The 56,236-nt window shown below is 70.2% G+C and carries 55 protein-coding genes and 1 pseudogene (1 of these 56 cut by a window edge); 40 read left to right on the plus strand and 16 right to left on the minus strand.

The features are described from left to right. Positions 1–31 precede the first annotated feature (31 nt). The 3 genes and pseudogenes from infB to A5787_RS06750 form a co-directional block, all read left to right on the plus strand. Positions 32–2,443: pseudogene (gene infB / locus A5787_RS06740) on the plus strand (translation initiation factor IF-2); the annotation flags it as partial. Next, a complete protein-coding gene (gene rbfA / locus A5787_RS06745) occupies positions 2,443–2,901 on the plus strand; it encodes a 30S ribosome-binding factor RbfA (protein ID WP_066963518.1) in 459 nt (152 codons plus the stop codon). The pseudogene infB and the gene rbfA, both read left to right, overlap by 1 nt. Continuing rightward, positions 2,876–3,865, plus strand: a complete 990-nt coding sequence (locus A5787_RS06750) for a bifunctional oligoribonuclease/PAP phosphatase NrnA (RefSeq protein WP_066963520.1) — start codon at positions 2,876–2,878, stop codon at positions 3,863–3,865. The genes rbfA and A5787_RS06750 overlap by 26 nt, the downstream gene beginning before the upstream one ends. Here the strand turns inward: A5787_RS06750 and A5787_RS06755 are convergent. Together A5787_RS06755 and A5787_RS06760 are read right to left on the minus strand one after the other, a co-directional pair. Then, positions 3,862–4,431 (minus strand): hypothetical protein, encoded by a 570-nt coding sequence (locus A5787_RS06755; protein WP_066963522.1) that lies wholly within the window; start codon positions 4,429–4,431, stop codon positions 3,862–3,864. The two genes, A5787_RS06750 and A5787_RS06755, sit on opposite strands and share 4 nt — an antisense overlap. A gap of 9 nt (positions 4,432–4,440) precedes the next feature. Continuing rightward, entirely contained in the window at positions 4,441–5,190 is a 750-nt protein-coding gene (locus tag A5787_RS06760) for an enoyl-CoA hydratase (RefSeq protein ID WP_066963524.1), read from the minus strand. A 153-nt stretch (positions 5,191–5,343) separates the two neighbouring features. Here A5787_RS06760 and A5787_RS06765 point away from each other — a divergent pair, with 153 nt between their 5' ends. Continuing rightward, entirely contained in the window at positions 5,344–5,613 is a 270-nt protein-coding gene (locus tag A5787_RS06765) for a DUF2277 domain-containing protein (RefSeq protein ID WP_066963669.1), read from the plus strand. Continuing rightward, positions 5,610–6,179 carry a DUF1802 family protein gene (locus tag A5787_RS06770; protein WP_066963526.1) on the plus strand — a complete coding sequence of 190 codons (570 nt, stop codon included), beginning with the start codon at positions 5,610–5,612 and terminating at the stop codon, positions 6,177–6,179. The genes A5787_RS06765 and A5787_RS06770 overlap by 4 nt, the downstream gene beginning before the upstream one ends. Here A5787_RS06770 and A5787_RS06775 read toward each other — a convergent pair. Both A5787_RS06775 and A5787_RS06780 read right to left on the minus strand, forming a co-directional pair. After that, entirely contained in the window at positions 6,138–7,853 is a 1,716-nt protein-coding gene (locus A5787_RS06775; RefSeq protein ID WP_066963529.1) for a CocE/NonD family hydrolase, read from the minus strand. The two genes, A5787_RS06770 and A5787_RS06775, sit on opposite strands and share 42 nt — an antisense overlap. 27 nt (positions 7,854–7,880) lie before the next feature. After that, entirely contained in the window at positions 7,881–8,456 is a 576-nt protein-coding gene (locus A5787_RS06780) for a DUF3558 domain-containing protein (RefSeq protein ID WP_066963672.1), read from the minus strand. A 147-nt stretch (positions 8,457–8,603) separates the two neighbouring features. Here A5787_RS06780 and A5787_RS06785 point away from each other — a divergent pair, with 147 nt between their 5' ends. The 6 genes from A5787_RS06785 (at position 8,604) to A5787_RS06810 (ending at position 14,544) form a co-directional block, all read left to right on the plus strand. Beyond that, positions 8,604–9,569 carry a metallophosphoesterase gene (locus tag A5787_RS06785; protein WP_066963533.1) on the plus strand — a complete coding sequence of 322 codons (966 nt, stop codon included), beginning with the start codon at positions 8,604–8,606 and terminating at the stop codon, positions 9,567–9,569. Continuing rightward, positions 9,566–10,264, plus strand: a complete 699-nt coding sequence (locus A5787_RS06790; RefSeq protein WP_066963535.1) for a 4'-phosphopantetheinyl transferase — start codon at positions 9,566–9,568, stop codon at positions 10,262–10,264. Before A5787_RS06785 ends, A5787_RS06790 begins: the two co-directional genes overlap by 4 nt. Continuing rightward, positions 10,261–11,172: a tRNA pseudouridine(55) synthase TruB gene (gene truB / locus A5787_RS06795; protein ID WP_066963538.1), complete on the plus strand. Its 912-nt coding sequence runs from the start codon at positions 10,261–10,263 to the stop codon at positions 11,170–11,172. The genes A5787_RS06790 and truB overlap by 4 nt, the downstream gene beginning before the upstream one ends. 10 nt (positions 11,173–11,182) lie before the next feature. Further along, entirely contained in the window at positions 11,183–11,986 is an 804-nt protein-coding gene (locus A5787_RS06800) for a crotonase/enoyl-CoA hydratase family protein (RefSeq protein WP_066963539.1), read from the plus strand. Between the two features lie 106 nt (positions 11,987–12,092). Next, positions 12,093–13,283: a lipid-transfer protein gene (locus tag A5787_RS06805; protein ID WP_066963541.1), complete on the plus strand. Its 1,191-nt coding sequence runs from the start codon at positions 12,093–12,095 to the stop codon at positions 13,281–13,283. A 7-nt stretch (positions 13,284–13,290) separates the two neighbouring features. Continuing rightward, positions 13,291–14,544, plus strand: a complete 1,254-nt coding sequence (locus A5787_RS06810; protein ID WP_066963543.1) for an acyl-CoA dehydrogenase family protein — start codon at positions 13,291–13,293, stop codon at positions 14,542–14,544. On the opposite strand, the gene mntR is transcribed toward A5787_RS06810, so the two are convergent. Then, positions 14,541–15,245, minus strand: coding sequence for a manganese-binding transcriptional regulator MntR (gene mntR, locus A5787_RS06815; RefSeq protein WP_066963545.1), 705 nt, complete (start codon positions 15,243–15,245; stop codon positions 14,541–14,543). The two genes, A5787_RS06810 and mntR, sit on opposite strands and share 4 nt — an antisense overlap. Before the next feature lie 93 nt (positions 15,246–15,338). Here mntR and A5787_RS06820 point away from each other — a divergent pair, with 93 nt between their 5' ends. The 5 genes from A5787_RS06820 (at position 15,339) to A5787_RS06840 (ending at position 21,652) form a co-directional block, all read left to right on the plus strand. After that, on the plus strand, positions 15,339–16,313 hold the full coding sequence (locus A5787_RS06820) for a bifunctional riboflavin kinase/FAD synthetase (protein ID WP_066963675.1): 975 nt from the start codon (positions 15,339–15,341) through the stop codon (positions 16,311–16,313). Positions 16,314–16,430: 117 nt separating this feature from the next. Further along, positions 16,431–16,700 (plus strand): 30S ribosomal protein S15, encoded by a 270-nt coding sequence (gene rpsO / locus A5787_RS06825; protein WP_066963547.1) that lies wholly within the window; start codon positions 16,431–16,433, stop codon positions 16,698–16,700. A gap of 321 nt (positions 16,701–17,021) precedes the next feature. Continuing rightward, positions 17,022–19,289, plus strand: a complete 2,268-nt coding sequence (locus A5787_RS06830) for a polyribonucleotide nucleotidyltransferase (RefSeq protein ID WP_066963549.1) — start codon at positions 17,022–17,024, stop codon at positions 19,287–19,289. Continuing rightward, positions 19,267–20,625 carry a pitrilysin family protein gene (locus A5787_RS06835; RefSeq protein WP_066963678.1) on the plus strand — a complete coding sequence of 453 codons (1,359 nt, stop codon included), beginning with the start codon at positions 19,267–19,269 and terminating at the stop codon, positions 20,623–20,625. Before A5787_RS06830 ends, A5787_RS06835 begins: the two co-directional genes overlap by 23 nt. Before the next feature lie 4 nt (positions 20,626–20,629). Beyond that, positions 20,630–21,652 (plus strand): nitronate monooxygenase, encoded by a 1,023-nt coding sequence (locus A5787_RS06840; protein WP_066963551.1) that lies wholly within the window; start codon positions 20,630–20,632, stop codon positions 21,650–21,652. Between the two features lie 7 nt (positions 21,653–21,659). Here the strand turns inward: A5787_RS06840 and ald are convergent, their stop codons facing one another. Beyond that, positions 21,660–22,775, minus strand: a complete 1,116-nt coding sequence (gene ald, locus A5787_RS06845; protein ID WP_066963553.1) for an alanine dehydrogenase — start codon at positions 22,773–22,775, stop codon at positions 21,660–21,662. 96 nt (positions 22,776–22,871) lie between these two features. Between ald and A5787_RS06850 the strand changes: the two genes are divergently transcribed. From A5787_RS06850 to A5787_RS06860, 3 genes are read left to right on the plus strand one after another with little or no spacing between them, the layout of a single operon-like run. Continuing rightward, entirely contained in the window at positions 22,872–24,347 is a 1,476-nt protein-coding gene (locus tag A5787_RS06850; protein ID WP_066963556.1) for an NAD(P)/FAD-dependent oxidoreductase, read from the plus strand. Between the two features lie 14 nt (positions 24,348–24,361). Continuing rightward, the gene (locus tag A5787_RS06855) at positions 24,362–25,270 is read left to right on the plus strand and encodes a metal-dependent hydrolase (protein WP_066963558.1); all 909 of its coding nucleotides are present in this window, start codon (positions 24,362–24,364) and stop codon (positions 25,268–25,270) included. Positions 25,271–25,273: 3 nt separating this feature from the next. Next, positions 25,274–26,182 carry an alpha/beta fold hydrolase gene (locus A5787_RS06860; RefSeq protein ID WP_066963560.1) on the plus strand — a complete coding sequence of 303 codons (909 nt, stop codon included), beginning with the start codon at positions 25,274–25,276 and terminating at the stop codon, positions 26,180–26,182. On the opposite strand, the gene A5787_RS06865 is transcribed toward A5787_RS06860, so the two are convergent. Together A5787_RS06865 and A5787_RS06870 are read right to left on the minus strand one after the other, a co-directional pair. Further along, positions 26,172–26,618, minus strand: a complete 447-nt coding sequence (locus tag A5787_RS06865; RefSeq protein ID WP_082977106.1) for a GNAT family N-acetyltransferase — start codon at positions 26,616–26,618, stop codon at positions 26,172–26,174. The two genes, A5787_RS06860 and A5787_RS06865, sit on opposite strands and share 11 nt — an antisense overlap. 72 nt (positions 26,619–26,690) lie before the next feature. Then, complete coding sequence (locus A5787_RS06870; protein WP_231993874.1) at positions 26,691–27,263, minus strand: TetR/AcrR family transcriptional regulator; 573 nt, start codon at positions 27,261–27,263, stop codon at positions 26,691–26,693. A gap of 142 nt (positions 27,264–27,405) precedes the next feature. Here A5787_RS06870 and A5787_RS06875 point away from each other — a divergent pair, with 142 nt between their 5' ends. Together A5787_RS06875 and A5787_RS06880 are read left to right on the plus strand one after the other, a co-directional pair. After that, entirely contained in the window at positions 27,406–28,413 is a 1,008-nt protein-coding gene (locus tag A5787_RS06875) for a Rieske 2Fe-2S domain-containing protein (protein WP_066963568.1), read from the plus strand. A gap of 6 nt (positions 28,414–28,419) precedes the next feature. Continuing rightward, complete coding sequence (locus A5787_RS06880) at positions 28,420–29,508, plus strand: dihydrodipicolinate reductase (RefSeq protein WP_066963570.1); 1,089 nt, start codon at positions 28,420–28,422, stop codon at positions 29,506–29,508. A 14-nt stretch (positions 29,509–29,522) separates the two neighbouring features. On the opposite strand, the gene A5787_RS06885 is transcribed toward A5787_RS06880, so the two are convergent. Beyond that, positions 29,523–30,890: an HNH endonuclease signature motif containing protein gene (locus A5787_RS06885; RefSeq protein WP_066963681.1), complete on the minus strand. Its 1,368-nt coding sequence runs from the start codon at positions 30,888–30,890 to the stop codon at positions 29,523–29,525. A 104-nt stretch (positions 30,891–30,994) separates the two neighbouring features. On the opposite strand from A5787_RS06885, the gene dapB reads away from it, so the two are divergent. Genes dapB through A5787_RS06900 form a run of 3 tightly spaced genes read left to right on the plus strand, consistent with a single transcriptional unit; the run spans position 30,995 to position 32,633 of the window. Then, on the plus strand, positions 30,995–31,729 hold the full coding sequence (dapB, locus tag A5787_RS06890) for a 4-hydroxy-tetrahydrodipicolinate reductase (RefSeq protein ID WP_066963684.1): 735 nt from the start codon (positions 30,995–30,997) through the stop codon (positions 31,727–31,729). After that, the gene (locus A5787_RS06895; RefSeq protein WP_066963573.1) at positions 31,726–32,181 is read left to right on the plus strand and encodes a hypothetical protein; all 456 of its coding nucleotides are present in this window, start codon (positions 31,726–31,728) and stop codon (positions 32,179–32,181) included. The genes dapB and A5787_RS06895 overlap by 4 nt, the downstream gene beginning before the upstream one ends. After that, positions 32,178–32,633 (plus strand): flavodoxin family protein, encoded by a 456-nt coding sequence (locus A5787_RS06900; protein ID WP_066963576.1) that lies wholly within the window; start codon positions 32,178–32,180, stop codon positions 32,631–32,633. The genes A5787_RS06895 and A5787_RS06900 overlap by 4 nt, the downstream gene beginning before the upstream one ends. 12 nt (positions 32,634–32,645) lie before the next feature. Here A5787_RS06900 and A5787_RS06905 read toward each other — a convergent pair whose 3' ends face one another. Beyond that, positions 32,646–33,479, minus strand: a complete 834-nt coding sequence (locus tag A5787_RS06905; RefSeq protein WP_197506980.1) for a thioesterase family protein — start codon at positions 33,477–33,479, stop codon at positions 32,646–32,648. A gap of 38 nt (positions 33,480–33,517) precedes the next feature. On the opposite strand from A5787_RS06905, the gene A5787_RS06910 reads away from it, so the two are divergent. Next, on the plus strand, positions 33,518–35,071 hold the full coding sequence (locus A5787_RS06910) for a class I adenylate-forming enzyme family protein (protein WP_197506981.1): 1,554 nt from the start codon (positions 33,518–33,520) through the stop codon (positions 35,069–35,071). Further along, complete coding sequence (locus A5787_RS06915) at positions 35,068–38,274, plus strand: carboxyl transferase domain-containing protein (protein ID WP_066963580.1); 3,207 nt, start codon at positions 35,068–35,070, stop codon at positions 38,272–38,274. Before A5787_RS06910 ends, A5787_RS06915 begins: the two co-directional genes overlap by 4 nt. Positions 38,275–38,300: 26 nt before the next feature. Here the strand turns inward: A5787_RS06915 and A5787_RS06920 are convergent, their stop codons facing one another. Continuing rightward, complete coding sequence (locus tag A5787_RS06920; RefSeq protein WP_066963692.1) at positions 38,301–38,648, minus strand: PE-PGRS family protein; 348 nt, start codon at positions 38,646–38,648, stop codon at positions 38,301–38,303. A gap of 65 nt (positions 38,649–38,713) precedes the next feature. On the opposite strand from A5787_RS06920, the gene A5787_RS06925 reads away from it, so the two are divergent. Genes A5787_RS06925 through A5787_RS06935 form a run of 3 tightly spaced genes read left to right on the plus strand, consistent with a single transcriptional unit; the run spans position 38,714 to position 41,750 of the window. Then, the gene (locus A5787_RS06925) at positions 38,714–39,481 is read left to right on the plus strand and encodes an SDR family oxidoreductase (RefSeq protein ID WP_066963583.1); all 768 of its coding nucleotides are present in this window, start codon (positions 38,714–38,716) and stop codon (positions 39,479–39,481) included. Next, complete coding sequence (locus A5787_RS06930) at positions 39,478–40,662, plus strand: acyl-CoA dehydrogenase family protein (protein WP_066963585.1); 1,185 nt, start codon at positions 39,478–39,480, stop codon at positions 40,660–40,662. Before A5787_RS06925 ends, A5787_RS06930 begins: the two co-directional genes overlap by 4 nt. Further along, on the plus strand, positions 40,659–41,750 hold the full coding sequence (locus A5787_RS06935; RefSeq protein ID WP_066963588.1) for an acyl-CoA dehydrogenase family protein: 1,092 nt from the start codon (positions 40,659–40,661) through the stop codon (positions 41,748–41,750). Before A5787_RS06930 ends, A5787_RS06935 begins: the two co-directional genes overlap by 4 nt. Here the strand turns inward: A5787_RS06935 and A5787_RS06940 are convergent. Next, positions 41,731–42,201, minus strand: coding sequence for a PAS domain S-box protein (locus A5787_RS06940; RefSeq protein ID WP_231993872.1), 471 nt, complete (start codon positions 42,199–42,201; stop codon positions 41,731–41,733). The two genes, A5787_RS06935 and A5787_RS06940, sit on opposite strands and share 20 nt — an antisense overlap. Positions 42,202–42,625: 424 nt before the next feature. Between A5787_RS06940 and A5787_RS06945 the strand changes: the two genes are divergently transcribed. Beyond that, positions 42,626–43,867, plus strand: coding sequence for a glycosyltransferase (locus tag A5787_RS06945; RefSeq protein ID WP_066963698.1), 1,242 nt, complete (start codon positions 42,626–42,628; stop codon positions 43,865–43,867). On the opposite strand, the gene A5787_RS06950 is transcribed toward A5787_RS06945, so the two are convergent. Next, positions 43,862–44,596: a dienelactone hydrolase family protein gene (locus tag A5787_RS06950; protein ID WP_066963590.1), complete on the minus strand. Its 735-nt coding sequence runs from the start codon at positions 44,594–44,596 to the stop codon at positions 43,862–43,864. The genes A5787_RS06945 and A5787_RS06950 overlap by 6 nt on opposite strands. A gap of 42 nt (positions 44,597–44,638) precedes the next feature. Between A5787_RS06950 and A5787_RS06955 the strand changes: the two genes are divergently transcribed. The 9 genes from A5787_RS06955 to A5787_RS06995 all read left to right on the plus strand — a co-directional run bounded on the left by A5787_RS06955 (position 44,639) and on the right by A5787_RS06995 (position 53,917). Beyond that, a complete protein-coding gene (locus A5787_RS06955) occupies positions 44,639–45,439 on the plus strand; it encodes a thymidylate synthase (RefSeq protein WP_066963591.1) in 801 nt (266 codons plus the stop codon). Further along, positions 45,436–45,933, plus strand: a complete 498-nt coding sequence (locus A5787_RS06960; RefSeq protein WP_066963597.1) for a dihydrofolate reductase — start codon at positions 45,436–45,438, stop codon at positions 45,931–45,933. Before A5787_RS06955 ends, A5787_RS06960 begins: the two co-directional genes overlap by 4 nt. Positions 45,934–46,047: 114 nt before the next feature. Continuing rightward, positions 46,048–46,749: a cell division protein DivIVA gene (locus A5787_RS06965; protein WP_066963600.1), complete on the plus strand. Its 702-nt coding sequence runs from the start codon at positions 46,048–46,050 to the stop codon at positions 46,747–46,749. A gap of 49 nt (positions 46,750–46,798) precedes the next feature. Continuing rightward, positions 46,799–48,037, plus strand: a complete 1,239-nt coding sequence (locus A5787_RS06970) for a winged helix-turn-helix domain-containing protein (protein ID WP_066963603.1) — start codon at positions 46,799–46,801, stop codon at positions 48,035–48,037. After that, positions 48,037–49,416, plus strand: a complete 1,380-nt coding sequence (locus tag A5787_RS06975; protein ID WP_066963606.1) for a type I restriction-modification system subunit M — start codon at positions 48,037–48,039, stop codon at positions 49,414–49,416. Before A5787_RS06970 ends, A5787_RS06975 begins: the two co-directional genes overlap by 1 nt. Next, positions 49,413–50,474, plus strand: coding sequence for a restriction endonuclease subunit S (locus A5787_RS06980; protein ID WP_066963609.1), 1,062 nt, complete (start codon positions 49,413–49,415; stop codon positions 50,472–50,474). Before A5787_RS06975 ends, A5787_RS06980 begins: the two co-directional genes overlap by 4 nt. Positions 50,475–50,484: 10 nt before the next feature. After that, entirely contained in the window at positions 50,485–51,258 is a 774-nt protein-coding gene (gene thyX, locus A5787_RS06985; protein WP_066963701.1) for an FAD-dependent thymidylate synthase, read from the plus strand. 60 nt (positions 51,259–51,318) lie between these two features. Beyond that, on the plus strand, positions 51,319–52,221 hold the full coding sequence (gene dapA, locus A5787_RS06990; RefSeq protein WP_066963612.1) for a 4-hydroxy-tetrahydrodipicolinate synthase: 903 nt from the start codon (positions 51,319–51,321) through the stop codon (positions 52,219–52,221). A 19-nt stretch (positions 52,222–52,240) separates the two neighbouring features. Next, positions 52,241–53,917: a ribonuclease J gene (locus A5787_RS06995; RefSeq protein ID WP_066963616.1), complete on the plus strand. Its 1,677-nt coding sequence runs from the start codon at positions 52,241–52,243 to the stop codon at positions 53,915–53,917. Positions 53,918–54,022: 105 nt separating this feature from the next. Here the strand turns inward: A5787_RS06995 and A5787_RS07000 are convergent, their stop codons facing one another. The 3 genes from A5787_RS07000 to A5787_RS07010 are packed head-to-tail and all read right to left on the minus strand — an operon-like array spanning position 54,023 to position 56,034. Further along, positions 54,023–54,895, minus strand: a complete 873-nt coding sequence (locus A5787_RS07000; RefSeq protein ID WP_066963620.1) for an SAM-dependent methyltransferase — start codon at positions 54,893–54,895, stop codon at positions 54,023–54,025. A gap of 3 nt (positions 54,896–54,898) precedes the next feature. Continuing rightward, positions 54,899–55,723 (minus strand): mycofactocin-coupled SDR family oxidoreductase, encoded by an 825-nt coding sequence (locus A5787_RS07005; protein WP_156763805.1) that lies wholly within the window; start codon positions 55,721–55,723, stop codon positions 54,899–54,901. Continuing rightward, on the minus strand, positions 55,720–56,034 hold the full coding sequence (locus A5787_RS07010) for a putative quinol monooxygenase (protein WP_066963626.1): 315 nt from the start codon (positions 56,032–56,034) through the stop codon (positions 55,720–55,722). Before A5787_RS07010 ends, A5787_RS07005 begins: the two co-directional genes overlap by 4 nt. Before the next feature lie 157 nt (positions 56,035–56,191). Here A5787_RS07010 and A5787_RS07015 point away from each other — a divergent pair, with 157 nt between their 5' ends. Continuing rightward, positions 56,192–56,236, plus strand: the beginning of a protein-coding gene (locus A5787_RS07015) for a DNA translocase FtsK (RefSeq protein ID WP_156763801.1). Its footprint extends 2,445 nt past the window's final position; 45 of the gene's 2,490 nt are visible here — the first part of the coding sequence; the start codon lies at positions 56,192–56,194; the stop codon falls past the right edge of the window.

Below are 56,236 nucleotides of genomic sequence, written 5' to 3' on the forward strand. Positions count from 1 at the left end.
CGCACGGTGGTAGAGGCCCTGGCAGGGATGCCCCCCCCCCCCGGCCCGCCCGCAGCCCGGGCAACCGGCGGCGCCCGCCCCCGGCCAACCGGCCGGCCAGCCGGCCCCGCAACCGGGCATGCCGGGCCCGCGTCCCGGACCGATGCCGAAGCCGGGGGTCCGCACCCCGCGCGTCGGTAACAACCCGTTCTCGTCGGCGCAACCCGTCGACCGGCCCATCCCGCGTCCGCCGGCCCCCCGTCCCGGGGCGCCCCGGCCGGGTGGGCCGCGGCCGGGCGCTTCTCCCGGCAGCATGCCGCCCCGGCCCGGTGGTGCCGCGGGCCAGGGCCGCCCGGCGCGGCCCGGCGGCCGCCGGCCCGGCGGTGCCCGTCCGGGCGGCCCCGGCGGCCGCTCCGACGGCGGCGGCGGCAACTACCGCGGTGGTGGTAGCGGAGTCGGCGCCCCGCCCGGCGGTGGCGGCGGCGGTTTCCGCGGCCGTCCCGGTGGCGGTGGCGGTGGTGGTGGCCGTCCCGGCCAGCGCGGCGGTGCCGCCGGCGCGTTCGGCCGTCCCGGCGGTGCGCCGCGGCGCGGCCGCAAGTCCAAGCGGGCAAAACGCGCCGAGTACGAGAACATGCAGGCGCCGGTCGTCGGCGGCGTGCGGTTGCCGCACGGCAACGGCGAGACGATCCGGCTGGCCCGCGGCGCGTCGCTGAGCGACTTCGCCGAGAAGATCGACGCCAACCCGGCCTCGCTGGTGCAGGCGCTGTTCAACCTCGGCGAGATGGTGACGGCCACGCAATCGGTCGGCGACGAGACGCTCGAGCTGCTGGGCAGCGAGATGAACTACGTCGTCCAGGTCGTCAGCCCGGAGGACGAGGACCGCGAGCTGCTGGAATCCTTCGACCTGACCTACGGCGAGGACGAGGGCGGCGAGGAGGACCTGCAGACCCGTCCGCCGGTGGTGACCGTCATGGGTCACGTCGACCACGGTAAGACGCGACTGCTGGACACCATCCGGAACGCCAGCGTGCGCGAGGGTGAGGCCGGCGGCATCACCCAGCACATCGGCGCCTACCAGGTCTCCGTCGACCTGGACGGCACCGAGCGGCCGATCACCTTCATCGACACCCCGGGTCACGAGGCGTTCACCGCCATGCGTGCCCGCGGCGCCAAGGCCACCGACATCGCCATCCTGGTGGTGGCCGCCGACGACGGCGTGATGCCGCAGACGGTGGAGGCCATCAACCACGCGCAGGCCGCCGATGTGCCGATCGTGGTGGCGGTCAACAAGATCGACAAGGAGGGCGCCGACCCGGCCAAGATCCGCGGTCAGCTCACCGAGTTCGGGCTTGTCGCCGAGGATTTCGGTGGCGACACGATGTTCGTCGACATCTCCGCCAAGGAGGGCACCAACATCGAGGCGCTGGAGGAGGCGGTGCTGCTGACCGCCGACGCCGCCCTGGACCTGCGCGCCAACCCCGACATGGAGGCCCAGGGTGTGGCCATCGAGGCGCATCTGGACCGCGGTCGCGGGCCGGTGGCCACCGTGCTGATCCAGCGCGGCACGCTGCGCGTCGGCGACTCGATCGTCGCCGGCGACGCCTACGGTCGTGTCCGGCGCATGGTCGACGAGCACGGCGAGGACGTCCACGAGGCGCTGCCGTCGCGGCCGGTGCAGGTCATCGGCTTCACGTCGGTGCCCGGCGCCGGTGACAACCTGCTGGTTGTCGACGAGGACCGCATCGCCCGCCAGATCGCCGACCGGCGCAGCGCCCGCAAGCGCAACGCCCTGGCCGCGCGTACGCGCAAGCGGATCAGCCTGGACGATCTGGATGCCGCGCTGAAGGAAACCAGCCAGCTGAACCTGATCCTCAAGGGCGACAACGCCGGCACGGTCGAGGCGCTGGAGGAGGCCCTGATGGGCATCCAGGTCGACGACGAGGTGGCGCTGCGCGTCATCGACCGCGGCGTCGGTGGCATCACCGAGACCAACGTCAACCTGGCGTCGGCCTCGGACGCGATCATCATCGGCTTCAACGTGCGCGCCGAGGGCAAGGCGACCGAGCTGGCCAACCGCGAGGGCGTGGAGATCCGCTACTACTCGGTGATCTACCAGGCGATCGACGAGATCGAGAAGGCCCTGCGCGGCATGCTCAAGCCGATCTACGAGGAGAACCAGCTGGGCCGCGCCGAGATCCGGGCGATCTTCCGGTCCTCGAAGGTCGGCATCATCGCGGGCTGCATGATCAGCTCGGGTGTGGTGCGCCGCAACGCGAAGGCCCGGCTGCTGCGGGACAACATCGTGGTGGCCGACAACCTCTCGATCACCTCGCTGCGCCGGGAGAAGGACGATGTCACCGAGGTCCGCGAGGGCTTCGAATGCGGTATGACGCTGGGCTACTCCGACATCAAGGAAGGCGACATCATCGAGTCCTACGAGCTGGTCCAGAAGGAGCGCGCCTAATGGCCGACCCCGCGCGGGCGCGACGGTTGGCCAAACGGATCTTCACCATCGTCGCCTCGGCGATCGAGTTCGAGATCAAGGATCCCGGGCTGGACGGGGTGACCATCGTCGACGCGAAGGTGACCGCCGACCTGCACGACGCGACCGTGTTCTACACGGTGATGGGTCGCACGCTCGACGACGAGCCCGACTACGCCGCCGCCGCGGCCGCGCTGGAGCGGGCCAAGGGCGCGCTGCGCACCATGGTCGGGGCCGGCACCGGGGTGCGCTTCACACCGACGCTGACGTTCAGCCGGGACACGACCGCCGACAGCGTGCAGCGGATGGACGAGTTGCTGCAGCGCGCCCGCGCCGCGGACGCCGACCTGGAACGGGTCCGTTCCGGTGCCAAGCCGGCCGGTGAAGCCGATCCATATCGTGTGAGGGACACCGATGACGGCGATCGACCCGAAGACTGAGGTAGCGCGCGTCGACGCCCGCGGCGCCGTCGAGCTGCTGTCGGGCGCCGCGACGATCGCGGTGGTCGCCCACGTCCACCCCGACGCCGACACCATCGGCGCGGGGCTGGCGCTGGCCCTGGTGCTGGACAAGTGCGGCAAGCACGTCGAGGTCGGTTTCGCCGCGCCCGCGACCCTGCCCGAATCGCTGGCGTCGCTGCCCGGATGCCACCTGCTGGTCAGCCCCCAGGGGATGAGCCGCGACGTCGATTTGGTGGTGACCGTTGACGTTCCGAGCGTCAAGCGGCTGGGGGAGCTGAGCGACCTGGCCGGTCCCGGCCGGCGCCTGCTGGTCGTCGACCACCACGCCTCCAACGAGATGTTCGGCACCGCCAACTTCATCGACGTGTCGGCCGATTCCACCACGATGATGATCGCCGACATCCTCGACGCCTGGGGCAAGCCGATCGATGTGGATGTGGCGCACTGCATTTACGCCGGGCTGACGACCGACACCGGATCGTTTCGCTGGGCCAGCGCCCGCGCGCTTCGGCTGGCGGCCCGGCTGGTCGACGTCGGCGTCGACAACGCCGAGATCAGCCGGACGCTGATGGACACGCACCCGTTCGGGTGGCTGCCGCTGCTGTCGCGGGTGCTGGCCTCGGCGCAGCTGCTGCCCGACGCGGTCGGCGGTCGCGGGCTGGTCTACGCCGTCGTCGGGCATCAGGACTGGATCGACTCTCGCCCAGAGGAAGTCGAGAGCATCGTCGACATCGTGCGGACCACGCAGCAGGCGGAGGTGGCGGCCGTCTTCAAGGAGGTCGACCCCCAGCGGTGGTCGGTGTCGATGCGGGCCAAGGCCGACGTGGATCTGGCGGCGGTCGCGTCGGAGTTCGGCGGCGGGGGCCACCGGCTCGCCGCCGGCTACTCGACCGCCGGCTCGATCGACGACGCCGTGGCGTCGCTGCGCGCGGCCTTGGACTAGAAGGCCCAGCTTCCCGACGGGTCCAGCACGAAGCCGTGGTCCCCGCTGGTGGCGTCCAGGCAGGCGACGACGTTGTCGACCCCCACCGCGCAGGTCACGTTGAGGTACGACAGCTTCTGCCCCGGGCCCAGCGCCTTGACTCCCGACGGCAGTGCGGGCGGGTTGCCGTCGCACCCGCTGTAGGTCATGCGGCTCAGTTCGTAGCCGGGCCCCTTGAAATTCACCGCCCCCACCACGCAACCGCCCGGCTTCGGGTGGCCCCCGCCCGGGAACGGCACGTCGTCCATTCCCGGGGTGTCGCCGCTGCACTTGATGTCCTGTGACGGTTGCGGGACGGGCGCGGGGCCGCCGTAGAAGTCGCACACCAGGGTCGGCGTGACCGAAAAACTGATGCGGGGCCCGCCGCCCTGGCGCGGCGTCGAGGCGTAGCCGTCGACGGGGACAGAGGTGAACTTGTTCAGGTCGGGAAATCCCGGCGGGGGCAGCGCCGCGGCCCGCGGCGCCGGGGCCAATGCGGATGCCGCCAGGGTCAGGCCACAGAGGGCCCGCAGGGTGCCAGCGCGCATCGCCTTCTCCTAACGCACCTGGGCCCGACCGCGTTGCAGGACGGCGTCGCGGTTGGCGGCGATGTCGTCGCCGCTGGTCCGGAACTGCCGGGCCGCCATCGCCTCCATCCACAGCCCCGCGCCGGTCTGCGAGTCGTCGATCCGGTGATAGGACGCCAGCAACGCGCGGACCGCGTGCTGGTTGTTGCCGACGATCGAGGCCGCCACCTGGCGGGCCGTGGGCAGCAGCCGGTCGTGCGGCACCACCTCGGTCACCAGGCCGGCGCGCAGCGCCTCGCCGGCGGACAGGTAGTCGCCGGTCAGGCTCATGCGCCGGGCCAGGCCGACGCCCACCTTCTGCGGCAACCGCACGCTCAGGCCCCAGGTGGGCAGCAGCCCCACCCGGGCGTGCGTGTCGGCGAAGCGGGCCTGCTCGGAGGCGATCAGGACGTCGCAGTACAGGGCCAGCTCCAGCCCGCCGGTGACCGCGGCGCCGTTGATCGCGCCGATCACCGGCTTGGTCAACGGCGGCCAGCGCGGGGAGATGTCCGGGAGTGCCGACTCGCCGCCCAGCTCCTTGAGGTCCAGCCCCGCGCAGAACACCGGGTCGGCACCGGTGACGACGACGACGTCGACGCCGTCGTCGGTCTCGGCGTCGGTCAGCGCGCCGAAGAACCGGTCCCGCAGCGCCGCGGACAGCGCGTTGCGCGCCTGGGGCCGGTTGAGGGTCAGGGTGCGCACCCGCTCGTCGGTGTCGATCAGCAGGATGTCGTCGGTCATCTGTTCACCGTAGAGGGTGGCTCGTTGCCGTCACACCGGCCACAGGATCCCTCCGCCGGCCGGCACCCGACGTGGGCACCGGCACCAGCGCTTTCACAGCGGAGACGCCTGTGGCGGATGTGAGACGAGGCCGCCGCGCTTATGGTGGATCCCATGTGCCGGAACATCACCGAACTGCGTGGATTGCAGCCGGCGGCCACGCCGGAGGAGATCGCGGCGGCCGCGCGCCAGTACGTGCGCAAGGTCAGCGGCATCACCCACCCGTCGACCGCCAACGCCGAAGCGTTCGAGGCCGCCATCGCCGCGGTCACCGAGACGACGACGCGTTTGCTGTCGGCCCTGCCGCCGCGCCGCCAGCCGCCCAAGACCGTCCCGCCGTTGCGCCGGCCCGAGGTGGTGGCCCGCCTCGCGGGCGCGACATGACGCTCACCGCCACCATGCCCGCGCTCAAGGAGTGGAGCGCGGTGGTACACGCGCTGCTCGACGGCCGGCAGCGCGTGCTGCTGCGCAAGGGTGGCATCGGCGAGAAGCGGTTCGAGCTGGCGGCCCGGGAGTTCCTGCTGTTCCCGACGGTCGCCCACAGCCACGCCGAGCGCGTCCGGCCCGAGCATCGCGACCTGCTGGGCGCCGGGGCCGACGACAGCACCGACGAGCAGCTGGTGCTGCGGGCCGCCGCGAAAGTCGTTGCGGCGCAAGAGGTCAACCGGCCGGATGGGCTCGCGGCCCTGGAGGACCTGCACATCTGGACCGCCGCGTCGGTGCGCGAGGACCGGCTCGACTTCCGGCCCAAGCACAAGCTGGCCGTGCTGGTGGTGTCGGTGAATGCCTTGGCCGAGCCGCTGCGGATCACGCGGACCCCGGAGTACGCGGGCTGCACCAGCTGGGTGCAGCTCCCGCTGGCGCCGGCCGATGTGCGGCTGGGCGCGCCGGTCTGCGACGAGGCCGCGCTAGACCGGGTCGCCCGCCGGGTCCGCGACGCGGTCGGCTGACAGGTCGCCGGCCCCGACGGGAAGCAGCAGCCGGGAGCGGCCGTAGTGCACGGCATGGGTGGCCGGTGTGGCCTGCCGGCCCGTCAACAACGGTTCGTCGGTGCCGAGGTTGCGCGCGTAGCGCGGGAACCAGCTGCCCGTGATCAGGACCCGGATGCGCGAGCCCGCGCGGAAGCGGTGGGTGATCCCGTCCAGTTCGATCCGGACGGTCTTCGTCTTGCCGCTCAACCGCCGGTAGCCGTCGCTGACGTTGCGGGACCGGCCCTTGGCGTCGACCTCGCTCACCCGGACGAACAGATCGACATGCGGATTGTCGGAGCTGTGCGCCAGCTCGACCACCGGGTTCCCGTAGACGTACAGATCGTGGGTCAGCGTGAGGCTGGTGAAGGTGAGCACGTCGTCGCGCTGGGCGAGGCGGCTGTCGTCGCGGTAGCCCGCGTTCGTGGACAGCAGCGGACCGCCGGTGGTGGGCGTCGGGTCGGCGGGGTCGTAGCGAAACGTCGCCGGCGCCGGCCGCTTGAGGTTCGCCGGCGCGGTCTCGCCCAGGTGCCCGCCCGGGCGCAGATACAGCGCCCGTTCGGTGGTGGCCGGCGGCCAGTCGGGCAGGTGGCGCCAGGCTAGGCCCCCGTCCGAGCCGGTGACGCACGTGTGGACCCTGCTGGGCCGGCGCAGGGGCGCGCCGCCCAGGTGGGCGTTCAGCCAGTCCAGCGTTTCCCGCGCGCTGATGGGCAGCGCCTTGCCGAGCAGCTGGGTGTGCGTCCAGGGCCCCATGGTGAGCGCGACGTCGACGCCCCGGTCGCGCAGGTGCGCGTACTGCTGCAGCGTCTGTCGCACGAAAATGTCCTGCCAGCCGCCGATGAGCAGCACCGGCACCCGCGTCCGGTCCAGCGCCTCGCGGCACCGCAGCGAGCCCCAGAACGCGTCGTCGGCGTGGTGGTGTTCGACCCACGATTCGAACCACGGCGCACCCGTGCCGAGCATCGCTCGCGCCGCGGCGCCCAGGGGCAGCGCACCCGCCGCCTCCGCCACCTTGCGCCGGGCCTGCAGCTGGCGCAGCGCCAGCCGCACGCGCGCCGGGTCCTCCTGGTGGGAAACCAGGTCGCTCCAGCCCAGGAAGTCGTTGATGGCGAACGAACCCGTCCCCCACACGGAGGCGTTGAAATCGTGCGGGCCCGCGGTGATCACGGCCGCGGCCAGCTCCGGCGGGGGATCCTGCAGCAGCGCCCACTGGGTGAAGCCCAGATACGACACCCCGACGGTGGCGAATCGGCCGGTGAACCACGGCTGCTCGCGCAGCCACGCGGCCGTGTCGGCGCCGTCGGCGACCTCGTTGACCATCGGCTCGAAGTCCCCGCCCGAGCCGAACGTGCCGCGCACGCTCTGCAGCACGACGTGGTAGCCGCGCGCGGCGTACAGCCGGGCGTATGCCAGCGAGAACGGGAAGGCCCTGCCGTACGGCGCGCGGACCAGCAAGGTGCCGGCGGGGCTCGGCGTGGTGGGCGCGTAGTGGTCGGCCGCCAGGTGCACGCCGTCGCGCATCGGCACGTCGACGCGCTGCACGGTGTACGCGGTGGTCGCCCGCGGCAGGCCCAGCACGCGGCCCAGCGCGGCGTCGCCGACACGGCTCAACGGGCTTGGCGTGCGCTGCGCGGGGCGGGTGGAGGTCGTACTCACGGTCCCCAGGCTAGGTTGTGTGCCGGACTAAAACTTGTAATACGGCGCGAGGTCGTTGGCGCGCTGCAGATTGGTGGACATGCAGTCCACCTCCGGGTTCGAGTAGACCGTCGAGAAGTACAGCGCCTGCTGCAACACCCCGTAACTGGTCTTGAACGCCACCATGCACGAGAAGAACCAGAAGCTGTTGTGGTAGGTCGGCTTCATCACCCAGTACTGCGCCGCCCGGTGACCCTGGATCGTGGTTTCGACGGCGTCGGGCGGCAGGGACTGGTCGTAGGTGCGCCAGATGATGGGCTCCACGGCCATCTGGTAGTTGCCCGCGTCGAAGTGGCAGCGCAGCCCGTCCTCGTGCTCGGGCGGCGTGAACGCCAGCCCGAGCCGCGCCACGGCGTCGAACGGAATGTCCTCGCACGCATCGAACGGGCGCGGGTCGGTGGTCGCCACGATGGGGCTCTTCATGGTGGTCTCCATCGGCTGGGCGGTCGACCGCAGCTCGACGGGCCCACCCCCGCTCGGCCCCGGCGGCGCGCTGTGGACGCCCAAAGCCACCGCCGCGGCCAGCGCGCCCAGCGCTGAGATCAGACGCAGATTGGCGAACACCACACCCCCTGAGGCCTCGGCCGTCCTTGCCGGGAGTGTACAAGTCGGGTTCGCGGCGTCACAGTGAAACGAGAACACGTTCTAATCCGGCAAGCAAGGGCCCAGCGCAAACCGGCTCGGCGGAGCGAGTCGTTAGGCTGGTTAGTCGTGGTGACATCGGAATCGACGAACGGGGCGCAGCCGACGCTGTGGGCGGTTTCCGACCTGCACACCGGTCACCTCGGCAACAAGCCCGTCACCGAATCGCTGCATCCGTCCTCGCCGGAGGACTGGCTGATCGTCGCCGGCGACGTCGCCGAACGCACCGACGACATCCGCTGGGCGCTTGACCTGCTGCGTCGCCGGTTCGCCAAGGTGATCTGGGTGCCCGGCAACCACGAGCTGTGGACCACCACCCGGGATCCCAACCAGATCTTCGGCAAGGCCCGCTATGACTACCTGGTCGACATGTGCGACGAGCTGGGCGTGCTCACCCCGGAGCACCCGTTCGCGGTGTGGACCGAACGCGGCGGCCCGGCCACCATCGTGCCGATGTTCCTGCTGTACGACTACACCTTCTTGCCGGAGGGCGCGACGAGCAAAGCCGAGGGCATGGCCATCGCGCGGGAGCGCAACGTGGTGGCCACCGACGAATTCCTGCTCTCCTCCGAGCCCTACGCCACCCGCGACGCCTGGTGCCGGGAGCGGCTCGCCAGCACCCGGGCCCGCCTCGAAGAGCTCGACTGGATGACGCCGACGGTCCTGGTGAACCACTTCCCGTTGGTGCGGGACCCCTGCGATGCGCTGTTCTACCCGGAATTCTCGCTGTGGTGCGGCACCACCAAGACCGCCGACTGGCACACCCGCTACAACGCCATCTGCTCGGTGTACGGGCACCTGCACATCCCGCGCACCACCTGGTACGACGGCGTGCGCTTCGAGGAGGTGTCGGTCGGCTACCCGCGCGAGTGGCGCCGCCGCAAGCCGTACAGCTGGTTGCGCCAGGTGCTACCGGACCCCCAGTACGCGCCCGGCTATCTCAACGACTTCGGCGGTCACTTCGTGATCACCCCCGAGATGCGCAAGCAGGCCGTGCAGTTCCGGGAGCGAGCGCGCCAGCGGCAATCCCGATGACGGGCCGCATGCTCGTGTCGTCGGTGTTGCCCGACGCCCTGCTCTCGTCGGGGTCCGACGACCTCGCGTATTCGGAGGTGTATTCCGACCCGCCGGGCCTGACGCCGCTGCCGGAGGAGGAGCCGCTGATCGCCAAGTCGGTCGCCAAGCGGCGCAACGAGTTCATCACCGTCCGGCACTGCGCCCGCGTCGCGATGGCCGAGCTCGGCGTGCCGCCGGTGCCGATCCTCAAGGGCGACAAGGGGGAGCCCTGCTGGCCCGACGGCGTGGTCGGCAGCCTCACCCACTGCACCGGCTACCGCGGCGCGGTGGTGGGCCGCGCCGGCGCGGTGCGCTCGGTGGGCATCGACGCCGAACCGCACGACGTGCTGCCCGACGGCGTGCTGGGCGCGATCGCGCTGGAGGAGGAGCGCCACGAGATCGGCGCGCTGCCCGAGGGGCTGCATTGGGACCGGATCCTGTTCTGCGCCAAGGAGGCGACGTACAAGGCCTGGTTCCCGCTGACCAAGCGGTGGCTGGGTTTCGAGGACGCCCACATCGTGTTCGACCTCGACCCGCCCGGCGGGCGAACCTCCGGGTCTTTCGTCTCCAAGATCCTGATCGACGGGGCGGCGCTGGCCGGTCCGCCGCTGAGCGCGCTGCGGGGCCGTTGGTCGGTCGAGCGCGGGCTGGTGCTGACCGCCATCGTCTTATGACCGGTCCGGGAATAGGCCCGGGATTAGTCCTGGTCGACAAGCCGGCCGGGATGACCAGTCACGACGTCGTGGGACGCTGTCGCCGCATCTTCGCCACCCGCCGGGTGGGGCATGCGGGGACGCTGGACCCGATGGCCACCGGCGTGCTGGTGATCGGCGTCGACCGGGCCACCAAGATCCTCGGCCTGCTGACCGCGGCGTCGAAGTCGTATGCCGCCACCATCCGCCTGGGCCAGACCACCTCCACCGAGGACGCCGAAGGTGAACTGCTGCAAACTGTTTCGGCCGAGCACGTCACCGACGAGGTGATCGCCGCCGCGGTCGGCGGGCTGCGCGGGGACATCGAGCAGGTGCCGTCGGCCGTCAGCGCGATCAAGGTGGACGGCCGGCGCGCCTACCGGCTGGTCCGGGAGGGCCAGGCCGTCGAGCTGGCCGCCCGGCCGGTGCGCATCGACCGTTTCGAGGTGGTGGCGGTGCGCCGGGACGGCGACTCCGGCGTCGACGTCATCGATGTCGACGTCGAGGTCGACTGCTCGTCGGGGACCTACATCCGCGCGCTGGCCCGCGATCTCGGGGCGGCGCTGGGCGTGGGCGGGCATCTGACGGCGTTGCGGCGCACCCGCGTCGGGCGCTTCGGGCTGGACGAGGCGCGCTCGCTGGACGACCTTGCCGAACGGCCCCGGCTGACCTGGTCGCTGGACGAGGCGTGCCTGCTGCTGTTTGCGCGCCGCGACCTGTCCGCCGAACAGGCCGAGGCGGCAAGCAACGGCCGGTCCCTGCCGCCGGCCGGGATCGACGGGGTCTACGCCGCCGCCGACGCCGGCGGCCGGGTGATCGCGCTGCTGCGCGACGAGGGACCACGGACCAAGTCGGTCGTGGTGATCCGTCCCTCGACGCTGTCGCGGTAGGTTCGTACGGGTGAGCGAAGACAGGGTCCGCGTGCGCATCGGGGACGGTGGCGTGGCCACGGTGACGATGGTGCGCACCGACAAGCACAATGCGCTTGACCAAGCCATGTTCGAGGGCTTGATGAACGCCGCAGCGCAACTGGCAGAAGACAAATCGGTTCGCGCGGTCGTGCTGCACGGCGAGGGAAAGAGCTTCTGCTCGGGCCTGGACGTTGCCAGCTTCATGTCCGGACGGGGCGGCACCGGGGTGCTGCTGGAACGCGACGCCGACCAGGTGGCCAACTTTGCGCAACGCGTGGCCTACGACTGGTCCCTGGTGCCGGCGCCGGTCATCGCCGCGATCCACGGGAACTGCTTCGGCGGCGGCCTGCAGATCGCGCTGGGCGCCGACATCCGGATCGCCGCACCGGACGCGAAGCTGTCCGTCATGGAGGTCAAGTGGGGGCTGGTTCCCGACATGGGGATCACGCAGACACTGCCGCGACTCGTCTCCATCGACGTTGCCAAGGAGCTGACCTTCAGCGGACGCATCGTGGCAGGCGGCGAGGCTTTGGCGCTCGGACTGGTCACGCGAAACAGTGACGATCCGCTGGCCTCGGCGAAGGAACTGGCGGACGAGATCGCACGCAAATCTCCCGATGCCGTTCGCGCTGCCAAGCGCCTCTACGACGAGACGTGGCTCAGCAACGACGCCGCGGCCGCCCTCAAACGCGAAACCGAGCTGCAGGTCGGGCTGCTCGGCAAGCCCAATCAGATTGCCGCCGTGATGGCCGGAATGTCGGGGGAGGACCCGGTCTTCGTCGACCCCGCCTGACGTCGGGCGCCCTCGCGGCGACGGGGGTTCCAGCGACCAAGTCCACCCGGCTAAGCTCCGGACCAGACGGGTGTCAACTCGCCCACATCTCCGGAAGGCGCGCGCTATGTCCAACAAGGTTTACGTCGTCGGCGTCGGCATGACGAAATTCGAGAAGCCGGGCCGCCGCGAGGGCTGGGACTACCCGGACATGGCGAGGGAGTCGGGCACCAACGCGCTGACCGACGCCGGCATCGACTACCGCGAGGTGCAGCAGGGCTACGTCGGGTACGTCGCCGGCGACTCGACCTCCGGGCAGCGGGCGCTCTACGAGCTGGGCATGACCGGCATTCCGATCGTCAACGTCAACAACAACTGCTCGACCGGCTCCACGGCGCTGTTCCTGGCCGCGCAGGCCGTGCGCGGCGGGATCGTCGACTGCGCCATCGCGCTCGGCTTCGAGAAGATGCAGCCCGGCGCGCTGAGCGGCGGCGCCCAGGACCGCGAGTCGCCGATGGGCAAGCACGTCAAGGCGATGGCCGAGATCGACGAGTTCGCGATGCCCGTCGCGCCGTGGATGTTCGGGGCCGCCGGCCGCGAGCACATGCGGCAATACGGCACCACCGCAGAGCATTTCGCCAAGATCGGCTACAAGAACCACAAGCACTCCACCAACAACCCGTTCGCGCAGTTCCAGGAGTCCTACACGCTCGACGACATCCTGGCGTCGCGGATGATCTCCGACCCGCTGACCAAGCTGCAGTGCTCGCCCACGTCGGACGGGTCCGGCGCGGCGATCGTGGTTTCGGAGGGCTTCGTCGACAAACACGGCCTGGCCGGCCGAGCCGTGGAGATCGTCGGCCAGGCGATGACCACCGACTTCGCCTCGACGTTCGACGGCAGCGCCAAGAACCTCATCGGCCACGACATGAATGTCCAAGCGGCCCAACAGGTTTACGATCAGTCCGGGCTGGGTCCCGAGGACTTCCAGGTGATCGAGCTGCACGACTGCTTCTCGGCCAACGAGCTGCTGCTGTACGAGGCCCTCGGCCTGTGCGGCCCGGGCGAGGCGGCGAAGCTGATCGACAACGGCGACACCACCTACGGCGGGCGCTGGGTGGTCAACCCGTCCGGCGGGCTGATCTCCAAGGGCCACCCGCTCGGCGCGACCGGGCTGGCGCAGTGCGCCGAGCTGACCTGGCAGCTGCGCGGGACCGCCGAGGCGCGCCAGGTCGACAACGTGACCGCGGCGCTGCAGCACAACATCGGGCTGGGCGGCGCGGCCGTCGTCACCGCCTACCAGCGCGCCGAACGCTAAGGGCGCGATGTTCGAATGGTCAGAGACGGACCTGATGGTCCGGGACGCCGTTCGTCAGTTCATCGACAAGGAGATCCGCCCGCATCTCGATGAGCTGGAAACCGGTGCGCTGTCGCCCTATCCGATCGCCCGCAAGCTGTTCAGCCAGTTCGGCCTCGACGCGCTGGCCGCCGAGTCGGTCAAGACGATGCTGGAACGCGAGCGCGCCAAGCAGGCGGGGCAGGCGCGCGACGAAAAGCCGGATGGCGCAGGCGGTCTGGGGATGGGCGCCCAGGCGTCGATGATGGCGGTGCTGGTGTCCGAACTCTCCCGTGTCAGCATCGGATTGCTGAGCACCGCCTCGGTCAGCATCGGGCTGGGCGCGGCGACCATCATGAGCCGCGGCACGCTGGCCCAGAAGGAACGCTGGCTGCCCGACCTGATGACACTGAAGAAGATCGCGGCGTGGGCGATCACCGAACCCGACTCCGGCTCGGACGCGTTCGGCGGCATGAAGACCACAGTCCGGCGCACCGGCGACGGAGACGGGGCCTACATCCTCAACGGCCAGAAGACGTTCATCACCAACGGGCCCTGCGCCGATGTGCTGGTGGTCTACGCAAAACTCGACGAGGGGGATGCGACCGTCGATCGGCGCAACCGGCCGGTGCTGATCTTCGTGCTGGACGCGGGCATGCCGGGCCTCACGCAGGGCAAGCCGTTCAAGAAGATGGGCATGATGTCCTCGCCGACAGGCGAATTGTTCTTCGACAACGTGCGGCTCACTCCCGACCGCCTGCTGGGCGAGAACCGGCACTCCGACGGCGACGGCCGCGACAGCGCCCGCGACAATTTCGCCGCGGAACGCATCGGGATCGCGATGATGGCGCTGGGCATCATCAACGAATGCCACCGGCTGTGCGTGGATTACGCCAAGACCCGGACACTGTGGGGCAAGAACATCGGGCAGTTCCAGCTGATCCAGCTCAAGCTGGCGAAGATGGAAATCGCGCGAATGAACGTGCAGAACATGGTGTTTCAGACGATCGAGCGGCAGCAGGCGGGGAAACCGCTGACGCTGGCCGAAGCGTCGGCGATCAAGCTGTACTCCTCGGAGGCGGCCACCGACGTCGCGATGGACGCCGTGCAGCTGTTCGGCGGCAACGGCTACATGGCCGAGTACCGCGTGGAGCAGCTGGCCCGCGACGCGAAGTCGCTGATGATCTACGCCGGCAGCAACGAGGTTCAGGTCACCCACATCGCCAAGGGCCTGTTGAGTTAGCCCACCACCCAGATCGCCCGGGCGGCGGGGCTGCCCAGGTCGACGGTGCACTCGGCGCCGTCGGCGGCTTCGATCGCGACGGAGATCATGCCGGCGAATTCGCGGCGGGTCAGCACGCGCAGCCGCGAGTCCAGGTGGATGCCGACGTCGGTGAAGTAGCGCAGCATCTCCGGATCGGAATCGGAAATGCGGGCGACCGTCCCGCTGTCCCCGTCGACGCACGCCCACAGCTGGCGGGCCGGCGGCGTGGGCACCTGCCCGTCGGAGGCGGGGATCGGGTCGCCGTGCGGGTCGCGCTGGGGATAGCCCAGCTTGGCGTCGATGCGGGCGACCAGGCGATCCGACACCGCGTGCTCTAACACCTCCGCCTCGTCGTGCACCTCGTCCCAGCCGTAGCCGAGCTCGTTGACCAGGAAAGTCTCCAGCAACCGGTGGCGGCGCACCACCTCGAGCGCCGCCCGGCGCCCGGCCTCGGTCAGCGTCACCGCGCCGTACTTCTCGTGGTCGACCAGGCCCTGCTCGGCGAGCTTGCGGATCGACTCCGAGGCGGTGCTGGCCGACACCCCGATCCGGTCGGCCAGCATTTTGGTGCTGACCTTCGCGGGGCCGGAGTCCGTGGACCATTCCTGGGCATTCCAGATGACCTTCAGGTAGTCCTGGCCGACCGCGGTGAGACCGCCAGGCTCATCGTCAGCCCTCACAAGCAGAAAGTTTAGGCAACCCACACCTGATTCGGCGTGTCGCGCTCCGATCTGGCGCGCCAAGCCCCGGTGCGGCGCCGTAGGCTTGCGGTCGTGCAGCGGTGGCGCGGCCAAGACGAGATTCCCACGGACTGGGGCAGATGCGTGGTCACCATCGGGGTGTTCGATGGTGTCCATCGCGGCCACGCCGAGCTGATCGCGCACGCGGTCAAGGCCGCCCGCGCCCGCAATGTGCCGACCGTGCTGATGACGTTCGACCCGCATCCGATGGAAGTCGTCTATCCCGGCAGCCACCCCGCGCAGCTCACGACGCTGACCCGGCGCGCCGAGCTCGTCGAGGAGCTGGGCATCGACGTCTTCCTGGTGATGCCGTTCACGAGCGACTTCATGAAGCTCACCCCGGAGCGCTACGTCCACGAGCTGCTGGTGGAGAACCTGCACGTGGTGGAGGTCGTGGTGGGGGAGAACTTCACCTTCGGCAAGAAGGCGGCCGGCAACGTCGAGACTTTGCGCCGCGCCGGCGACCGGTTCGGATTCGCGGTGGAGTCGATGTCGCTGCTTTCCGAGCACCACAGCAACGAGACGGTGACGTTCTCGTCCACCTACATCCGCTCCTGCGTGGACGCCGGCGACATGGTGGCGGCCACCGAGGCCCTGGGCCGCCCGCACCGCGTCGAGGGCGTCGTCGTCCGGGGCGAGGGGCGGGGCATGGAGCTGGGTTTTCCCACCGCCAACGTGGCGCCGCCGATGTATTCGGCCATCCCCGCCGACGGCGTGTACGCGGCGTGGTTCACGGTGCTCGGGCACGGACCGGCGGCCGGCACCGTCGTCCCGGGGGAGCGCTACCAGGCCGCGGTGTCCGTCGGCACCAACCCCACCTTCTCGGGGCGCACCCGCACCGTCGAGGCCTTCGTCCTGGACACCAGCGCCGACCTGTACGGACAGCACGTGGCGCTGGACTTCGTCGCGCGCATCCGCGGACAGCGCAAGTTCGACACGATCAAGGGCCTCGTCGCCGCGATGGGTGACGACACCGACCGGGCCCGCGCCCTGCTGTCCGCGGGTTGACGATTCGGAGCCGGCGTCAAACCGCTGCTAAACTGCCGGACGACATCGGCGCGTGCTGCGGTTCGCGGTGGCCGCGCTCTGAATCCACATCGCGGACCGATTGATGGAGATAGTTTCGTGGCGCTTACTGCCGAGCAGAAAAAAGAAATCCTGGGCTCCTACGGCCTGCACGACACCGACACCGGTTCCCCGGAGGCCCAGGTCGCCCTGCTGACCAGGCGGATCGCCGACCTGACCGAGCACCTCAAGGTGCACAAGCACGACCACCACTCGCGGCGCGGACTGCTGCTGCTGGTGGGCCGCCGGCGCCGGCTGCTCAAATACGTGTCCCAGATCGACGTGGCGCGCTACCGCTCGCTCGTCGAGCGGCTGGGCCTGCGTCGCTGACGCCTGGCGAATCCCGACGCCCGCTGGCCGGCCAGGTTCGCCCGTGTAGAGTGGGAGCGTTCTGGGCCGGTTCGGCCCGAGCGAAACGGTGCGGTTTGCGCAGATCCGCGCGAGCCGTTCCAGCTCGTCACAAGGGAACAGCCCGGTCTGCATCGGGCGGTCTTCGGTAGTGGCTGCCGGGCTCTCCGGATCTGGGGCAGGTCGGCCGCTTCGATCGATGGCCGTAGCCGCATTCAGACTTCTTCCTCTAGGGAAGCTCTCGGGTTACTCCGCGTGACGACGCGAAACAGCCGAATACCCAGAGAGGTCATACGGACACCCATGTCTGTAGCTGAAATTGACGAAGGCGTCTTCGAGGCGACCGCCACCATCGACAACGGGAGCTTCGGCACCCGCACCGTCCGTTTCGAGACCGGCAGGTTGGCCCAGCAGGCCGCCGGAGCCGTCGTCGCGTACCTGGACGACGAAAACATGCTGTTGTCGGCGACCACCGCCAGCAAGAGCCCCAAGGAGCACTTCGACTTCTTCCCGCTGACGGTCGACGTCGAGGAGCGGATGTACGCCGCCGGGCGCATCCCCGGCTCGTTCTTCCGCCGCGAGGGACGCCCCTCCACCGACGCGGTCCTGACCTGCCGGCTCATCGACCGCCCGCTGCGGCCGTCGTTCGTCTCCGGCCTGCGCAACGAGATCCAGGTCGTCGTGACGATCATGAGCCTGGACCCCAACGACCTGTACGACGTGCTGGCGATCAACGCCGCGTCGGCCTCCACCCAGATAAGCGGGCTGCCGTTCTCCGGCCCCATCGGGGGCGTGCGGGTGGCGCTGATCGACGGCACCTGGGTCGCCTTTCCGACCGTCGAGCAGCTCGAGCGCGCCGTGTTCGACATGGTGGTCGCCGGCCGCAAGGTCGACGGTGACGTCGCGATCATGATGGTCGAGGCCGAGGCCACCGACAAGGTCATCGAGCTGGTCGAGGGTGGCGCCCAGGCGCCGACGGAAGCCGTTGTGGCCGAAGGCCTGGAGGCCGCCAAGCCGTTCATCGACGTGCTGTGCACCGCCCAGCAGGAGCTGGCCGACGCGGCCGCCAAGCCGGTCGGTGAGTACCCGACGTTCCCGGAATACCAGGAAGACGTCTACTACTCGGTGGCCTCGGTGGCCACCGACGAGCTGGCCAAGGCGCTGACCATCGGCGGCAAGGCCGAGCGCGACGCGCGCACCGACGAGCTGAAAGCCGAAGTGTTGCAGCGGCTCGCCGAGACCTACGAGGGCCGGGAGAAAGAGGTCGGCGCCGCGTTTCGCTCGCTGACCAAGAAGCTGGTCCGCCAGCGCATCCTGACCGACCACTTCCGCATCGACGGCCGGGGCATCACCGACATCCGCGCGCTGTCGGCGGAGGTCGCGGTGGTGCCGCGGGCGCACGGCAGCGCGCTGTTCGAGCGCGGCGAAACCCAGATCCTGGGCGTGACCACGCTGGACATGGTCAAGATGGCCCAGCAGATCGACTCGCTGGGACCGGAAACCTCCAAGCGCTACATGCATCACTACAACTTCCCGCCGTTCTCCACCGGCGAGACCGGCCGGGTGGGCTCGCCCAAGCGGCGTGAGATCGGGCACGGCGCGCTGGCCGAGCGGGCCTTGATGCCGGTGCTGCCCAGTGTCGAGGAATTCCCGTACGCGATCCGTCAGGTCTCCGAGGCGCTGAGCTCTAACGGCTCGACCTCGATGGGATCGGTGTGTGCGTCCACGCTGTCGTTGCTGAACGCCGGCGTGCCGCTCAAGGCTCCGGTCGCGGGCATCGCGATGGGCCTGGTCTCCGACGATGTCGAGATTGAAGGGGAGGGCCGGCTTGAGCGCCGCTTCGTGACCCTGACCGACATCCTCGGCGCCGAGGACGCGTTCGGCGACATGGACTTCAAGTGCGCCGGCACCAAGGACATCGTCACCGCGCTGCAGCTGGACACCAAGCTCGACGGCATCCCCTCGCAGGTCCTTGCCGGGGCTCTCGCCCAGGCCAAGGACGCCCGGCTGACCATCCTCGAGGTCATGGCCGAGGCCATCGACGCGCCCGACGAGATGAGCCCCTACGCGCCGCGGGTCACCACCATCAAGGTCCCGGTGGACAAGATCGGTGAGGTCATCGGGCCCAAGGGCAAGGTCATCAACGCCATTACCGAGGAGACCGGCGCGCAGATATCCATCGAGGACGACGGCACCGTGTTCGTCGGCGCCATCGACGGGCCCTCGGCGCAGGCCGCGATCGACCGGATCAACGCCATCGCCAACCCGCAGCTGCCGACCATGGGTGAGCGCTTCCTCGGAACCGTCGTCAAGACAACGGATTTCGGCGCGTTCGTTTCGCTGCTGCCGGGTCGCGACGGGCTGGTGCACATCTCCAAGCTGGGTCGGGGCAAGCGCATCGCGAAGGTCGAGGACGTGGTGAACGTCGGCGACAAACTGCGGGTGGAGATCGCCGACATCGACAAGCGGGGCAAGATCTCGTTGGTCCTGGTGGACGAAGAGGATTCAACCGACACGCCGTCCGCCGCGCCCGCCCCTGCCGATGCCGATGCCGCGACGGCAAGCAGCTGATTCCGCGGCGGGCCTGCGCCGGGGCGCGCAGATCGCCGCGGTAAACGCCGAGCACAAGGCCGTCCGGCGCACCACGCTGCCGGGCGGCCTGCGGGTGGTCACCGAGCACCTGCCGGCCGTGCGCTCCGCCTCGGTCGGGGTCTGGGTCGGGGTCGGGTCCCGCGACGAGGGCGCCACCGTGGCCGGGGCCGCGCACTTCCTCGAGCACCTGCTGTTCAAGTCCACCCCGACCCGCACCGCGGTGGGCATCGCCCAGGCGATGGACGCTGTCGGCGGGGAGCTGAACGCGTTCACCTCCCGGGAGCACACCTGCTACTACGCCCATGTGCTGGACAGCGACCTGGAGCTGGCCGTCGACCTCGTCGCCGACGTGGTGCTCAACGGTCGCTGCGCCGCCGAGGACGTAGAGCTGGAACGCGACGTCGTCCTCGAGGAGATCGCCATGCGCGACGACGACCCCGAGGACGCGCTGGGTGACATCTTCCTGTCGGCGCTGTTCGGCGATCATCCGGTGGGCCGTCCCGTGATCGGCACCGCGCGTTCGGTGTCGGCGATGACGCGGGGCCAGCTGCACTCATTCCATGTGCGGCGCTACACCCCGGAGCGGATGGTCGTCGCGGTGGCCGGCAATGTCGACCACGACGAGGTCGTCGCCCTGGTGCGCGAGCACTTCGGACCCCACCTGGTCCGCGGCCGGCACCCCGTCGCCCCGCGCAAGGGCGCCGGGCGGGTCACCGGAAGTCCCGGGCTGACGCTGGTCAACCGGGACGCCGAACAGACCCACCTGTCGTTGGGTGTCCGCACGCCCGGCCGCAGCTGGGAGCATCGCTGGGCGCTGTCGGTGCTGCACACCGCGCTCGGCGGCGGCCTGAGCTCCCGGCTGTTCCAGGAGGTTCGGGAGCTGCGCGGCCTGGCCTACTCGGTCTACTCCGCCGTGGACGTCTTCGCCGACAGCGGCGCGCTGTCGGTGTACGCCGCGTGCCTGCCCGAGCGCTTCACCGACGTCATGAGGGTCACCGGCGCGGTGCTCGACGCGGTGGCCCGCGACGGCATCACCGAGGCGGAATGCCGCATCGCCAAGGGCTCGCTGCGCGGCGGGCTGGTTCTCGGGCTGGAGGACTCCAGTTCCCGGATGAGCCGCATCGGCCGCAGCGAACTGAACTACGGCCGGCACCGCAGCATCGAGCACACTTTGCAAAAGATCGACGAGGTGACCGTCGAGGAGGTCAACGCGGTGGCCCGCCGCCTGCTGGGCAAGCGCTATGGGGCGGCCGTTCTGGGGCCGTATGCCTCGAAACGATCGCTGCCCCAACAACTTCGGGCGATGGTAAATTAGCCGGATGGTTCTGGGCTTCTGGGATATCGCGGTGCCCATCGTGGGTGCCCCCATGGCCGGTGGGCCCGGCACCCCGGCGTTGGCCGCCGCGGTGTCCAACGCCGGCGGGCTCGGTTTCATCCCCGGCGGGTATGTGAGCGCCGAACGGTTCGCCGAAGACATCGCGGCGGCGCGCGCGATGACGACCGGCCCGTTGGGCGTCAACCTGTTCGTGCCCCAGCCCAGCGTCGCCGACTGGGTGGCGCTGGACTATTACGCCGACGAGCTCGAAGGCATCGCCGAGCACTATCAGTGCGAGGTGGGCCGGCCCGAGTTCGGTGACGACGACGACTGGCAGCGCAAGCTCGAGGTGGTCGTCGACGTGCATCCGGAGCTGGTGTCCTTCACGTTCGGCGTGCCGCCGCCGGACGTGATCCGGCGGCTGAGCGCGCAGGGGCTGTTGGTGATGGTCACGGTGACGTCGGCCTACGAGGCGGGGATCGCCGTCGCCGCCGGAGCCGACAGCCTGGTGGTCCAGGGGCCCGGCGCCGGCGGGCATCGCGGCACCTTCGCGCCGGACATGGAGCCCGCCACCGACTCCCTGCACGACCTGATCGACCGGATCCACCGGACGCACCGCGACGTCCCGATCATCGCGGCGGGCGGGCTGGGCACCGCCGAGGACGTCGCGGGCGTGCTGCGCCGGGGAGCCGTGGCCGCCCAGGTCGGCACCGCGCTGCTGCTGAGCAACGAGGCGGGCACCAGCCAGGCCCATCGCACCGCGATGAAGAATCAGCTGTTCGCCAAAACCATCGTCACGCGCGCGTTCTCCGGCCGCTACGGGCGCGGCCTGGAGAACGAATTCATCCGCCTGCTCGACAACGTGGCCCCGTTGGGTTACCCCGAGGTCAACCAGATGACGCTGCCGATACGGGAGGCCGCGACCGAACGCGAAGACCCCAACGGGATGGCCCTGTGGGCGGGCACGTCCTTCCGGCAGGCCCGGACGGGCTCGGTGGCCGACATCGTCGCCGGCCTCAGCGACTAGGTGTGGTTCAGGCCAACACCGATGCCGGGTCCGTGCACGGCAGGCCGAGGTCGTCGGCCACCTGTTCGGACAGCAGCATCCCGGCGTGCGTCGAAAGCCCTTTGGCCAGAGGGGGATCGGACCGGCACGCCGCCCGCCAGCCCCGGTCGGCGAGCTTGAGCACGTAGGGCATGGTGGCGTTGGTCAGCGCGACGGTCGACGTCTTCGGCACCGCGCTGGGCATGTTGGCCACGCAGTAGAACAGCGTGTCGTGCACCGCGAAGGTCGGGTCGTCGTGCGTGGTGGGCCGCGAATCCTCGAAGCAGCCGCCCTGATCGATGGAGATGTCCACCAGCACCGCGCCCGGTTTCATCTGCGCGACAAGGGGATTCGAGATCAGCCTGGGCGCCTTGTGGCCGGGCACCAGCACCGCTCCGATCACCAGGTCGGCGCGTTTGACGGCGCCCTCCAGCTCGTACGCCGAGGAATAGCGGGTGCCGACGTGCCCACCGAACTCGGCGTCGAGCAGCCGAAGCTTGCCGATGTTGACGTCGAACACCATGACGCCGGCGCCCATGCCGCCGGCGACCCGGGCGGCGTTGTACCCGGCCGTGCCGGCCCCGATCACCACGACATCGGCGCCCTTGACGCCGGGCACCCCGCCCATCAACACGCCGCGGCCGCCCTGGGTGCGCATCAGGTGATAGCTCCCCACCTGTGCGGCGAGCCGACCGGCGACCTCGCTCATCGGGGCCAGCAACGGCAGCGCGCCGCCGTCGGTCTGGACGGTCTCGTAGGCGATCGACGTTGTGCCGGAGGCCAAGAGCGCGTCGGTGCAGGCGCGCGAGGCGGCCAGATGCAGGTACGTGAACAGCACCTGCCCGTCGCGCAACAGGCCGTACTCGTGCGGTATCGGCTCCTTGACCTTGAGCAACAGGTCCGCGTCGGCCCACACCCGCTCGGCGGTGTCGGCGAGCTGGGCGCCTGCGGCCTTGAATTCCGCATCAGGGATGGCCGAGCCTTCCCCCGCGCCGGCCTGAACCAGCACCTCGTGGCCGTGGCGGGTCAGTTCGGCGACGCCGGCCGGGGTGATGGCCACCCTGAACTCGTTGGTCTTGGTCTCGGTCGGGACGCCGACTCGCATGGCTCCAGTGTGCCTCAGGGAGCCACGGCCGCACCTATTTAAGGGCCGTTCCAGGCCTTATGATCGGCGGATGGACGACCAGCAGGGTAGCCGGCGATGGTGACACGCGAACCCTCCGTGGCCGTCGTCGGAGCGGGCATGTCGGGGCTGTGCATGGCAATCGCGTTGCTGCGCAGCGGCATTGACGACGTCACGATCTATGAGAAGGCCGACGAGGTGGGCGGCACCTGGCGGGAAAACACCTACCCCGGCCTGACCTGCGACGTGCCGTCGCGCGTCTACCAGTACACCTTCGCCACGAAGCCCAACTGGTCGCACATGTTCTCCCCCGGCGGCGAGATCCAGGCGTATTTCCGCGGTGTCGCCGACCAATTCGGGCTGCGGGACCGGATCCGGTTCGGCACCGAAGTCGTCAGCGCCCGGTTCGACAACGACCGTTGGGTGGTGCGCACGGACGCCGGCGACGAGGCCGGGGCAGAGTCCGAGGTCGACTTCCTGATCTCGGCGACCGGCGTGCTGCACCATCCCCGGATGCCGTCGATCGCCGGCCTGGACGACTTCGCCGGCCACGTCTTCCACTCCGCGCGCTGGGATCATTCCGTCGAGCTGGCGGGGCGCCGAATCGCGGTGATCGGCAACGGATCCACCGGAGTGCAGCTTGTCTGCGGGCTGGCCGGCGTGGCGGGCAGGGTCTTGCTGTTCCAGCGCACCGCGCAGTGGATCGTCCCGATGCCCAACCCGCCGTACTCCAGGTTCGCCAGTCGCAGTCACCGAGCCGTTCCGTGGCTGGACCGGCTGGCGTACCGGGCCTACAGCCTGATCTTCGACACCTTCGCGGTCGCGTTGACCAAGCCGGGGCTGCGGCGAGCGGCGATGGGGGCGCTGTGCCGCGCCAGCCTGCGCCGGGTGCGCGACCCCGACTTGCGCGCGGCGCTCACGCCCTCGTATCAGCCGATGTGCAAGCGGTTGGTGGTGTCCGGCGAGTTCTACCGGGCGATCCAGCGCGACGACGTCGAGCTGGTGACGGCCGGCGTCGACCACGTGGAATCGCGGGGCATTGTGACCGACGACGGCACACTGCACGAGGCGGACATCATCGTGGCATGCACCGGGTTCGACACGCACGCGTTCTTCCGGCCGATGCGCCTGACCGGCCGCGACGGCATCGCCGCCGACGACGTGTGGCGCGACGGGCCGAGCGCGTACCGGACCGTGGCGATGCCCGGTTTCCCCAACTTCTTCATGCTGCTGGGGCCGCACAGCCCGGTGGGCAACCACTCGCTCACCGCGGTCGCCGAGCACCAGGCCGAGCACATCCTGGGCTGGATCCAGCGCTGGCGCCGCGGCGAATTCGACACGGTCGAGCCGACGCAATCGGCGACCGAGAGTTACAACGACAAGCTGCGCGCCGCGATGCCGGACACCGTGTGGACCACCGGCTGCGACAGCTGGTACCTGAACAAGGACGGGGTGCCCGAGGTGTGGCCCTTCACGCCGGCCGAACACCGCGCGATGCTGGCCAAAACGGATCTGCGAGAGTACGACTTGCGCAGGCGCGTGGCCACGCGCTGAGGGGAGGGCCCACGATGTTCACCGTCGACGACCAGGCGGCGGGTCCGCACGACGCGTCGATCGACCACGAGCGGCTGGTCCTCGAGGCGCGTGACGTCGAGTTCGACTGGGCGAAGCTGCCGTTCCACTACGTGCCGGGCGAGCCGTTCGTCACGCACGTCCTCAACGTCCTGCACCTGCTGCTGCCGGCGGGCGAGGAGTTCTTCGTCGACGCGTTCAAGCGGGCGCTGCCCTTGATCAAGGACGATCAGCTGCGCCTGGACGTCCAGGGATTCATCGGCCAGGAGGCCGTGCACTCGCAGGCACACGCCGACGTGCTCGCCCACTTCGCCGCCGCCGGGGTCGACGTGACCCCGTACACCGACCAGATCAGGTGGCTGTTCGAGAAGCTGCTGGGGCCCAGGCCGGGGTGGGGCCGGCGACGGCAGCACCGCTGGCTGCTGGAACAGGTTTCGTTCGTGTCGGCGATCGAGCACTACACCGCCATTCTGGGGGAGTGGGTGCTCGACTCGCCCGCGCACGACGCCATCGGCACCAACCCCGTGATGCTGGACATGCTGCGCTGGCACGGCGCCGAAGAGGTCGAGCACAAGGCCGTCGCCTTCGACACCATGCAGCATCTGCGGGCCGGCTACCTGCGGCGGGTGCGCGCCCAATGGGTGGTGACGCCGGGCATCCTGCTGCTGTGGATTCGCGGCGTCCGGTTTTTGTACTCGGTGGACCCGTACCTGCCGCCGGGCAGCAAGGCCCGCTGGCGGGACTACGTTCGGACGGCGCGGCGCGGTTTGCTGCCCGGGCCGCTGCGGTTCGTGCGGGTGGTCGGCAACTACTACCGGCCGGGTTTCCACCCGTCCCAGTTGGGCGGCCTCGGGGCGGCGGTCGACTACCTGGCGGTCTCGCCCGCCGCGCGCGCGTCGCACTGACGCATGGCCGCAACGACTTCGAGCGTTACCGCCTCCGACGGCGTCACCCTGGCGGTGCACCGGTACACCGAGATCGACGCGGCGCGCCCGACCATCCTCGCCATCCACGGCTGGCCCGACAATCACCACCTCTGGGACGGGGTGGCTCAGGTACTCGATGAGAATTACCCCGGCCGCTACAACGTCGTGGCTTACGACGTGCGGGGCGCCGGCGAATCATCGCGCCCCGCAAGGCGATCCGACTACGCCTTCGCGCAACTGGTGTCCGACGCCGGCGCGGTCATCGACAGCCTCGGCGTCGGGCGGGCCCACCTGCTGGCCCACGACTGGGGCTCGATTGCGGCCTGGGCGGCCGTCACCGACGACACCGTGATGGCCAAAGTAGCGTCGTTCACGTCGATTTCGGGGCCGCACCTGCAGTACGCGGGCCGATTCCTGCGCTCGGCGCGCACGCCGCGGGCCGTGGGCCAGGTCGCGATGCAGCTGCTCGGGTCGCTGTATATCGCGTTCTTCCTGTGCCCCGGCGTGCCGGAGCTCGCGTTCCGCTCCCGGATCGGCGTGCTAGTCCTGGACGCCCTCGAGCGCATCGGCCGCCCGCGCACGCGCGTCCGGCGCGACCCGACGCCGCGATCCATCACCGACTACGTCACCGGGCTCAAGCTGTACCGCGCGAACATGCCCGGGCCGATGCTGTCGCCCGGGCCGCGGCTGCCGCAGACCACCGTCGCCGTGCAGACCCTGGTGCCGCGCCGGGACATCTTCGTCACGCCCGCGCTGCAGCGGTTCACCGGCGCAATTCCGGCCGGCGGCAGGGTGATTCCGATCGAGGGCGGGCACTGGGTGGTCACGTCACGCCCGGAGGTCATCGCCGAGTTGACCGCCGAATGGGTCGATCGGCACGTCAACGCTTGAGCCGGTATCCGACGTGCGCCACCTTGAGACCGGGCAGCGGCTCCCAGTCGAGGGTGCGGCCGTCGACGCGAAAGCCGTTCTTCTCGTAGAAGCTGCGCGCCTTGGCGTTGTGCACGGCGCACCACAGGATCACGTCACCGGACGGGTGCGAGCCGAGGACCTCGTCGAGCATGCGGCCCCCGAGCCCGTGCCGCTGGCATTCCTCGGCGACATAGAGCGCGTCGACGAGCAGGTCATCGGGCCGGTCGGAATCCGGCCCGAAGATGGCCACCCCGAGCGTGCGGCCGCCGGCCTCGGCGACCCACATGCGCCACCCGACGCGCTTCAGGCTCTGCGGGTAGATCTCGGCGACCCAACGTTTCGGCGGCCCGAGCAGGTCGAGCACCTGGGGCAGCAGTATCCCGGCCCACGACCGCCGCCACACCGGGTAGTGCATCGCCGCGACCTCGGCGAAATCGTCCGGCGTGGCTTCCCGGATCGCGATGTCGCCGGCCTCCACACGCTAAGGCTACGGCCGCCCTTCCAGATAGGCCGCCAGCGCGTTCGTCAGACCCCGCCGCGCCATGTCGAGGTCGGCATAGGAGCCCAGCTGGCGCTCGGAAACCAGGCCGCGCATCGCGCCCGGGATGAGGGCGGCCACCTCGCGCAACCGGTCCGGGTCGACGTCCAGGCCGGCGAAGGCGTGCTGGCAGGTCTCCAGCCAGCTCTTGCCCCAGGAGAACAGCTCGGCGGCGGTGCGCGGGTAGAGGCGCTCCAGCTCGCGGGGGTCGCGGGGGAGCGCGGCGCGCAGGTTTTCGATCGCGCGCGAGTCCGCCGAGGCCAGGCCGCGGTACAGGGTGTCGATGATGGCGCCGACGCGTTCGCGCAGGGGCGCCTCGGGCCGTACCGGCCCCGACAGCACGGAGAAGGTGGCGGCGCGCCGCTCCGCGGTGCGGTGCAGCACGGCCGCCCAGAATCCGTCGGCGTCGCCGAACTGGTATTGCACCGCGCCCCAGGTGGCCCCGATGTCCTTGGCGATGCGGTTGGCCGACACCGAGCCCGGCTCGCCCGAGGCCAGCGACTTCAGGGCGGCCTCGAGCATGCTCTCGCGCGTCGCGTGGCCGCGCCGGTTGGGGCGCCGTTCGACGACCTTCGCCTCGGCCATCCGCCTACCCTATCATTTTCATAGAGGGTACTGTGGTTCTGTCACGATCCGAGGAGGGGCGCTCAGATGGCAGGGCTCGATGGCTAGGCCGCCGTTGTCGATGAAACCGACCGGATGGTTCCAGGTCGCCTGGTCCGACGAGATCGGCGTGGGCGACGTGCACCGGATGAAGTACTTCGACCAGGAGATGGTCGCCTGGCGCGCCGAGTCGGGCGAGCTCACGGTGATGAACGCGTACTGCGAACACCTGGGCGCGCACCTCGGCTACGGCGGGAAGGTGATCGGCGAGGTGCTGCAGTGCCCGTTCCACGGGTGGCAGTGGAACTCCGAGGGCCGCAACGTCTGCATCCCTTACCAGGATCGGCCGAACCGCGGCCGGCGGATGCGCACCTACCCGGTGGTGGAGCGCAACGAGTCGGTCTACATCTGGCACGACGCCGACCGCCGCGACCCGTATTTCGACGCGCCCGACGTGTTCGGCTCGTTCGAGGACGGCCGCGGTGCGGGCGATTACTACCCGCAACAGCGGCTGCTGCGCCAGGGCCTGGAACTGCATCCGCAGTACGTGCTCGAAAACGGGGTGGACTTCGCGCATTTCAAGTTCGTGCACAACACCCCGATCGTGCCGGTGTTCACCCGCCACGACTTCGCCGACCCGGTGTCCTTCGTGGACTTCACCATCACCTTCGAGGGCGACGACGGCCAGCAGATCGAGGATGTCAACAGCGGTGTGCAGGCCATCAACGGCGGGCTGGGCATCGCCGTCACCAAGAGCTGGGGGATGGTGGACAACCGCACCATCTCCGCGGTCACCCCGGTCGACGAATTCACCTCCGACGTCCGGTTCATGGTCTCCATCGGCCGCCCCGAGGACGGCGCGGGCAAGGACCCCGCGCGTGCCGAGCGCAAGGCGGCCGAATTCGGGCGGGAAGTGATACGGCAGTTCGAGCAGGACATCGAGATCTGGCGGCACCAGCGCTACTCCGACCCGCCCGCGCTGGCCCCCGACGAGTACGAGGGCTTCACCGCAATCCGCACGTGGGCAAAGCAGTTCTATCCCGACGTCTACGCGTCTCAGAAAGGCTGACCTTCGATGAATGCACCCGCTCGACCGATCCGCGTCTTCCAGGTGGCCACCGGAAACGTCGGTTCGGAGATGATCAAGCGGATCGCCACGCAGCCCGACCTGGAACTCATTGGCGTGCATTGCTATTCGCCGGACAAGATCGGACGCGACGCCGGCGAGCTCGCGGGCATCGGGCCCAACGGGGTGACGGCCACCGGCACGATCGAGGAGATCATCGCCGCCAAGCCGGACGTCCTGACGTTTCACGGCGTGTTCCCCGACGAGGACCTCTACGTCAAAGTGCTCGAGGCGGGCATCAACATCGTCACCACCGCCGACTGGATCACCGGCTGGCACCGCGACAGGAACCATCCGCACCCGTCGGGAAAGCCGGTGACCCAGCTCCTCGCCGAGGCCTGCAAGAAGGGCGGCGCGACGTTCTACGGAACGGGGATGAACCCGGGCCTGAACCAGATCCTCGGCGTGGTGTGTTCGGCCGACGTCGCCGACATCGAGAACGTCACCACCATCGAATCCGTCGACGTCTCCTGCCACCATTCCAAGGACACCTGGATCGAGGTGGGCTATGGCCGGCCGGTCGACGACCCGGAGATCCCAGCGAAGCTGGAGAAGTACACCCGCGTCTTCGCCGACAGCGTGCTGATGATGGCCGACTGCTTCGAGCTGCCCCTGGACGAGGTGAAGTTCAGCTACGAGTTGGGCGCCTGCACCAAGGACGTCGACCTGGGCTGGTACACGCTGCCGAAGGGCTCGCTGGGCGGCAACTACCTCAAGTACCAGGGCATGGTGGACGGGGTGCCCCGAGTCGAGACGCACCTGGAGTGGCAGATGACGCCGCACACCGATCCGAGCTGGAACATCAAGGGCTGCTACATCACCCAGATCAAGGGCGACCCGTGCGTCTACAACAAGCACATGATCTTCCCCAAGCGCGGCGTCGACCTGTCCAATCCGGACAACTTCGCCTCGATCGGCATGACCGTGACCGGCATGCCCGCCCTCGCCGCCATCAAGTCGGTGGTGGCGGCGCGACCGGGGCTGATCACCAGCGCCGACCTACCGCTGCGCGGGTTCGCGGGGCGGTTCACGAGATAGCGCGGTCAGGGCCCTCAAGGGGCCTCGTCGTCTTCGCCGTCATCGAAGAGGCGCTCCGGGTGGTGATAGTCGTTGGTGCGCGCGCCGCGGTCCACGTGCGGCGGCGGGATCCACTCGGTGCGGCCGTCCGGCAGTTTCCTTGTCGTCCAACCCATTTCCACCAGCTTGTGGTTGGGCGGGCAGGTGAAGGTGAGCTTGTCGGCGTCGGTGCGGCCGCCCGCCGCCCACTCGTCGATGTGGTGAACTTCGCACCAGTAGCCCGGCACGTCGCAGCCCGGGTGCGTACAGCCGCGGTCTTTCGCGTAGAGGACGATGCGCTGATCCGGTGACGCGATCCGCCGCGAGCGCCCCAGATACAAGGGCCGCTGCGAGTGCTCGTCGAACACCGCGAGGTAGTGGTAGGCATGGCTGGCCATCCGGATCAACTCGCGCATCGGCACCAGCGTGCCGCCGCCCGTCACCGCGAGGCCCGCGCCCGACGTCAGCTCCCGCAGCGTGGTCGACACGATGACGGTGACCGGCAAGCCGTTGTGCACACCGAGTTTCGGATCACCGAGCTGGCCGCGCACCAAGGCGTTGAGCGCGTCATGTTGGCGCTGGGCGTGGCTGCGGGTGTCTCGGCGTGCGCGGTCTTCGTCGGGTTCGCCTGCGACGCAGGCGGTTTCGTCGTCCGGGTTGCACATGCCGGGCGCCGCGAACCGTGCCAGCCACGCGTCGATGTTGGCCCGCAACTCAGGCGAGGCCACCAGCTTGCCGACGCTCATCCCGTCGGCCCGCTGGCCGCACCAGGTGAAGCCGCGCTGGCGCGCGCGGTCGGAATCGAAGTATTTCCCATCGGGATTGATCCACGCCGCGCACCGGTGCGCCACCTTCTCCAGCTGGTCGGGACGCAGCTTGGTCGCTTGCCGCGCCAGGAATCGCTCGGCCTTCTCCGCGGCGGCGACCGGCGTCGCCTGGGGCAGGTCGCGAAAGAACGTCTGGATCACCCGCAGGTGCTGCCCGTCGAGCAGGCCCTTGCGCCACGCCAGGGCGGTGGCCGGCAACTCCGGCGGCAAGTCCTGGCCGGTGAGCGTCAGGCGCGGGGAAAGCTGTTCGGCGTCGCGGAGCCGGCGGGAGGCCGCGGCGCAGCTGATCCGCAGCCAATCGGCGACCACCTTGTGGACCGGCCCGCCGATGTGCGCGGGGTCCTCCTTGGCCAGGCCCGCGATCACGTCGTGATTGGACGCGATCTGGGTTCGGACAGCCTTCTCCATTCGCACCAGCGCCCGCAGCCGGTCGGCGGGGGCCACGGCGCCGAAGTTGACCCCGGCGATCAGCGCCACGGCCGCATCGAGCGCGTCCAATCCGGCACTCAGTTGCGCCGGCCCCTCAATCGAACTCATGTTCGAATGGTATTGGGCGGGCGCCGACACCGACACCCGAGAATGCGGTGCCTGTGGATCAACACCGAACTGTGGATAAAACCCCGCGGTCTAGGGTGAAACCCATGCGGGTAGGGGTGCTGGGAGCCAAGGGCAAAGTCGGGTCGACGATGGTCTCGGCCGTGCAGGCAGCCGACGATCTGACGTTGTCCGCGGAGGTGGACGCCGGCGATCCGCTCAGCCTGCTCACCGACGGCGACACCGAGGTCGTCATCGACTTCACCCACCCCGAGGTGGTGATGGGCAACCTGGAGTTCCTCATCGGCAACGGAATTCACGCCGTGGTGGGCACCACGGGATTCACCCAGGAGCGCCTCGACCAGGTGCAGGCGTGGCTCGCCGGCAACGACACGTCCGTGCTGATCGCTCCGAACTTCGCGATCGGGGCGGTGCTGTCGATGCATTTCGCCAAGCAGGCCGCGCCGTTCTTCGACTCGGCCGAGATCATCGAGCTGCACCACCCGCACAAGGCCGACGCCCCGTCCGGCACCGCGGCCCGCACCGCGAAACTGATCGCCGAGGCCCGAAAAGGCTTGCCGCCCAACCCCGATGCCACCAGCAGCGGCCTGCCCGGCGCCCGCGGCGCCGACGTCGAGGGGATACCGGTGCACTCGGTGCGGCTGGCCGGGCTGGTCGCCCACCAGGAGATCCTGTTCGGGACCGAGGGGGAGACGCTGACCATCCGCCACGACAGCCTGGACCGCACGTCATTCGTCCCGGGCGTGCTGCTGGCCGTGCGGCGCATCAGGGAACGCCCCGGCCTCACGGTGGGGCTTGAGCCCCTGCTCAACCTCCAATGACCAAGACGCTGCGCATCCAGTTGCTGATCGCGTTCATGTGCGCGGCGATGCTGGCGTACTTCGTGCTGCTGGGCCGCCTGGCCATCGCGATGATCGGGTCGGGCCGCGCCGCCGCCGTGGGCCTGGGCGCGGCGCTGCTGATCATGCCGGTCATCGGGCTGTGGGCGATGATCGCCACCCTGCGGGCCGGATTCGCCCACCAACGGCTGGCCCGCCTGATCGCCGCAGACGGAATGGAACTCGACACCAGCGCGCTGCCGCGGCGGGCATCGGGCCGCATCGAGCGGGACGCGGCCGACGCGCTGTTCGCCACGGTGCGCACGGAGGTGGAGGCCGACCCGGACGACTGGCGGCGCTGGTACCGGCTGGCCCGCGCCTACGACTTTGCGGGCGATCGCCGGCGCGCGCGGGAGGCCATGAAGGCCGCCGTCGACATGCAGGCGCAGCGATGAGCAAGACGCTGCTGATCGTGCACCACACCCCGTCGCCGCACACCCAGGAGATGTTCGAGGCGGTCGTTTCCGGGGCCACCGACCCGGAGATCGAAGGCGTGGAGGTGGTGCGGCGGCCCGCGCTCACCCTCTCGCCGGCCGACATGCTCGAGGCCGACGGCTACGTGCTCGGCACCCCGGCCAACCTGGGGTACATGAGCGGCGCGCTCAAGCACGCGTTCGACGTCTGCTACTACCCGTGCCTCGACGCGACGCGCGGGCGGCCGTTCGGCGTGTACTTGCACGGCAACGAGGGCACCGAGGGAGCCGAGCGGGGCATCGAGTCCATCACGACCGGGCTGGGTTGGACGAAAGCGGCGCCGACCGTGGTGGTTTCGGGCAAGCCCAGCAAGGCCGACCTGGAATCGTGCTGGGAGCTGGGCGCGACGGTGGCCGCCCAGCTGATGGGATGAGCGGCGGCCCGGCTAGGTGTAGGTCGGCTGGAACGCGTCGGCGGGCTGGGCGATCGCCAGCGCCGTGCTGGAGCCGATGGGGCCGTGCCGGTCGAACAGGATCGCGCTGCCGGTGGCCACACCCGCAGTGCCGTAATGGCTTTGGGCCGCGAGCCCGAGGAACTCGCCGTCGGGCAGGCGGCTGGCGGTGACGGTGTAGTCGGCGTTGATGTACCGCAAACCGCCAGTGCCCCAATGGGTGAGCGAACTGGTGATGTCGCCGACGAATCCCAGCCGGGTGAACGGCGTGAGCGGATAACCCCGCACCATCGGGCGGAACAGTCGCGTCCACGCGAACTTCTGGGAATGCGCCTGTTCCCACTCGCCCGCCGCGATGCCCGGGCTACCCCCGAGCGTGGCCCCGTAGCCCCAGATGAGGAACGGCATGTCCGCCGGGAAGCCGTCGGAGCCGGGCGGAAGCGGCGGCATCTCGACGGGGCCGGACCACACCTCCCCCTCGGGGTGCTCGCCGCGCCGCAGGAACAGCGCGCTGGCCCGCGCGACGATCTGCCCGTTCTGCACCAGCGCGCCGTCGACGAGCTTGATGCGCCGGCCTTCGCGCTGCACCGAGGTCCGAAGCTGAACCGGCTCGGGCAGGACGGGGCGCAGCAGATCGACGGTCAGGCGGGCGGGCTGGAGGTCGGGATCGACCCCGGATCGCTCTATTCCCCACGCCAGCAGGCCGCCGACGTTCTGGCCGCCCAGCGCCGTGCCCCACGGTCCCCGCGTCATCGCCCCCGGCAGGAAGGAGTCGCCGTCGACAGTGAAGAACGCCTCGGGCATGATGGCGGAATCCTCGATCGTCACCGCTATCACGATAGGGCAGGAGGATAGAGGGACCGGGCATGCCTCCAGTGATCGAAATTCCGCGCGGCCACAACCCATTCCCCGCATCCCCCGCAGCGGGGGTCTCCCGCTCCGCCGACGGCGTCCCGCGTTATGAGCGCCTGCCTGCCACCCTGCTGGACATGCTCGCCGAACAGGTCGACAACCGCCCGAACAGCGAGGCCGTGGTTGAATTGACAGCACTGGGCGCCCGCCGGCTGACCTACCGGCAGCTGTGGGAGCGCGCGGCGCGGGTGGCCGGCGGGCTACGCGCGGACGGACTGAGCCCGGGCGACCGAGTCGCCGTGCGTTACCCGGCGGGGATCGACTGGGTGCTGGCTTTCTGGGGCACGGTGATGGCCGGTGGCGTTGCGGTGGCGGTCAATACGCGCTCGGCGCGCCCCGAGGTCGAGTTCGTCCTGTCCGACTCCGGCGCGCGGGTGGACCTGTCCCCGGACGCACCGCTGCCCGACGGCCGGCCGTACGTGACCCACGGACTCGGCCACACGGACACGGCCGCCCTCTTCTACACCTCGGGCACCACCGGCCACCCCAAGGGCGTGCCGACCACCCACGAGGCCTTCGTGACCAACACCGAGAACGCGATCCGCTGTCTCGACCAGCCCAGGGACCTCGGTGAGGGGATGCGGACGCTCATCTCGGTACCGCTGTTCCACGTGACCGGTTGCAACTCACAGCTTCTGGCGGCGATGCGCCTCGGGGGCGCGTCGGTGATCATGCCCGCGCTCAACCTCGACGAGTTGATCGCGGCGCTGAGCGCCGAGCGCATCTCGGTCATGGTGACCGTCCCGGCGATCTATGCCCTGATGTTGCGGCACAAGGGGTTTGCGCACGCCGACGTGTCCGGCGTCCGCTGGGTGGGCTACGGGGGCGCGCCCATCGCGCCGTCGCTGGTCCGATCGGTGAAGCAGGCGTTCGGCCAGGCCACGGTGTTCAACGGGTACGGCATGACCGAGACCGCCTCGCTGATGACCGTCCTGCCCGACCGCGACGCCGTCGAGCACGCCGACTCCGTCGGCTACGCGGTCCCCTCGGTGGACCTGGGCCTGATCCCCTTCGGCGGTGATGAGCCGGGCGTGGGCGAGTTGGTCGCGCGCGGCGCCAATGTCACCGCGGGGTACTGGAACCGGCCGGACGCCACGAGGGACACCTTCGCGGGCGGCTGGCTGCACACCGGCGACGTGGTCCGGGTCGACGACGCGGGGCGGGTGCACATCGTCGATCGGCTCAAGGACATCATCAACCGCGGCGGCGAGAACGTCTCCAGCGTCGAGGTCGAGGCGGCGCTGCTCTCGGCGCCCAACGTCGCCGACGCCTGCGTGCTGGCGGTGCCCGACGACGTGATGGGCGAGAAGGTCGGCGCCGTGCTCTTCGCCGGCGACGGCGAGATCGACGTGCGGGCCGTGCTCGAGCACTGCCGCGAGCAGCTGGCCGACTTCAAGGTCCCGCAGTACGTCACGGTGGTGCCCGAGGCGTTGCCGCGCAACGCCGGAGGCAAACTGCTCAAGGGCAAGCTGCGCGGGCAGGTGCGCTGGGGTGACCCGCTCCGATGAGCGCCACCCTGCTGATCGCCAACCGCGGCGAGATCGCGCTTCGAATCATCCGCACCGCAACCGAACTCGGCATCCGGACGGTCTCGGTGTACGCCGAAGACGACGCCGACAGCCCCCACGTGCACGCCGCCGACGAGGCGATCGGCCTGCCGGGCGCGGGCCCGGCCGCCTACCTGAACCACGGCGACCTGCTGGCGGCGGCCGAGAAGTCCGGCGCCGAGCTGATTCATCCGGGCTACGGGTTTCTCAGCGAGAACGCCGAATTCGCCAGCGCCTGCGCGTCCGCCGGCTACACATTCGTGGGACCCGGCGCCGACGTGCTCGAACTGGTCGGCAACAAGCCGTCGGCCCGGGCCGCCGCGATCGCGGCCGGTGTCCCGGTGCTGCCCGCCACCGAAGGGCCCGGCGGCGTCGAGGACATCAAGGCGTTTCTGGCCGCCCTCGGCGGCGCCGTCATGATCAAGGCGGTCGCCGGCGGCGGCGGCCGGGGAATGCGGAAGGTGAGCGGCCCCGACCAGATCGAGCACGCCTACCAACAGTGCGCCGCCGAGGCGCGACTCGGCTTCGGTGAGGCCGCCCTGTTCGCCGAGGCGGTCCTGCCCGACGCGCGGCACATCGAGGTTCAGGTCGTGGGCGCCCCGGCCGGGCACCAGACGCACGCGCTGGCGCTCGGCGACCGGGACTGCAGCATCCAGCGGCGCTACCAGAAGCTGGTCGAAATCGCGCCGGCCCAAGGGCTTTCCGACGCGCTGCGCCGCGCGTTGCACCAGGCGGCGGCGCGGCTGTGCGCCAGGGTCGGCCTGCGCGGGGTGGCCACCGTCGAATTCCTGGTGGCCGGCGACGCGTTCGTCTTCCTCGAGGTCAACCCCCGGATCCAGGTGGAGCACACGGTCACCGAGGAGACGACCGGCGTGGACCTGGTGGCCGTCCAGCTGGCCATCGCCGGCGGCGCGTCGTATTACCAGTTGGGGCTTCCGGCCGGAATAGCCTCGGACGGAAACGAAGTCATCGGCGAGCCGGCCGCGCGGCGCGGCATCGCGATTCAGGCCCGGGTCAACATGGAGACCGTCGCCGCCGATGGGTCGGTGGTGCCCGCGGCGGGCACCCTGACGGTGTTCTCGCCGCCGAGCGGCCCCGGCGTGCGCGTCGACACCTACGGCCGGCCGGGCCTGATCACCAGCCCGCGATACGACTCGCTGCTGGCCAAGGTCATCGCCCACGTGCACGGATCGTCGATGCAGGCCGCGGCGCGCAAGGCCCGCACCGCCCTGGGTGAATTCGGCATCGAGGGCGTTCGCACGAACATCGAATTGCTGCGAGAGGTGCTGTCCGACAGCCAGGTTCAATCCGGCTGGGTGACCACGGATTTCCTCGACCAGAAGCTGCCCGAGCTGGCCGCCGCCGCGCTGTCCCACCCGCGCGACGTCCGTGCCGCGCCGGTCGAGCTGTATCCCGGCGAGGAGGCGCTGCGCGCGCAATTGGCCGGCACCGTGGTGGAGGTGGCGGCCGACGGCGAGGAGATCGCGGCCGGCGGCCAGGTCGTCGTCCTGGAGGCGATGAAGATGCAGCACGTGCTCGCCGCGCCGGACACGCTGCGGACGGTGCGAAGCCTGGTGACGCCCGGCCAGGTCGTCGGAACCGGCGATCCTTTGGTGGTGTTCACCCGCACGGGCGCCACCGACGACAGCGAATTGTATTCGGCGGCATTGGATCTCGACCGGCCGCGCGCCGACCTCGACGAGGTCGCGCACCGGCATCTGCTCACCCGTGACGAGGGCCGGCAGGCGGCCGTGGCCAAGCGGCACGCGCGGGGCCGGCGCACCGCCCGGGAGAACATCGCCGACCTGGTCGACCCCGGCAGCTTCGTCGAGTACGGCGCGCTGGCGCTCGCCGCCCAGCGCAGCCGGCGCTCCGAGGAGGACCTGATCGCCAACACCCCGGCCGACGGCCTGGTCGCCGGCCTGGCCACCATCGGGGGTGGCGAGGCCGTCGTGGTGTCCTACGACTACACCGTGCTGGCCGGGACGCAGGGCATGCGCAACCATGCCAAGACCGACCGCGTCTTCGAGCTGGCCACCCGAAAAGGCCTGCCGGTGGTGTTGTTTGCCGAGGGCGGCGGCGGCCGGCCCGGTGACACCGACGTCGGCGGGCACGCCGGGCTCGACGTGCCGACCTTTCGGATGCTGGCCGCGCTGAGCGGGCGGGTGCCGCTGGTGTCGATCGTCTCCGGCCGCTGCTTCGCCGGCAACGCCGCCCTCGCCGGGGTGTGCGACGTGATCATCGCGACCCCCGACGCCAACATCGGCATGGGCGGGCCGGCCATGATCGAGGGCGGCGGGCTCGGGGTGTACCCGCCCGAGGCGATCGGGCCGATCGACGTGCAGCGGCACAACGGCGTCGTCAGCCTGGTCGCCCGCGACGACGCGCACGCCGTCGCGCTCGCCAGGCGATACCTCTCGTATTTTCAGGGCGCGCGCGACGGCTGGGCGGCGCCCGATCCACGCCTGGCCCGACATGTGGTGCCGGAGAACCGGTTACGGGCGTACGACGTGCACCGCGCGATCGCGTCGATCGTCGACGTCGGTTCCGTGTGCGAGCTGCGTGCCGACTACGGCGTCGGGATCGTCACCGCGCTGGTGCGGGTCGAGGGGGTGGCATACGGGTTGATCGCCAACAGCACCCACCACCTCGGTGGCGCCATCGACGCCGAGGCGGCCGACAAGGCCGGCGACTTTCTCGCGCTGTGCGAGTCGTTCCGGTTGCCGGTGATCTCACTGTGCGACACCCCGGGATTCATGGTCGGGCCCGACGCGGAAAAGGAGGCCGCGGTGCGCCGCTTCGGCCGGATGTTCGTCCTGGGCGCGCGGCTGACCGTGCCGCTGGGAATGATCATCCTGCGCAAGGGCTACGGACTGGGCGCGATGGCGATGGCCGGCGGGTCCTTCCGCGCGCCGCAGTTCACCGTGGCCTGGCCGACCGGCGAGATCGGCGGCATGGGACTGGAAGGGGCCGTGCGCCTCGGGTTCAGCAAGGAGCTTGCCGCCGAGACGGATCCGATGGCGCGCCAGCAGCTGTTCGACAAGCTCGTGGCGGCGGCCTATCAGCACGGGAAGGCGCTGCGATCGGCCACCACGTTCGAACTCGACGACGTCATCGACCCGGCAGACTCCCGGGCCTGGATCACCAGGCTCCCGGGAGGCTGAGGGGCGAGGTGTTATCCGAGGCCGGGTTATCCGTGCCCGGAACCGCAGCCGACGCCGGGCAGGCAGCCGGTGCCGCCCGGCACGCCGCCGGGACCGGCGAACTGGCCGCCGGAGCCGCAGCCGACACCGGGAACGCAGCCCTGGCCGCCGGGGCCCCCGCCGGGCCCCTGGTTCTGGCCGCCGGAACCGCAGTTGCCGTTGGCGTCGCAGCCGCCGCCGCCCGGGTCGTCCTTGAAGACGACGTGCGTCGGCGCGGAGCCGGTAGGCGCCGCGGCGGCAACAGGATCAATCATGGCGATCGGCGCGACGGCGATCGCCGCGGCGGCAGCCCCGCCCACCACCAGTCTTTTCGTGAGGGTTAATTTCGTGAACATGCGGGTCGCATACCACGGACGCACCTGTGTAAACATCTTTTTAGCGAACGGGAAGGCGCACCGCGATGACCTCACTGGATTTGACCGGCCGTACCGCAATCATCACCGGAGCGTCGCGCGGGATCGGGCTGGCGATCGCCCAGCAACTGGCCGCGGCCGGCGCCGACGTGGTGTTGACCGCGCGCAAGCAGGAGGCGGCCGACGCGGCCGCGGCGCAGGTCGGGGAGAAGGCCGTCGGCGTCGGCGCGCACGCCGTCGACGAGGAGGCGGCGCGGCGCTGCGTCGATCTCACGCTGGAGCGCTTCGGCCGCGTCGACATCCTGGTCAACAACGCGGGAACGAACCCGGCCTACGGCCCGCTGATCGACCAGGACCACGCGCGGTTCACCAAGATCTTCGACGTCAACCTGTGGGCCCCGCTGCTGTGGACCTCGCTCGTGGTCAAGTCCTGGATGGGCGAGCACGGCGGGGCGATCGTCAACACCGCGTCCATCGGCGGGATGCACCAGTCGCCGGCGATGGGGATGTACAACGCCACCAAGGCCGCGCTGATCCACGTCACCAAGCAGCTGGCGCTCGAACTTTCGCCCCGCGTCCGGGTCAACGCCATCGCCCCGGGCGTGGTGCGCACCCGGCTGGCCGAGGCGCTGTGGAAGGACCACGAGGATCCGCTGGCGGCGACGATAGCGCTCGGGCGCATCGGCGAACCGGCCGACGTGGCCGGCGCGGTCGCCTTTCTGGTCTCGGACGCGGCGAGCTGGATCACCGGCGAGACGATGGTGATCGACGGCGGCCTGCTGCTCGGTCCCGCGCAGGGGTACCAGGCCCAATGAGTCCCGAGGCGGACCTCAAGGCGCGGGTCCGGACGCTGCTCGAGGACCACGACCCGGCCACCACCGACCCGAGGGAGTTCCTTGGGGCGCAATACGATGCAGGGCTGGCCTGGGTGTACCTGCCGGAGGGATTCGGCGGGCTGGGCCTGCCGCGCAAAGCCCAGGAACTCGTCGACACCGAGCTCACCGCCGCGGGTGCGCCGGTGGGCGGCACCGTCAAGAACTACATCGGCATGGGCATGGCGGCGCCGACGATCGCGGCGTTCGGGACCGACGAGCAGAAGCGAAAGTTCCTGCGCCCGTTGTTCACCGGCGAGCAGATCTACTGCCAGTTGTTCAGCGAGCCCGGTGCCGGCTCGGACCTGGCCGGCGTGTCCACCCGGGCGGTGCGCGACGGGGACGACTGGATTGTCAACGGGCAGAAGGTGTGGACGTCGCAGGCGCAGCACGCGACCATGGCCATCCTGGTCGCACGCACCGATCCGGCGGTGCCCAAGCACGCCGGCCTGACGTACTTCCTGTGCGACATGACGCAACCCGGCGTGGACGTCCGTCCGCTGCGCCAGATCACCGGCGAGGCGGAATTCAACGAGGTGTTCCTCACCGACGTCCGGGTGCCCGACGCCAATCGGCTCGGCCCGGAGGGCGGCGGCTGGCGCGTCGCGACCACCACCCTCAACAACGAGCGCGTCGCCATCGGCACCCGCGCCGGAATGCCGCGGGAGGGCGGCCACATCGGCAAGGTCACCAAGGCCTGGCGCAACGAGCCGGCGCTGCGCGACCCCGCCATGCAGGACGAGCTGATGCGGCTGTGGGTCGAGGCGGAGGTGCTCCGGCTGGCCGGTGAGCGGCTGCGCCAGCAGGCCAGCGTGGGTCAGCCCGGACCGGAGGGTGCGGGCATGAAGGTGGCCTTCGCCCGCCTGGCCCAGGCGATCTCGGGATTCGAGATCGAACTGCACGGCGAAGCCGGGCTGCGCTACGACGACTGGACCATGCGCCGACCGGAAACGGTCGACCTGGTCGGTCGCGAGCCGGGCTACCGCTACCTGCGGGCCCGCGGCAACTCCATCGAGGGCGGCACGTCGGAGGTGTTGCGCAACACCATCTCCGAGCGGATCCTCGGCCTGCCGGGCGAGCACCGCGTGGACAAGGACAGACCGTGGAAGGACCTGGACCGGTGACCGACCTGTTGTATTCCGACACCGAGGAGGCGCTGCGGGACAGCGTCCGCAACCTGTTCGCCGACCGGTGCCCACCCGAATCGGTGGCGCGCGCCTACGACCCTGAGCCACCGGACTTTTCGCCCCTGTGGCGGACGCTGGCCACCGAGCTCGGGGTGGCCGGGCTGCTGGTGCCCGAGCCGCTCGGCGGGGCCGGCGCGTCGGCGCGCGAGGCCGCGGTGGTCATGGAGGAGATCGGCCGGGCCGTCGCGCCGGTGCCGTTCCTGTCCAGCGCGGTGCTGGCCACCGTCGCCCTGCTGGGCGCCGGTGACACCGAAACGGTGTCCGCGCTGGCCCGGGGCGAGGTCACCGCGGCGCTGGTGGTGCCCCTGTCCACCGCGCCGGGCGTTTCGGTGGCGGGGGTCAGCGGCGGCGCCGAGGGCCTGAGCGGATCGGTCGGCAGCGTCGCGGGCGCCGGCGAGGCCGACGTGCTGGTGGTGCCGGTCGAGGGCCCGGACGGGCTCGAGCTGCACACCGTTCCCCGCGCCGCGGCGGGCGTGCAGGTATCGCCGGTGCTGGCGCTGGATATGACGAGACCGCTTGCGAGCGTGGGCTTTTCGGGGGCGGCGTCGTCACCGGTCGGGCCGGCGGGCGCCGCCGTGGCCGACGCCCTGCGCACGGGGGCGGCACTGCTCGCGTCCGAGCAGCTCGGGGTGGCCCAGTGGTGTTTCGACACCACGCTGGCCTACGTCAGGCAGCGCAAGCAGTTCGGGCGCGCGATCGGCTCCTACCAGGCGATCAAGCATCGCCTGGCGGACCTGTGGTTCGAGATCGGGGCGGCGACGGCGGCCGCCCGGTACGCTGCCGACACGTGCGCTCGCAGCGACGACGATGCGACGACGGCGGCGGCCATCGCGCAGGCGTACTGCAGCGGCATCGCGGTGCACGCCGCCGAGGAATGCGTGCAACTGCACGGCGGCATCGGTATGACCTGGGAGTATCCGGCGCACCTCTACCTCAAGCGGGCCAAGAGCGACCAGCTGGCGCTCGGCACCGCCTATCGTCACCGTGCCCGGTTGGCGGAGCTGGTCAACCTGCCTGCGTCGTGACGCCCTGGGTGTCGTCGTGGTTGTGCCAGAGCTCCTCGGTGCGGTCGTGGAAGGTGACCAGCGCGACCGTGTCGTCACGGCGTCGCATCGCCGACTTGCTCATGCTGGCCCACACCGAGTGACCGGATTTGTGCCGCAGCTCGACGAGGCGCTTGGCGCCCGTGCCGACCAGCGCCACCCAGCGGTCGTCGCCCGGCAGGCTGTAAAAGATGTGCTCGAACTCCATCTCGAGCAGCTCGTCGAGGGAGTGCCCCACCATGTCGCAGAACGAGTCGTTGGCGAACAGGATGGTGCCCAGGCGGTCAACCGCCAGGGCGGGAGACGGCAGCCGGTCCAAGACGACCAAAGCCGGCATCCGGTGGAGTTCGTCGATCGGCAGGTGGTTGGGCGGCCGCGGGCTTCGACGCTCGATTCGTCGACCGTTGACGGCTGTGGGAATCTTCCCGATCACGGTACCCCCGTCGTCGCCCTGGCATGTGCCCTGAAGCGGAAAGTCGCGCTCATGTCTGAACGCGATGACAGCAAATGGTATGGGAATGGTCGTAATAAGTCTATAGTTTGCTGACCGTATTAGCTATTTGTCACATGACAAATTAGTTCTGGGCCTGGTGCACCGCATCAGCGCGATTTTCCTAGTAAGGTTTATTAGCTGCAGACTGGATTTCGTCCAAGTTGGCTCGTGGCTGATCCCTGGTCAGCAAACTTGGAAACGCGCCGTCGCTAACTCGACAAAAGTCTTGGTCACCGGCGGAAACTGCCGACAGCAACCGACTCGCGGGGGATGCGCTAACTCCGGTCGACGGCCGTCAGCCACGTTTCCCTCAACAGGAGCGAAACCATTCGCGGTGAGCGCGGTGCTGCTGCACAGTAGCGAAATGCGTGTGTTGCTCTCGACATACGATTCGCGCGGGGGCGTCGAGCCGCTGGTCGGCCTGGCCGTGCAGTTGCAGGCGCTCGGTGCCGAGGTCCGCGTCTGCGCCCCACCGGACGAGGAGTTCGCCGAGCGGGCGGCCGGACTCGGCGTGTCGCTGGTGCCGTTCGGCGAGTCGGTGCGAGCGATGGTGACCGGCGCGACGCCGCCGACGGAGGCCGATCTGCGGCGGCACATCGACGAGCTGATCGCCGCGCAGTTCGACACGGTCGCCGCGGCGGCGCAGGACTGTGACGCGCTGGTGGCCGCGGGCCTGCTCCCGGCCGCGGCCGGCGCGCGCTCGGCGGCCGAAAAGCTGGGCATCCATTACGTGTACGCGAGCTATCACCCGACGGACCTGCCGTCACCGCACCACCCGCCGCCGTCGTTCTGGCGCACGCCGCTGGCACCGGGCATGGTCGACAACCGGGTGCTGTGGGACCTGGACGCCCGGAACGCGAACGCGCACTTCGGCGCGACGCTCAACCGGCACCGGGCCGCGGTCGGCCTGCCGCCGGTCGACAACGTCCGCGAGCACGCCTTCACCGACCGCCCCTGGCTCGCGGCGGACCCCACCCTGGGCCCCTGGCCGCAGCCGGCGGACCTCGACGTGGTCCAGACCGGCGCGTGGCTGCTGCGCGACACGCGCCCGCTCCCCACCGAGTTGGTGGAGTTCCTCGACGCCGGCGAACCGCCGGTGTACGTCGGCTTCGGCAGCATGCCCGTTCCCGCGCTGGAGAGCACCGCCCGGGCGGCCGTCGAGGCGATCCGGGCGCGGGGGCGCCGCGCGCTGTTCGCCCGGGGCTGGGCCGGCCTGGCCCCGATCGACGACGGGGACGACTGCTTTGCCGTGCGCGAGGTCAACCAGCAGGCGCTGTTCGCCCGGGTAGCCGCCGTCGTGCACCACGGCGGCGCGGGCACGACGACGACGGCCGCCCTGGCCGGTGCGCCCCAGGTGGTGGTGCCGCAGGGGGCCGACCAGCTGTACTGGGCGCGCCGGGTCGCCGAGCTGGGCATCGGCGCCGCGCTGGTGGCGGCGCCCACGGCGGGCGCCCTATCGTCGGTGCTGGCGTCCGCGCTGACACCCGAGACCCGTGCGCGGGCCGGCGCCGCGGCCCGCGAGATCCGCACCGACGGTGCGGCGGTGGCCGCGACGCGGCTGCTCGAGACGGTCGGCGCTCACGGCGCCGCCGGCGCGGCGCTATAGCGCCGAACCGAACACCTCCGTCATCGCCGCCCAATGCCGCTCGTCGGCGGCGGGGTCATAGGGCGGGTTGTCCGGTACGGCGAACCCGTGGCCCGCCGAGTACCACTCGATGGTGTGCGCGACACCGGCCGCCGTCAGCGCCTTGTCGAGTTGTTCGGCGTGATCGGCGGTGAAGGACGCGTCGTTTTCGGCGCCGCCGACGTACACCGTCGCGGTCATCCGGTCGGCCAGCAGGTGCGGGCTGTCCGCGCCGTCGGTCACCAGCCCGCCGCCGTGGAACGACGCGGCGGCGGCGACGCGGTCGCCGAGGCGCCCCGCGACCACCAGCGAGGTCCGGCCGCCCATGCAATACCCGCACACGCCGAACCGCTGCCCGGACACCTCGGGGCGCGCGGCCAGGTAGTCGAAGAAGGCGCCGGCGTCGCCGGCCATCTTGTCCGGCGTGATGCCGCCGATCATGGCGAACAGGCGCCCGCGTTCCTTGGCGTCGCTGAACACGGTGGCCATGTCGAACGGGGCCCAGTCGCCGCTGCGGTAGTACACGTCGGGAAGCAGCACCGCATAACCGAATCCGGCCAGCTTGGCGGCCATCTGGTCGAAGGTGTCGCGCACCCCGCCGGCATCGCAGTACATCACGACGCCGGGCCAGGGGCCGGACCCTTCGGGGGTGAACAGGCCGACGGGGCAAGTGCCGTCGGCAGTGGTGACGCTGTCGGTGATTTTCGGCATGGCTCCCGTTCTACTCCTGGGGTCCAGAGCTAAGCTGGCCGCGTGCCGATCCCGACCCCCTACGAGGACCTGCTGCGCCTGGTGCTCGAGCGGGGCGCGGCGAAATCCGACCGCACCGGCACCGGAACCCGCAGCCTGTTCGGCCAGCAGCTGCGCTACGACCTGGCGGCCGGATTTCCCTTGCTGACCACCAAGAAGGTGCATCTGAAGTCGGTGGTCTACGAGTTGCTCTGGTTTCTGCGCGGCGACTCCAACGTCGCGTGGCTGCACGAGCACGGCGTCACCATCTGGGACGAATGGGCCAGCGACACAGGTGATCTCGGGCCGATCTACGGCGTGCAGTGGCGGTCCTGGCCGACCCCGTCCGGTGCGCACGTCGATCAGATCAGCGCCGCGCTGGAGCTGCTGCGCACCGACCCGAACTCGCGCCGCATCATCGTGTCGGCGTGGAACGTCGGCGACATCCCGCAGATGGCGCTGCCGCCGTGCCACGCGTTCTTTCAGTTCTACGTGGCCGACGGCCGGCTGAGCTGTCAGCTGTACCAGCGCAGCGCGGACCTGTTCCTGGGCGTGCCGTTCAACATCGCCAGCTACGCGCTGCTCACCCACATGATGGCCGCCCAGGCCGGTCTGTCGGTGGGCGAGTTCGTCTGGACGGGCGGCGACTGCCACATCTACGACAACCACGTCGAACAGGTCCGGACCCAGCTCGGCCGCGAGCCGCGGCCCTACCCGGAACTCGTTTTGGCGCATCGGGATTCGATCTTCGACTACACCTACGAGGATGTGGTCGTGAAGAACTACGACCCGCACCCGGCGATCAAAGCCCCCGTCGCTGTATGACGTCCCTGGGTCTGGTGTGGGCTCAGTCGACGTCCGGCGTGATCGGGCGCGGCGGCGACATCCCGTGGCGGGTGCCCGAAGACCTGGCCCGTTTCAAGCAGGTGACCATGGGGCACACGGTGGTGATGGGCCGGCGGACCTGGGAATCCCTGCCGGTCCGGGTCCGGCCGCTGCCGGGCCGCCGAAACGTCGTGATGACCCGGCAGGCCGACTACCGCGCCGACGGGGCGGAGGTCGTCGGTTCGCTCGAGGCCGCGTCGGCAATTTTCGAGGCGGCGCCCGAGACATGGGTGATCGGCGGCGCGGAGATCTACATGCTCGGGCTGCCGCTGGCCTCCCGCTGCGAGGTCACCGAGGTCGAGATCGACCTGGCGCGCGACGACGAGGACGCGCTGGCGCCGGCGCTCGACGAGTCGTGGCTGGGCGAGACGGGGGAGTGGCAGGTCAGCCGAACGGGGCTGCGCTACCGGTTTCACAGCTACCGTCGGGCGTGAGCGGCCCTGCGCGGGCGTGACATACTCGGACACGGGGTCGGTATCGCCGGGGTTTCACCAGACGTCGCCAATCAGACGTTGCCAATCAGACGTTGCCAGGAGGGGGAATTGGCAGTGATAACCGAACCCGCAAAGACGTTCACGCGCATCTTCAGGGGCTACGACCCCGGCGCAGTCGATACGCACATCGAGATGTTGGCCACCAAGCAGCAGTTGCTGCGCGACGACGTCGAGAGCCTCAGGGCGCGGCTGAGGGAATCGGGCGAGGAGGCGGCCGCCCTGCGCAAGGAGATCGCCGTCCTCACCGAGACCTCGACCTCGCCCCACGCGGTGCAGCAGCGGATGGCGAAGATGCTGCGGCGCGCGGTCGACGAGGCCGCCGAGATGCAGGCCGAGGCGCGCGCCGAGGCGGAGGCGCTGATCGCGGCGGCCGAGGCCGAGGCGGCGGCCGCCCAGCGACGGCGCGACGAGGTGCTGGCCGACATGGCCGAGCAGCAAAAGGCGATGGAAGCCGAATATGCGGAGGCCAAAAAGAAGCTCGAGGCGGAACTGGCCGGCATGCGCGCCGACGCCCAAAAGGCGCGTGAGCAGCTCCTCGGCGACGCGAAGCAGGAGGCCGATCACTATCGGGACCGGGCGCGGCGCGCGGCGGACGAGGCGAGTCAGCGACGGATCAAAATCCTCGAACAGCTGATGGGTGTCTACCGGGACCTGGAGCCGGTCCCGGCCGCTCTCGAGTCGGCGTACGAAGAGCGAGACGATCCGCCGGACGCGCGCTCCCTGGTGTCGGCGGACGGGAAAGCCGGCGCGGGCTGAGCGGTCGCGCCGCCGCTGAGGACGGGCGAAAACCCGGTATTCTCGGCGCGTGTCGCCCCGCACCTCCAGGCTGACCGCCGCGCAGGCCCGCCGTATTGCCGTTGCGGCCCAAGGATTTAGCGAGCCCCGCCCCGCCGGCCCGATCACCCGCGCGCACCTGAAGCGGCTGATATCGAGAATCCAAGTGCTGCAGCTGGATTCGGTCTCGGTGGCGGTGCGCGCCCATTATGCGCCGGTGTTCAGCCGGCTCGGCCCGTATGACCGCGACGTGCTGGACCGCGCGGCCTGGGGGCCGCGTTCGGCGCGGCTGCTGGCCGAGTACTGGGCCCATGAGGCCGCGCTGATGGCCGTCGACGACTGGCCGCTGCTGCGCTGGCGGATGCGTCAATACACCCACGGCCGCTGGGGCACCCACCGGTTTCTTGAGGCAGTCAAGGCCAACCCCAAGCTCGCCGAGCGCGTCGTCGCCGCCGTCGCGGAGCTCGGGCCCAGCACCGCCGGGCAGATCGAGGAGCACCTGGCCGCCGAACCCCGGCGGAAGAAGGGCACCTGGTGGACCCGCAGCGACACCAAGTGGGTCGCCGAGGCGCTGTTCGCCTCCGGCGTGCTCACCACGGCCACCCGGGTGGGCTTCGCGCGCCACTACGACCTGGTGGAGCGGGTGCTGCCGGCGAGCGTGCTGGCCCGCGAGGTCGACGACGAGGAGGCCGTCCGCCAGCTCGCGCTGCGGGCCGCCACCGCGCTGGGCGTGGGCACCGAGGCCGACATCCGCGACTACTTCCGGCTGTCGGCGCAGCAGGTCAAGCCGGCGATCGCCGACCTGCTGTCCGCCGGCGCGATCGAGCGGGTCGACGTCGACGGCTGGTCCGCGCCCGCGTACCTGCGGGCGGGCCGGACGGTACCGCGCGTCGACCGGGGCACCGCGCTGTTGTGCCCGTTCGATCCGTTGATCTTCTTCCGGCCCCGGGTCGAGCGGCTGTTCGGTTTCCACTACCGCATCGAGATCTACACGCCGGCCGCCCAGCGCCGGTACGGCTACTACGTGTGGCCGCTGCTGATGGACGGGCGGCTGGTGGCGCGCGTCGACCTCAAGGCCGACCGGGCCGGTGACTCGCTGCGCGTGCTGGGAGCGTTCGGCGAGGCTCAGGATGACAGCCACGTCCTGCGCCACCAAGTGGCCGCGGCGTTGGCCGGCGAACTGCGGTCCATGGCGTCGTGGCTGGGCCTGGGTGGGTTCAGCGTCTCCACCCGGGGCAATCTGGCCGCCGAGCTGCGGGCGGTCAGCTGATGCGGGCAACCGACAAAGAGCTCAAGGACACGCTCTGGAAGGCGGCCAACAAGCTGCGCGGCTCGCTGTCGGCGAGCCAGTACAAGGACGTGATCCTCGGATTGGTGTTCCTCATGCATGCCTGCGACTCGCGGTGGGAGTCCTTGGCGCACAACGCCGAATCGCCGGGCATCGGCCGGCTCGTCGATGACGCGATGGAGGCCGCGACGCTGCCGAGGCGGTACGAAAACCTCGACCCCCGCCGCCTCGGCGAACTGGTGCGGCTGCTCGACGGCGCGCAATTCGGCGGGGAGGTCGGCGGGCGCCCGCGAGATCTGATGGGCGAGGTGTACGAGTACTTCCTGGGCAACTTCGCCCGGACCGAGGGCCGGCGCGGCGGCGAGTTCTTCACCCCGCCCAGCGTGGTGCGGGTGCTGGTCGAGGTCCTCGCACCGTCGAGCGGGCGGGTGTACGACCCCTGCTGCGGGTCGGGCGGAATGTTCGTGCAGACCGACCAGTTCATCGCCGCCCGCGACGGCGATCGCGCGAAAGTCCGGATCTACGGGCAGGAAAGCGTCGAGCAGACGTGGCGGATGGCGAAGATGAACCTCGCCGTCCACGGCATCGACGACACCGGGCTCGGGGCGCGGTGGGGCGACACGTTCGTCGACGACCTGCATGCCGGCGTGCAGATGGACTACGTGCTGGCCAATCCGCCCTTCAACATCAAGGATTGGGCCCGCGACGAAACAGACCCGCGCTGGCGCTTCGGCGTTCCGCCCGCCGCCAACGCCAACTACGCCTGGATCCAACACATCCTGTCCAAGCTGGCACCGGGCGGCAAGGCCGGTGTGGTGATGGCCAATGGCTCGATGTCGTCGAATACGCTCGGGGAGGGCGACATTCGAGCCGGGATCGTCGAGGCGGACCTGGTGTCGTGCATGGTGGCGCTGCCCGGGCAGTTGTTCCGCAGCACCGGGATCCCGGTCTGCGTGTGGTTTTTCGCCCGCGACAAGGCCGCGCGGGCCGGCCAGGTGTTGTTCATCGACGCCCGCGGGCTGGGCTACCTCGCGGATCGGACGGAGCGCGTCCTGTCCGACGAGGACGTCGTTCGCATCGGCGACACCTACCACGCGTGGTGTGGAACGGAGTCGGCCACCGCCAAAGGACTGACGTACCAAGATGTTCCGGGCTTCTGCGGATCGGCGTCGCTGGACGACATCAGGGCCGCGGGCTACGCCCTGACGCCCGGACGGTATGTCGGCCCGCCCGCCGCCGCCGCCGACCGGGAGCCCGTCGACGAGAAGATCGCCCGCTTGACCGGCGACCTGCTCGCGGCGCTGGACGAATCCGCGCGATTGGACGCGCTGGTGCGCGAGCAGGTGGAGCGCCTGCGGTGAGGGTCAGGCTGGGCGACCATCTCGAATTCAGCAATGGAACCAGCCCGCCGCGACGGGCGCCGGACGGGTGCTTTCGCGTCTACGGCGCCAACGGCGCGATCGGCTATGCGGCACAACACAACGCCGCCGGGCCCCTCATCGTCCTGGGCCGGGTCGGCTCCTATTGCGGCAGCCTGCGGTATTGCGACGCCGAGGTCTGGGTCACCGACAACGCGCTGGTGTGCCGCGCCAAGGACCCCCGGGACACGCGGTACTGGTACTACGCGCTGCACACCTGCGGGCTGGGCGACCACCGCGCCGGATCGGGGCAGCCCCTGCTCAACCAGCGAATCCTGCGCGACGTCTCGGTCTCGACCGTCGCGGCGCCACACCGCCGCCGGATCGCCGAGGTGCTCGGCGCCGTCGACGACAAAATCGCCGCCAACGAGCGCGTGATCGCGGCCGCCGAACGCCTGATGGTGGCCATCGCGGAGTCGGTGGCCGACCACGTGCCGTTGTCGTGCCTGGCCGAGCGGTCGACGGCACTTCTCGGCCCGGCCGGGTTCGATGACGTCGTCGCCCACTTCAGCCTCCCGGCGTTCGACGACGGCGCCAAGCCCGCGCTCGTCGCCGCCGGATCGGTGAAAAGCGGCAAGTTCCTCCTGTCGCAGCCGTGCGTCCTGCTCGCGAAGCTCAATCCCAGGATCCCGCGCATCTGGGACGTGCCGGCCCTGCCGTCGCAAATGGCCTTGGCCAGTACCGAATTCGTGGTGCTGAGGCCGATCGGGGTGGATACGTCGGCGCTGTGGTCGGCCCTGCGGCAACCCGCCGTCACCGAGACCCTTCGGCGCCAAGTCGCCGGGACCTCGGGGAGCCACCAGCGGATTGCGCCGCGCGACCTGCTCGAGGTCCGGGTCCGCGACGTCCGGCGGTTGGCGCCCGCCGCCGCGCGGACGATCACCGGCCTGGGCGCGCTGTGCCACGCCCGCCGCGCCGAATGCGTGCGGTTGTCCGCCTTCCGCGACGCCGTGCTGCCGCCGCTGATATCGGGTGAGCTCGTGGTGCGGCCGTCGCGTTAAGGTGAGCGCCGTGGCCGAGACCGCGCCCCTGCGGGTGCAACTGATCGCCAAGACGGAGTTCCTGGCGCCGCCGGACGTGCCGTGGAGCACCGACGGCCCCGACGCCAGCGGCGGTTCCGCGCTGGTCGAGTTCGCCGGGCGGGCCTGTTATCAGAGCTGGTCGAAGCCCAATCCTAAGACCGCGACCAACGCCGGCTACATCGGGCACATCATCGACGTCGGGCACTTTTCGGTGCTCGAGCACGCGAGCGTGTCGTTCTACATCACCGGCATCTCGCGGTCGTGCACCCACGAGCTGATCCGGCACCGGCACTTCTCCTACTCGCAGCTGTCGCAACGCTATGTGCCCGAGGGCGACTCGCGCGTCGTCGTCCCGCCCGGGATGGAGGGCGACCCCGAACTGCAGCGGATTCTGACCGAGGCCGCCGACGCCAGCCGGGCCACGTACGCCGAGTTGCTGGCCAAGCTGGAGGCCAAGTTCGCAACGGGCGAGCCGGGCGAAAAGATGGGGGTGTTGCGCCGCAAGCAGGCGCGCCAGGCCGCCCGGGCCGTGCTGCCCAACGCCACCGAAACCCGCATCGTGGTGACCGGGAACTACCGGGCGTGGCGGCACTTCATCGCGATGCGCGCCAGCGAGCATGCCGACGTGGAAATCCGGCGCCTGGCCATCGAGTGCCTGCGCCAGCTCGTCGACGTGGCGCCGGCCGTCTTCGCCGACTTCGAGGTCGCCACGCTGGCCGACGGCAGCGAGGTCGCCACCAGTCCGTTGGCGACCGAGGCCTGAGCCCGCGGGGCCCCGCGCGGCTGCTCAATTGGTTTTGCGCCGCCAGGTAACCTGAAGACCGTGAGCACCGTCGGATTCGACGCCCCCGCGCGGCTGGGAACCCTGCTGACCGCGATGGTGACGCCCTTCGCCGCCGATGGGTCCCTGGACACCGCCGCGGCGGCGAGGCTGGCAAACCGCCTGGTGGACGGGGGTTGTGACGGCCTGGTGGTCTCCGGGACCACCGGCGAGTCGCCGACCACCACCGACGACGAGAAGCTCGAGCTGCTGCGCGTGGTGCTGGAAGCGGTGGGCGACCGCGCCCGCGTCGTCGCCGGCGCGGGCACCTATGACACCGCCCACAGCGTCCGGCTGGCCGCGGCCTGCGCGGCCGAGGGCGCCCACGGCCTGCTGGTCGTCACGCCGTACTACTCCAAGCCGCCGCAGGCCGGGCTCGTCGCGCACTTCACCGCCGTCGCCGACGCGACCGAACTGCCGGTGCTGCTCTACGACATCCCGCCGCGCTCGGTGATACCGATCGAGACCGAGACCATCCACGCGCTGGCCCGCCACCCGAACATCGTCGGCATCAAGGACGCCAAGGCCGACCTGCACAGCGGCGCCCAGATCATGGCCGAGACCGGCCTGGCCTACTACTCCGGCGACGACGCGCTGAACCTGCCGTGGCTGGCGATGGGTGCCACCGGCTTCATCAGCGTGATCGCCCACGTGGCCGCGGGGCAGCTACGGGAGTTGTTGTCCGCCTTCGGCTCCGGGGACATCGCCACCGCCCGGAAGATCAATGTCTCCCTCGCCCCGCTGTGCAATGCGATGGCCCGCCTGGGCGGGGTGACGATGTCGAAGGCGGGCCTGCGGTTGCAGGGCTTCGACGCGGGCGACCCCCGGCTGCCGCAGCTGCCGGCAACGCCGGAGCAGGGCGAGGCGCTGGCCGCCGACATGCGCGCGGCGTCGGTGCTTCGGTGAGCCAAACGGTGGTCGCGAAGTGGACGTAGACCTCGCCCCACCGGGTCCCCTGACTCCGGGTGGTTTGCGCGTCACCGCGCTGGGTGGCATCAACGAAATCGGCCGCAACATGACGGTTTTCGAGCATCTGGGCCGCCTGCTGATCATCGACTGCGGGGTGATGTTCCCCACCCACGACGAGCCCGGAGTCGACCTGATCCTGCCGGACCTGCGCCACATCGAGGACCGCCTCGAGGACGTCGAGGCGCTGGTGCTCACGCACGCGCACGAGGACCACATCGGGGCGATCCCGTTCCTGTTGCGGCTGCGCCCCGACATCCCGGTCGTCGGCTCGAAGTTCACCCTGGCGCTGGTCGCGGCCAAATGCCGCGAGCACCGCATCAAGCCGGTCTTCGTGCAGGTCGCCGAGGGGCAGCGCAGCACGCACGGCGTATTCGAGTGCCAGTACTTCGCCGTCAACCATTCCATCCCCGACGCGCTGGCCATCGCGGTCCACACCGGCGCCGGAACCGTCCTGCACACCGGCGACATCAAGCTCGACCAGCTGCCGCCGGACGGCCGGCCCACCGACCTGCCCGGCATGTCCCGGCTGGGCGACGCGGGCGTGGACCTGCTCCTGTGCGACTCGACCAATTCCGAGATCCCCGGCGTCGGCCCGTCGGAAAGCGAGGTCGGCCCGACGTTGCACCGGCTGATCCGGGGGGCCGACGGCCGCGTCATCGTGGCGTGTTTCGCCTCCAACGTGGACCGGGTGCAGCAGATCATCGATGCGGCAGTGGCATTGGGCCGGCGGGTGTCGTTCGTCGGTCGATCCATGGTGCGCAACATGGGCATCGCGCGGGAGCTGGGCTTCCTGCGGGTGGACGATTCCGACCTCATCGACATCTCCGCCGCCGAGATGATGGCGCCCGAGCGGGTGGTGCTGATCACCACCGGCACCCAGGGCGAGCCGATGTCGGCGCTGTCGCGGATGTCGCGCGGCGAGCACCGCAGCATCACGCTCACCAATGAGGACCTGGTGATCCTGTCGTCGTCGCTGATTCCCGGCAACGAGGAGGCGGTGTACGGGGTGATCGACTCGCTGGCCAAGATCGGGGCCCGCGTCGTCACCAACCAGCAAGTGCGCGTGCATGTTTCCGGTCACGCCTACGCCGGCGAGCTGCTGTTCCTCTACAACGGCGTGCGGCCGCGCAACGTGATGCCGGTCCACGGCACCTGGCGCATGCTGCGCGCCAACGCCAAGCTGGCGGCGCGCGCCGGGGTGCCCGAGGAATCAATCCTGTTGGCCGAGAACGGCGTCAGCGTCGACCTCGTCGCCGGCGCGGCCTCGATCGCGGGGGCGGTGCCGGTCGGCAAGATGTTCGTCGACGGGCTGATCACCGGCGACGTCGGCGACATCACCCTGGGTGAGCGGCTCATCCTGTCGTCGGGTTTCGTCGCGGTGACCGTGGTGGTCAAGCGCGGCACCGGCCGTCCCGCCGCTGTGCCACAACTGTTTTCGCGCGGGTTCTCCGAGGACCCCAAGGCGCTGGAGCCCGCGGTGCGCAAGGTCGAGGCCGAGCTCGAGGCGCTGGTCGCCGACGACGTGACCGATCCCATCCGCATCGCGCAGGGGGTGCGCCGCACCGTCGGCAAGTGGGTCGGCGAGACCTACCGCCGCCAGCCGATGATCGTGCCGACGGTCATCGAGGTCTGACACGCGTCGCGAGACATCGCGAAACATCAACTACTGCGCTGCTTCTCGGCGTGTCGTCGCAAACGCTTATGTGTCGCGGTGGTCGCGCGCCCTAGACCTTCTCGGCTAGGTTTTTTCTGCGAAGGCCGACCATTCCAGTTGGGAGGCCGCGAGTTTGCGGCCGGTGGGCGCCACGTAGCGCTGGACGAGTTCGTCGGGGCCGGCCTGCTCCACGAGGCGCCAGCCGTACTCGGCGATGAACTCCGCGACCTCCTCGGGTTGCAGGCCGAAATGCCACAGTTGGTGGCGCCGGCGGACATTGCGGTACAGCGTGCGGGTGCCGTAGAGATTCGTCCCGTCGATGAAGTCCCGGCGGACGTAGGTGAACACCAGCCGGCTGCCCGGGGCGGCCGCGCGCAACCCCTCGAGGGTGCGCCGGACACCGTCTTCGGTGAGGTATTGGGTCACGCCTTCGCAGATGAAAAAGGCCCGGTAATCGGTGCGGTACCCGTGCTCGGCCAGCGCCGTGAGCAGGTCGTCGCGCTCGAAGTCCAACGGCACCAAGCGGACCGACATCGGCAATCCCCCCAGCACCCGCCGCACGGTCCTCGCCTTGCGGGCGATGTTGACCGGCAGGTCCACCTCGAAGACCGGGAGGCGTACGCGGCGCGTCAACAGGTAGGGGCGGGTATCGAATCCGGCGCCCAGGATGACGACCGCCTCCACGCCGGGCAGCGCCTCCTCGAGCCTGTCGGCGATGAACCGCTTGCGGCAGGCGAGATTGGCCCACAGCCCGGGCCCGGTGAACTCCGATCCGCGGACCATCAGGCGGCGAGCCGGCGCCCAGCGCGTCGCGGCGACCAGCCAGCGCAGCGGGCGCGGCAGGAACAGCTCCGCGAGGTCGTCGTCCACCAGGCGCCGCCCGGGCGCCTCGTTGCGCTCGACCGCGGCCAACACCATCGGTCCGAAGGCGGTCTGCGCCGCGGGATTTCGCGCCATGGCCTACTTCTTGTTCAAGAAGCCCGCATCGACCGGTAGAGCGACACCGGTGAGGTAGCGGGCCTGGTCGGACACCAGCCACGCCACCGCGTTGGCGATGTCTTCGGGCTGCATCACCTGCACCGGCAGCGCGTTGCCCATGTCCGGAGGCACATCGGACTGCGCGATCAAATCGGCCAGCCACTGCCGGGTGAACTCGTTGTTGATCATCGGGGTGTCCACACCGGACGGGTGTATCGAGTTGACCCGAATATTTTGTGGCGCAAGCAGATTGGCGTATACGCGCATCAACCCGACCACGCCGTGCTTGGCGGCCGCGTAACCGACCGAGCCGGCGTCGATGCTGGCGATGCCGGACAGCCCGGCGGCCGAACTGATCAGCACGATCGATCCGCCGGTGCCCTGCTTGGTCATGGTCGGGATCGCGACCTTGATGGTGTTGTAGACGCCGGTGAGGTTGACGTCGATCACGTCGCGCCAGCCGTCGTCGCCGGACTGCATGGGGGCGATCCCGGCATTGGCCACCACGATGTCGAGCCGGCCGAACTCGTCCAGGCCCGCCTGCAGCGCGGTGGACAGCGATGCCCGGTCGCGCACGTCGCCCTGCCCGGCCACGATGCGCGCGCCGGTGTCCTCCACGAGCTTGACGGTGGCCGCCAGGTCGTCCGGCGTGGCCAGGGGATAGGGGACGCTGGCGATCTGCTCGCACAGGTCGACCGCGATCACGTTCGCGCCGTCCGCGGCCAGCCGCACCGCGTGCGCCCGGCCCTGGCCGCGCGCGGCGCCGGTGACGAGCGCGACTTTTCCTTCGAGTGGGCTGGTCATCAGGCGCGCAGTTGGCCCTTGGCCGGGTCGCCGGCGGGGATCGGCTGCAGCATCTTGATGTCCGGCGCCCCGGCCAGGTGCTCGCCCGCCGCGGCGAACAGCTTGCCGATCGCCGGCGCGGTGCTGTGCACCTTGAGCGCCTCCTCGTCGGCCCACTGCTCGACGAACACGAACGTCTCACCGCTGTGGTGCAGCGAGTACAGCTGGCAGCCGGGCTCCTCGTGCACTTCGGAAACCGCGTTGGTCAGGATGTCGCGGACGGTGTCCACCGATTCGGGTTTGACGGTCATGGTGGCGACGACGACGACGGGCATGCTGGTGCCTCCTGGGCGTTTGAGGGGTGGGTGTCGGCGTGACTGCCATCACCATTCGTCACCCTACTCACGGCCGGCCCGGCGCATCCCGCACCGGGCGGTCGTTACCAGTGTGGCGGGTGGTGTAGATGAGGTATTTGCGACTACTCTTGCCCTCATGCCCAGTAAGACCGCCGCCCGCTCCGGCACCCGAACGAGCAGG

It is taken from the genome of Mycobacterium sp. 852002-50816_SCH5313054-b (assembly GCF_001667185.1).
Taxonomy (GTDB): Bacteria; Actinomycetota; Actinomycetes; order Mycobacteriales; family Mycobacteriaceae; genus Mycobacterium.

Excerpts from the sequence above, each read along its gene's own strand:
- A5787_RS06950 (WP_066963590.1), bottom strand. The coding sequence starts at position 44,596 with ATGCCGAAAATCACCGACAGCGTCACCACTGCCGACGGCACTTGCCCC.
- A5787_RS06765 (WP_066963669.1), top strand. The coding sequence starts at position 5,344 with ATGTGCCGGAACATCACCGAACTGCGTGGATTGCAGCCGGCGGCCACG.
- A5787_RS06880 (WP_066963570.1), top strand. The coding sequence starts at position 28,420 with ATGAATGCACCCGCTCGACCGATCCGCGTCTTCCAGGTGGCCACCGGA.
- dapB (WP_066963684.1), top strand. The coding sequence starts at position 30,995 with ATGCGGGTAGGGGTGCTGGGAGCCAAGGGCAAAGTCGGGTCGACGATG.
- A5787_RS06750 (WP_066963520.1), top strand. The coding sequence starts at position 2,876 with ATGACGGCGATCGACCCGAAGACTGAGGTAGCGCGCGTCGACGCCCGC.
- A5787_RS06930 (WP_066963585.1), top strand. The coding sequence starts at position 39,478 with ATGAGTCCCGAGGCGGACCTCAAGGCGCGGGTCCGGACGCTGCTCGAG.
- A5787_RS07010 (WP_066963626.1), bottom strand. The coding sequence starts at position 56,034 with ATGCCCGTCGTCGTCGTCGCCACCATGACCGTCAAACCCGAATCGGTG.
- A5787_RS06915 (WP_066963580.1), top strand. The coding sequence starts at position 35,068 with ATGAGCGCCACCCTGCTGATCGCCAACCGCGGCGAGATCGCGCTTCGA.
- A5787_RS06840 (WP_066963551.1), top strand. The coding sequence starts at position 20,630 with ATGGTTCTGGGCTTCTGGGATATCGCGGTGCCCATCGTGGGTGCCCCC.
- A5787_RS06865 (WP_082977106.1), bottom strand. The coding sequence starts at position 26,618 with ATGCACTACCCGGTGTGGCGGCGGTCGTGGGCCGGGATACTGCTGCCC.
- A5787_RS06885 (WP_066963681.1), bottom strand. The coding sequence starts at position 30,890 with ATGAGTTCGATTGAGGGGCCGGCGCAACTGAGTGCCGGATTGGACGCG.
- A5787_RS07000 (WP_066963620.1), bottom strand. The coding sequence starts at position 54,895 with ATGGCGCGAAATCCCGCGGCGCAGACCGCCTTCGGACCGATGGTGTTG.
- A5787_RS06960 (WP_066963597.1), top strand. The coding sequence starts at position 45,436 with ATGACGTCCCTGGGTCTGGTGTGGGCTCAGTCGACGTCCGGCGTGATC.
- A5787_RS06875 (WP_066963568.1), top strand. The coding sequence starts at position 27,406 with ATGGCTAGGCCGCCGTTGTCGATGAAACCGACCGGATGGTTCCAGGTC.
- A5787_RS06810 (WP_066963543.1), top strand. The coding sequence starts at position 13,291 with ATGTTCGAATGGTCAGAGACGGACCTGATGGTCCGGGACGCCGTTCGT.
- A5787_RS06755 (WP_066963522.1), bottom strand. The coding sequence starts at position 4,431 with ATGCGCGCTGGCACCCTGCGGGCCCTCTGTGGCCTGACCCTGGCGGCA.
- A5787_RS06790 (WP_066963535.1), top strand. The coding sequence starts at position 9,566 with ATGACGGGCCGCATGCTCGTGTCGTCGGTGTTGCCCGACGCCCTGCTC.
- A5787_RS06850 (WP_066963556.1), top strand. The coding sequence starts at position 22,872 with ATGGTGACACGCGAACCCTCCGTGGCCGTCGTCGGAGCGGGCATGTCG.
- A5787_RS06855 (WP_066963558.1), top strand. The coding sequence starts at position 24,362 with ATGTTCACCGTCGACGACCAGGCGGCGGGTCCGCACGACGCGTCGATC.
- A5787_RS06895 (WP_066963573.1), top strand. The coding sequence starts at position 31,726 with ATGACCAAGACGCTGCGCATCCAGTTGCTGATCGCGTTCATGTGCGCG.
- A5787_RS06805 (WP_066963541.1), top strand. The coding sequence starts at position 12,093 with ATGTCCAACAAGGTTTACGTCGTCGGCGTCGGCATGACGAAATTCGAG.
- A5787_RS06920 (WP_066963692.1), bottom strand. The coding sequence starts at position 38,648 with ATGTTCACGAAATTAACCCTCACGAAAAGACTGGTGGTGGGCGGGGCT.
- A5787_RS06945 (WP_066963698.1), top strand. The coding sequence starts at position 42,626 with ATGCGTGTGTTGCTCTCGACATACGATTCGCGCGGGGGCGTCGAGCCG.
- rbfA (WP_066963518.1), top strand. The coding sequence starts at position 2,443 with ATGGCCGACCCCGCGCGGGCGCGACGGTTGGCCAAACGGATCTTCACC.
- A5787_RS06835 (WP_066963678.1), top strand. The coding sequence starts at position 19,267 with ATGCCGCGACGGCAAGCAGCTGATTCCGCGGCGGGCCTGCGCCGGGGC.
- A5787_RS06760 (WP_066963524.1), bottom strand. The coding sequence starts at position 5,190 with ATGACCGACGACATCCTGCTGATCGACACCGACGAGCGGGTGCGCACC.
- A5787_RS06900 (WP_066963576.1), top strand. The coding sequence starts at position 32,178 with ATGAGCAAGACGCTGCTGATCGTGCACCACACCCCGTCGCCGCACACC.
- A5787_RS06770 (WP_066963526.1), top strand. The coding sequence starts at position 5,610 with ATGACGCTCACCGCCACCATGCCCGCGCTCAAGGAGTGGAGCGCGGTG.
- A5787_RS06910 (WP_197506981.1), top strand. The coding sequence starts at position 33,518 with ATGCCTCCAGTGATCGAAATTCCGCGCGGCCACAACCCATTCCCCGCA.
- A5787_RS06870 (WP_231993874.1), bottom strand. The coding sequence starts at position 27,263 with ATGCTCGAGGCCGCCCTGAAGTCGCTGGCCTCGGGCGAGCCGGGCTCG.
- A5787_RS06860 (WP_066963560.1), top strand. The coding sequence starts at position 25,274 with ATGGCCGCAACGACTTCGAGCGTTACCGCCTCCGACGGCGTCACCCTG.
- A5787_RS06975 (WP_066963606.1), top strand. The coding sequence starts at position 48,037 with ATGCGGGCAACCGACAAAGAGCTCAAGGACACGCTCTGGAAGGCGGCC.
- ald (WP_066963553.1), bottom strand. The coding sequence starts at position 22,775 with ATGCGAGTCGGCGTCCCGACCGAGACCAAGACCAACGAGTTCAGGGTG.
- A5787_RS06830 (WP_066963549.1), top strand. The coding sequence starts at position 17,022 with ATGTCTGTAGCTGAAATTGACGAAGGCGTCTTCGAGGCGACCGCCACC.
- A5787_RS06925 (WP_066963583.1), top strand. The coding sequence starts at position 38,714 with ATGACCTCACTGGATTTGACCGGCCGTACCGCAATCATCACCGGAGCG.
- truB (WP_066963538.1), top strand. The coding sequence starts at position 10,261 with ATGACCGGTCCGGGAATAGGCCCGGGATTAGTCCTGGTCGACAAGCCG.